Origin of the sequence: Lentzea sp. NPDC051838, assembly GCF_040681245.1 — a bacterium.
Lineage (GTDB): Bacteria > Actinomycetota > Actinomycetes > Mycobacteriales > Pseudonocardiaceae > Lentzea.
In genome coordinates this window covers 1-53,419 of record NZ_JBFAYI010000009.1, presented here as the reverse complement: position 1 = coordinate 53,419, position 53,419 = coordinate 1, and the positions used below count along the sequence as shown (strand labels likewise).

General features: G+C 68.7%; 67 protein-coding genes and 2 pseudogenes. 26 read left to right on the top strand and 43 right to left on the bottom strand.

The features are described from left to right. Positions 1-56 precede the first annotated feature (56 nt). Positions 57-866, bottom strand: coding sequence for a sigma-70 family RNA polymerase sigma factor (locus tag AB0M24_RS21760; protein ID WP_363770472.1), 810 nt, complete (start codon positions 864-866; stop codon positions 57-59). Positions 867-1,318: 452 nt separating this feature from the next. On the opposite strand from AB0M24_RS21760, the gene AB0M24_RS21755 reads away from it, so the two are divergent. Then, positions 1,319-1,609, top strand: a complete 291-nt coding sequence (locus AB0M24_RS21755) for a hypothetical protein (protein ID WP_363770470.1) — start codon at positions 1,319-1,321, stop codon at positions 1,607-1,609. On the opposite strand, the gene AB0M24_RS21750 is transcribed toward AB0M24_RS21755, so the two are convergent. The 3 genes from AB0M24_RS21750 to AB0M24_RS21740 are packed head-to-tail and all read right to left on the bottom strand — an operon-like array spanning position 1,610 to position 3,009. Further along, entirely contained in the window at positions 1,610-1,783 is a 174-nt protein-coding gene (locus tag AB0M24_RS21750) for a DUF397 domain-containing protein (protein ID WP_363770467.1), read from the bottom strand. Next, the gene (locus AB0M24_RS21745) at positions 1,758-2,603 is read right to left on the bottom strand and encodes a helix-turn-helix transcriptional regulator (protein WP_363770464.1); all 846 of its coding nucleotides are present in this window, start codon (positions 2,601-2,603) and stop codon (positions 1,758-1,760) included. The genes AB0M24_RS21750 and AB0M24_RS21745 overlap by 26 nt, the downstream gene beginning before the upstream one ends. A gap of 10 nt (positions 2,604-2,613) precedes the next feature. After that, the gene (locus tag AB0M24_RS21740; protein ID WP_363770461.1) at positions 2,614-3,009 is read right to left on the bottom strand and encodes a hypothetical protein; all 396 of its coding nucleotides are present in this window, start codon (positions 3,007-3,009) and stop codon (positions 2,614-2,616) included. A 25-nt stretch (positions 3,010-3,034) separates the two neighbouring features. Here AB0M24_RS21740 and AB0M24_RS21735 point away from each other — a divergent pair, with 25 nt between their 5' ends. Continuing rightward, the gene (locus AB0M24_RS21735; RefSeq protein ID WP_363770458.1) at positions 3,035-3,676 is read left to right on the top strand and encodes an HD domain-containing protein; all 642 of its coding nucleotides are present in this window, start codon (positions 3,035-3,037) and stop codon (positions 3,674-3,676) included. On the opposite strand, the gene AB0M24_RS21730 is transcribed toward AB0M24_RS21735, so the two are convergent. The 4 genes from AB0M24_RS21730 to AB0M24_RS21715 all read right to left on the bottom strand — a co-directional run bounded on the left by AB0M24_RS21730 (position 3,673) and on the right by AB0M24_RS21715 (position 6,390). Beyond that, positions 3,673-4,203, bottom strand: coding sequence for a hypothetical protein (locus tag AB0M24_RS21730; RefSeq protein WP_363770455.1), 531 nt, complete (start codon positions 4,201-4,203; stop codon positions 3,673-3,675). The genes AB0M24_RS21735 and AB0M24_RS21730 overlap by 4 nt on opposite strands. Before the next feature lie 93 nt (positions 4,204-4,296). Beyond that, positions 4,297-4,716 (bottom strand): transcription antitermination factor NusB, encoded by a 420-nt coding sequence (gene nusB / locus AB0M24_RS21725; protein ID WP_363770452.1) that lies wholly within the window; start codon positions 4,714-4,716, stop codon positions 4,297-4,299. Continuing rightward, complete coding sequence (gene efp / locus AB0M24_RS21720; RefSeq protein ID WP_363770449.1) at positions 4,716-5,282, bottom strand: elongation factor P; 567 nt, start codon at positions 5,280-5,282, stop codon at positions 4,716-4,718. The genes nusB and efp overlap by 1 nt, the downstream gene beginning before the upstream one ends. Positions 5,283-5,313: 31 nt before the next feature. Further along, positions 5,314-6,390, bottom strand: a complete 1,077-nt coding sequence (locus AB0M24_RS21715) for a Xaa-Pro peptidase family protein (RefSeq protein WP_363770446.1) — start codon at positions 6,388-6,390, stop codon at positions 5,314-5,316. A gap of 35 nt (positions 6,391-6,425) precedes the next feature. Between AB0M24_RS21715 and AB0M24_RS21710 the strand changes: the two genes are divergently transcribed. Continuing rightward, positions 6,426-6,830, top strand: a complete 405-nt coding sequence (locus AB0M24_RS21710) for a B-4DMT family transporter (protein WP_363770443.1) — start codon at positions 6,426-6,428, stop codon at positions 6,828-6,830. Here the strand turns inward: AB0M24_RS21710 and AB0M24_RS21705 are convergent. Then, positions 6,816-7,193 (bottom strand): VOC family protein, encoded by a 378-nt coding sequence (locus tag AB0M24_RS21705; RefSeq protein WP_363770440.1) that lies wholly within the window; start codon positions 7,191-7,193, stop codon positions 6,816-6,818. The two genes, AB0M24_RS21710 and AB0M24_RS21705, sit on opposite strands and share 15 nt — an antisense overlap. Before the next feature lie 33 nt (positions 7,194-7,226). Between AB0M24_RS21705 and AB0M24_RS21700 the strand changes: the two genes are divergently transcribed. Continuing rightward, positions 7,227-8,171, top strand: coding sequence for a hypothetical protein (locus AB0M24_RS21700; RefSeq protein ID WP_363770437.1), 945 nt, complete (start codon positions 7,227-7,229; stop codon positions 8,169-8,171). Here the strand turns inward: AB0M24_RS21700 and aroQ are convergent. The 7 genes from aroQ to AB0M24_RS21665 form a co-directional block, all read right to left on the bottom strand. Further along, positions 8,155-8,589, bottom strand: a complete 435-nt coding sequence (aroQ, locus tag AB0M24_RS21695) for a type II 3-dehydroquinate dehydratase (RefSeq protein WP_363770434.1) — start codon at positions 8,587-8,589, stop codon at positions 8,155-8,157. The genes AB0M24_RS21700 and aroQ overlap by 17 nt on opposite strands. Next, positions 8,586-9,692, bottom strand: coding sequence for a 3-dehydroquinate synthase (gene aroB / locus AB0M24_RS21690; protein ID WP_363770431.1), 1,107 nt, complete (start codon positions 9,690-9,692; stop codon positions 8,586-8,588). Before aroB ends, aroQ begins: the two co-directional genes overlap by 4 nt. Continuing rightward, on the bottom strand, positions 9,689-10,195 hold the full coding sequence (locus AB0M24_RS21685; RefSeq protein WP_363770428.1) for a shikimate kinase: 507 nt from the start codon (positions 10,193-10,195) through the stop codon (positions 9,689-9,691). The genes aroB and AB0M24_RS21685 overlap by 4 nt, the downstream gene beginning before the upstream one ends. Further along, complete coding sequence (aroC, locus tag AB0M24_RS21680) at positions 10,192-11,391, bottom strand: chorismate synthase (protein WP_363770425.1); 1,200 nt, start codon at positions 11,389-11,391, stop codon at positions 10,192-10,194. Before aroC ends, AB0M24_RS21685 begins: the two co-directional genes overlap by 4 nt. A 13-nt stretch (positions 11,392-11,404) precedes the next feature. Continuing rightward, positions 11,405-11,857 carry a prepilin peptidase gene (locus AB0M24_RS21675; protein ID WP_363770422.1) on the bottom strand — a complete coding sequence of 151 codons (453 nt, stop codon included), beginning with the start codon at positions 11,855-11,857 and terminating at the stop codon, positions 11,405-11,407. Between the two features lie 184 nt (positions 11,858-12,041). Further along, a complete protein-coding gene (locus tag AB0M24_RS21670; RefSeq protein ID WP_363770419.1) occupies positions 12,042-12,497 on the bottom strand; it encodes a PTS glucose transporter subunit IIA in 456 nt (151 codons plus the stop codon). Beyond that, entirely contained in the window at positions 12,494-12,730 is a 237-nt protein-coding gene (locus tag AB0M24_RS21665; RefSeq protein ID WP_363770416.1) for a PTS glucose/sucrose transporter subunit IIB, read from the bottom strand. The genes AB0M24_RS21670 and AB0M24_RS21665 overlap by 4 nt, the downstream gene beginning before the upstream one ends. 110 nt (positions 12,731-12,840) lie before the next feature. Here AB0M24_RS21665 and AB0M24_RS21660 point away from each other — a divergent pair, with 110 nt between their 5' ends. The 3 genes from AB0M24_RS21660 to AB0M24_RS21650 are packed head-to-tail and all read left to right on the top strand — an operon-like array spanning position 12,841 to position 15,158. Further along, positions 12,841-13,596 (top strand): GntR family transcriptional regulator, encoded by a 756-nt coding sequence (locus tag AB0M24_RS21660; RefSeq protein WP_363770413.1) that lies wholly within the window; start codon positions 12,841-12,843, stop codon positions 13,594-13,596. After that, complete coding sequence (locus AB0M24_RS21655) at positions 13,593-14,858, top strand: PTS transporter subunit EIIC (protein WP_363770410.1); 1,266 nt, start codon at positions 13,593-13,595, stop codon at positions 14,856-14,858. Before AB0M24_RS21660 ends, AB0M24_RS21655 begins: the two co-directional genes overlap by 4 nt. A gap of 33 nt (positions 14,859-14,891) precedes the next feature. Continuing rightward, a complete protein-coding gene (locus tag AB0M24_RS21650) occupies positions 14,892-15,158 on the top strand; it encodes an HPr family phosphocarrier protein (protein ID WP_363770973.1) in 267 nt (88 codons plus the stop codon). Between the two features lie 186 nt (positions 15,159-15,344). Here AB0M24_RS21650 and AB0M24_RS21645 read toward each other — a convergent pair. Next, positions 15,345-15,707 (bottom strand): annotated as a pseudogene (locus tag AB0M24_RS21645) (phosphatase PAP2 family protein); the annotation flags it as partial. 231 nt (positions 15,708-15,938) lie between these two features. Between AB0M24_RS21645 and AB0M24_RS21640 the strand changes: the two are divergent. From AB0M24_RS21640 to AB0M24_RS21625, 4 genes are read left to right on the top strand one after another with little or no spacing between them, the layout of a single operon-like run. After that, on the top strand, positions 15,939-16,613 hold the full coding sequence (locus AB0M24_RS21640; protein ID WP_363770406.1) for a response regulator transcription factor: 675 nt from the start codon (positions 15,939-15,941) through the stop codon (positions 16,611-16,613). Continuing rightward, positions 16,610-17,953, top strand: coding sequence for a HAMP domain-containing sensor histidine kinase (locus AB0M24_RS21635; protein ID WP_363770403.1), 1,344 nt, complete (start codon positions 16,610-16,612; stop codon positions 17,951-17,953). The genes AB0M24_RS21640 and AB0M24_RS21635 overlap by 4 nt, the downstream gene beginning before the upstream one ends. 59 nt (positions 17,954-18,012) lie before the next feature. After that, complete coding sequence (locus AB0M24_RS21630; RefSeq protein WP_363770400.1) at positions 18,013-18,339, top strand: hypothetical protein; 327 nt, start codon at positions 18,013-18,015, stop codon at positions 18,337-18,339. Between the two features lie 32 nt (positions 18,340-18,371). After that, complete coding sequence (locus tag AB0M24_RS21625) at positions 18,372-18,581, top strand: hypothetical protein (RefSeq protein WP_363770397.1); 210 nt, start codon at positions 18,372-18,374, stop codon at positions 18,579-18,581. Between the two features lie 257 nt (positions 18,582-18,838). Here the strand turns inward: AB0M24_RS21625 and AB0M24_RS21620 are convergent, their stop codons facing one another. The 7 genes from AB0M24_RS21620 to AB0M24_RS21590 all read right to left on the bottom strand — a co-directional run bounded on the left by AB0M24_RS21620 (position 18,839) and on the right by AB0M24_RS21590 (position 25,330). After that, positions 18,839-19,657 (bottom strand): shikimate dehydrogenase, encoded by an 819-nt coding sequence (locus AB0M24_RS21620; RefSeq protein WP_363770394.1) that lies wholly within the window; start codon positions 19,655-19,657, stop codon positions 18,839-18,841. Next, positions 19,657-20,874 (bottom strand): endolytic transglycosylase MltG, encoded by a 1,218-nt coding sequence (mltG, locus tag AB0M24_RS21615; RefSeq protein ID WP_363770391.1) that lies wholly within the window; start codon positions 20,872-20,874, stop codon positions 19,657-19,659. The genes AB0M24_RS21620 and mltG overlap by 1 nt, the downstream gene beginning before the upstream one ends. Then, entirely contained in the window at positions 20,871-21,359 is a 489-nt protein-coding gene (ruvX, locus tag AB0M24_RS21610) for a Holliday junction resolvase RuvX (protein WP_363770388.1), read from the bottom strand. The genes mltG and ruvX overlap by 4 nt, the downstream gene beginning before the upstream one ends. Continuing rightward, entirely contained in the window at positions 21,346-24,015 is a 2,670-nt protein-coding gene (alaS, locus tag AB0M24_RS21605) for an alanine--tRNA ligase (protein WP_363770385.1), read from the bottom strand. Before alaS ends, ruvX begins: the two co-directional genes overlap by 14 nt. 57 nt (positions 24,016-24,072) lie before the next feature. After that, on the bottom strand, positions 24,073-24,342 hold the full coding sequence (locus AB0M24_RS21600) for a hypothetical protein (RefSeq protein ID WP_170155329.1): 270 nt from the start codon (positions 24,340-24,342) through the stop codon (positions 24,073-24,075). After that, positions 24,339-24,743, bottom strand: coding sequence for a DUF948 domain-containing protein (locus tag AB0M24_RS21595; RefSeq protein ID WP_363770381.1), 405 nt, complete (start codon positions 24,741-24,743; stop codon positions 24,339-24,341). Before AB0M24_RS21595 ends, AB0M24_RS21600 begins: the two co-directional genes overlap by 4 nt. Before the next feature lie 92 nt (positions 24,744-24,835). Then, positions 24,836-25,330, bottom strand: a complete 495-nt coding sequence (locus tag AB0M24_RS21590) for a DinB family protein (RefSeq protein WP_363770378.1) — start codon at positions 25,328-25,330, stop codon at positions 24,836-24,838. Between the two features lie 173 nt (positions 25,331-25,503). Here AB0M24_RS21590 and AB0M24_RS21585 point away from each other — a divergent pair, with 173 nt between their 5' ends. Continuing rightward, positions 25,504-26,082 carry a GNAT family N-acetyltransferase gene (locus AB0M24_RS21585; RefSeq protein ID WP_363770375.1) on the top strand — a complete coding sequence of 193 codons (579 nt, stop codon included), beginning with the start codon at positions 25,504-25,506 and terminating at the stop codon, positions 26,080-26,082. Here the strand turns inward: AB0M24_RS21585 and AB0M24_RS21580 are convergent. The 7 genes from AB0M24_RS21580 to AB0M24_RS21550 form a co-directional block, all read right to left on the bottom strand. Then, positions 26,079-26,714, bottom strand: coding sequence for a maleylpyruvate isomerase N-terminal domain-containing protein (locus AB0M24_RS21580; RefSeq protein ID WP_363770372.1), 636 nt, complete (start codon positions 26,712-26,714; stop codon positions 26,079-26,081). The genes AB0M24_RS21585 and AB0M24_RS21580 overlap by 4 nt on opposite strands. Further along, positions 26,711-27,673 (bottom strand): DUF6346 domain-containing protein, encoded by a 963-nt coding sequence (locus tag AB0M24_RS21575; protein ID WP_363770369.1) that lies wholly within the window; start codon positions 27,671-27,673, stop codon positions 26,711-26,713. The genes AB0M24_RS21580 and AB0M24_RS21575 overlap by 4 nt, the downstream gene beginning before the upstream one ends. After that, positions 27,670-28,677, bottom strand: a complete 1,008-nt coding sequence (locus AB0M24_RS21570) for a hypothetical protein (protein WP_363770366.1) — start codon at positions 28,675-28,677, stop codon at positions 27,670-27,672. Before AB0M24_RS21570 ends, AB0M24_RS21575 begins: the two co-directional genes overlap by 4 nt. Beyond that, a complete protein-coding gene (locus tag AB0M24_RS21565) occupies positions 28,674-28,973 on the bottom strand; it encodes a hypothetical protein (protein ID WP_363770363.1) in 300 nt (99 codons plus the stop codon). Before AB0M24_RS21565 ends, AB0M24_RS21570 begins: the two co-directional genes overlap by 4 nt. Next, the gene (locus tag AB0M24_RS21560) at positions 28,970-29,470 is read right to left on the bottom strand and encodes a YbaB/EbfC family nucleoid-associated protein (protein WP_363770360.1); all 501 of its coding nucleotides are present in this window, start codon (positions 29,468-29,470) and stop codon (positions 28,970-28,972) included. The genes AB0M24_RS21565 and AB0M24_RS21560 overlap by 4 nt, the downstream gene beginning before the upstream one ends. Positions 29,471-29,541: 71 nt before the next feature. After that, a complete protein-coding gene (locus AB0M24_RS21555; RefSeq protein ID WP_363770357.1) occupies positions 29,542-29,928 on the bottom strand; it encodes a RidA family protein in 387 nt (128 codons plus the stop codon). Between the two features lie 30 nt (positions 29,929-29,958). Next, positions 29,959-31,308: a replication-associated recombination protein A gene (locus tag AB0M24_RS21550; RefSeq protein WP_363770354.1), complete on the bottom strand. Its 1,350-nt coding sequence runs from the start codon at positions 31,306-31,308 to the stop codon at positions 29,959-29,961. 37 nt (positions 31,309-31,345) lie between these two features. Here AB0M24_RS21550 and AB0M24_RS21545 point away from each other — a divergent pair, with 37 nt between their 5' ends. The 4 genes from AB0M24_RS21545 to AB0M24_RS21530 are packed head-to-tail and all read left to right on the top strand — an operon-like array spanning position 31,346 to position 35,361. Beyond that, complete coding sequence (locus tag AB0M24_RS21545) at positions 31,346-31,927, top strand: uridine kinase (RefSeq protein ID WP_363770351.1); 582 nt, start codon at positions 31,346-31,348, stop codon at positions 31,925-31,927. A gap of 29 nt (positions 31,928-31,956) precedes the next feature. Then, the gene (locus AB0M24_RS21540; RefSeq protein ID WP_363770348.1) at positions 31,957-32,763 is read left to right on the top strand and encodes a chemotaxis protein CheB; all 807 of its coding nucleotides are present in this window, start codon (positions 31,957-31,959) and stop codon (positions 32,761-32,763) included. After that, positions 32,760-33,497: an ATP-binding protein gene (locus AB0M24_RS21535; protein ID WP_363770345.1), complete on the top strand. Its 738-nt coding sequence runs from the start codon at positions 32,760-32,762 to the stop codon at positions 33,495-33,497. The genes AB0M24_RS21540 and AB0M24_RS21535 overlap by 4 nt, the downstream gene beginning before the upstream one ends. Positions 33,498-33,507: 10 nt before the next feature. Further along, the gene (locus tag AB0M24_RS21530; protein ID WP_363770342.1) at positions 33,508-35,361 is read left to right on the top strand and encodes a CheR family methyltransferase; all 1,854 of its coding nucleotides are present in this window, start codon (positions 33,508-33,510) and stop codon (positions 35,359-35,361) included. On the opposite strand, the gene AB0M24_RS21525 is transcribed toward AB0M24_RS21530, so the two are convergent. After that, entirely contained in the window at positions 35,358-35,690 is a 333-nt protein-coding gene (locus AB0M24_RS21525) for an STAS domain-containing protein (protein ID WP_363770339.1), read from the bottom strand. The genes AB0M24_RS21530 and AB0M24_RS21525 overlap by 4 nt on opposite strands. 150 nt (positions 35,691-35,840) lie before the next feature. Here AB0M24_RS21525 and AB0M24_RS21520 point away from each other — a divergent pair, with 150 nt between their 5' ends. Genes AB0M24_RS21520 through AB0M24_RS21500 form a run of 5 tightly spaced genes read left to right on the top strand, consistent with a single transcriptional unit; the run spans position 35,841 to position 40,691 of the window. Further along, positions 35,841-36,827 carry a hypothetical protein gene (locus tag AB0M24_RS21520; RefSeq protein ID WP_363770336.1) on the top strand — a complete coding sequence of 329 codons (987 nt, stop codon included), beginning with the start codon at positions 35,841-35,843 and terminating at the stop codon, positions 36,825-36,827. After that, positions 36,814-37,410: a DUF4129 domain-containing protein gene (locus tag AB0M24_RS21515; RefSeq protein ID WP_363770333.1), complete on the top strand. Its 597-nt coding sequence runs from the start codon at positions 36,814-36,816 to the stop codon at positions 37,408-37,410. Before AB0M24_RS21520 ends, AB0M24_RS21515 begins: the two co-directional genes overlap by 14 nt. Next, entirely contained in the window at positions 37,407-38,441 is a 1,035-nt protein-coding gene (locus AB0M24_RS21510; protein ID WP_363770330.1) for a DUF4350 domain-containing protein, read from the top strand. The genes AB0M24_RS21515 and AB0M24_RS21510 overlap by 4 nt, the downstream gene beginning before the upstream one ends. Further along, positions 38,438-39,400, top strand: coding sequence for a MoxR family ATPase (locus tag AB0M24_RS21505; protein WP_363770327.1), 963 nt, complete (start codon positions 38,438-38,440; stop codon positions 39,398-39,400). The genes AB0M24_RS21510 and AB0M24_RS21505 overlap by 4 nt, the downstream gene beginning before the upstream one ends. Position 39,401: 1 nt before the next feature. Then, positions 39,402-40,691 carry a DUF58 domain-containing protein gene (locus AB0M24_RS21500; RefSeq protein ID WP_363770324.1) on the top strand — a complete coding sequence of 430 codons (1,290 nt, stop codon included), beginning with the start codon at positions 39,402-39,404 and terminating at the stop codon, positions 40,689-40,691. On the opposite strand, the gene AB0M24_RS21495 is transcribed toward AB0M24_RS21500, so the two are convergent. Both AB0M24_RS21495 and AB0M24_RS21490 read right to left on the bottom strand, forming a co-directional pair. After that, entirely contained in the window at positions 40,688-41,263 is a 576-nt protein-coding gene (locus AB0M24_RS21495; RefSeq protein WP_363770321.1) for a GNAT family N-acetyltransferase, read from the bottom strand. The two genes, AB0M24_RS21500 and AB0M24_RS21495, sit on opposite strands and share 4 nt — an antisense overlap. A gap of 16 nt (positions 41,264-41,279) precedes the next feature. Beyond that, a complete protein-coding gene (locus AB0M24_RS21490) occupies positions 41,280-42,287 on the bottom strand; it encodes a stage II sporulation protein M (protein WP_363770318.1) in 1,008 nt (335 codons plus the stop codon). A gap of 19 nt (positions 42,288-42,306) precedes the next feature. Here AB0M24_RS21490 and AB0M24_RS21485 point away from each other — a divergent pair, with 19 nt between their 5' ends. Then, positions 42,307-43,038: an RDD family protein gene (locus tag AB0M24_RS21485; protein WP_363770315.1), complete on the top strand. Its 732-nt coding sequence runs from the start codon at positions 42,307-42,309 to the stop codon at positions 43,036-43,038. A 13-nt stretch (positions 43,039-43,051) separates the two neighbouring features. Here the strand turns inward: AB0M24_RS21485 and AB0M24_RS21480 are convergent, their stop codons facing one another. The 5 genes from AB0M24_RS21480 to AB0M24_RS21460 all read right to left on the bottom strand — a co-directional run bounded on the left by AB0M24_RS21480 (position 43,052) and on the right by AB0M24_RS21460 (position 45,738). Beyond that, positions 43,052-43,192, bottom strand: coding sequence for a hypothetical protein (locus tag AB0M24_RS21480; RefSeq protein WP_363770312.1), 141 nt, complete (start codon positions 43,190-43,192; stop codon positions 43,052-43,054). An 8-nt stretch (positions 43,193-43,200) separates the two neighbouring features. Beyond that, a complete protein-coding gene (locus AB0M24_RS21475) occupies positions 43,201-43,665 on the bottom strand; it encodes a hypothetical protein (RefSeq protein WP_363770309.1) in 465 nt (154 codons plus the stop codon). 128 nt (positions 43,666-43,793) lie between these two features. Further along, positions 43,794-44,393, bottom strand: a complete 600-nt coding sequence (locus AB0M24_RS21470; RefSeq protein ID WP_363770306.1) for a GNAT family N-acetyltransferase — start codon at positions 44,391-44,393, stop codon at positions 43,794-43,796. Continuing rightward, the gene (locus AB0M24_RS21465; RefSeq protein ID WP_363770303.1) at positions 44,390-45,301 is read right to left on the bottom strand and encodes a phosphotransferase; all 912 of its coding nucleotides are present in this window, start codon (positions 45,299-45,301) and stop codon (positions 44,390-44,392) included. Before AB0M24_RS21465 ends, AB0M24_RS21470 begins: the two co-directional genes overlap by 4 nt. Next, the gene (locus AB0M24_RS21460; RefSeq protein ID WP_363770300.1) at positions 45,298-45,738 is read right to left on the bottom strand and encodes a nuclear transport factor 2 family protein; all 441 of its coding nucleotides are present in this window, start codon (positions 45,736-45,738) and stop codon (positions 45,298-45,300) included. The genes AB0M24_RS21465 and AB0M24_RS21460 overlap by 4 nt, the downstream gene beginning before the upstream one ends. 74 nt (positions 45,739-45,812) lie before the next feature. Here AB0M24_RS21460 and AB0M24_RS21455 point away from each other — a divergent pair, with 74 nt between their 5' ends. Then, a complete protein-coding gene (locus AB0M24_RS21455; protein ID WP_363770297.1) occupies positions 45,813-46,328 on the top strand; it encodes a helix-turn-helix domain-containing protein in 516 nt (171 codons plus the stop codon). Here the strand turns inward: AB0M24_RS21455 and AB0M24_RS21450 are convergent. The 4 genes and pseudogenes from AB0M24_RS21450 to AB0M24_RS21435 form a co-directional block, all read right to left on the bottom strand. Further along, entirely contained in the window at positions 46,307-47,053 is a 747-nt protein-coding gene (locus tag AB0M24_RS21450; protein WP_363770970.1) for an ATP-binding cassette domain-containing protein, read from the bottom strand. The genes AB0M24_RS21455 and AB0M24_RS21450 overlap by 22 nt on opposite strands. A gap of 30 nt (positions 47,054-47,083) precedes the next feature. After that, positions 47,084-47,722, bottom strand: a pseudogene (gene cbiQ, locus AB0M24_RS21445) (cobalt ECF transporter T component CbiQ); the annotation flags it as partial. Further along, positions 47,719-48,003: a PDGLE domain-containing protein gene (locus tag AB0M24_RS21440; protein ID WP_363770294.1), complete on the bottom strand. Its 285-nt coding sequence runs from the start codon at positions 48,001-48,003 to the stop codon at positions 47,719-47,721. The gene AB0M24_RS21440 and the pseudogene cbiQ, both read right to left, overlap by 4 nt. Next, positions 48,000-48,686 carry an energy-coupling factor ABC transporter permease gene (locus AB0M24_RS21435; RefSeq protein ID WP_363770291.1) on the bottom strand — a complete coding sequence of 229 codons (687 nt, stop codon included), beginning with the start codon at positions 48,684-48,686 and terminating at the stop codon, positions 48,000-48,002. The genes AB0M24_RS21440 and AB0M24_RS21435 overlap by 4 nt, the downstream gene beginning before the upstream one ends. Before the next feature lie 153 nt (positions 48,687-48,839). Between AB0M24_RS21435 and modA the strand changes: the two genes are divergently transcribed. From modA to AB0M24_RS21420, 3 genes are all read left to right on the top strand, one after another. Beyond that, positions 48,840-49,571: a molybdate ABC transporter substrate-binding protein gene (gene modA, locus AB0M24_RS21430; RefSeq protein ID WP_363770288.1), complete on the top strand. Its 732-nt coding sequence runs from the start codon at positions 48,840-48,842 to the stop codon at positions 49,569-49,571. A gap of 61 nt (positions 49,572-49,632) precedes the next feature. Continuing rightward, positions 49,633-51,882, top strand: a complete 2,250-nt coding sequence (locus AB0M24_RS21425) for a glycoside hydrolase family 95-like protein (protein WP_363770285.1) — start codon at positions 49,633-49,635, stop codon at positions 51,880-51,882. 51 nt (positions 51,883-51,933) lie between these two features. Further along, on the top strand, positions 51,934-53,283 hold the full coding sequence (locus AB0M24_RS21420; protein ID WP_363770282.1) for an aminotransferase class V-fold PLP-dependent enzyme: 1,350 nt from the start codon (positions 51,934-51,936) through the stop codon (positions 53,281-53,283). The last annotated feature ends 136 nt before the right edge of the window (positions 53,284-53,419 follow it).

The window sequence follows — 53,419 nt, the reverse complement described above, 5'->3', positions numbered from 1 at the left end:
ATTCCACTAGACAACGGATGGGCGCCTGACGTGACCAGCGACGACAGTGGTATTGCTCACGGAATAAGCGCGGCGAGCTGCTCCTTGTCCTGAATGACGTGTATCGCGGCGATCTTGTCGCCGCGCACCGTGAAAGCCATGGCGGAGAACAACACCCCGTCGACCCACGTGACGAACCCGGCCTCGCCGCCGATGAGCGCGTGCTGGATCTCGGCCATCGCGACGTACTTGCGGAACAGGCTTGCTCTTCCGGCCACCGTGCGGCCGCCGATGACCTCCAGCGCACCCGCCTTGAGCGTGACGTCGGGGTGCAGCACCGACACCAGGCCCTCCAGGTCACCTTCCCTGGACGCCTTGAGGAACGCGTTCACCACTTCCCGCTGCTTCGGCAGGTCGACGTTGGGCTGCGGCCGGTCCTGCACACGTTTGCGCGCCCGTGACGCGAGCTGCCTTGTCGTCGTGGGCGTCTTGTCGATCAACGGCGCGATGTCGTCGAACGGCACCGCGAACATGTCGTGCAGCACGAACGCCAGCCGCTCATCGGGCTTCAACGTGTCCAGCACGACCAGCATCGCGAGCCCGACCTCGTCCTTGGCGACGGCCTGGTGCTCGGGCTCCTCGGTGGTGTCGATCACCGCGTCCGGCATCTCGAACGCGTGCTCCTTCTTGTCGCGCAGCATGTTCAGGCACACCCGCCCGACAACGGTCGTCAGCCACGCGGCGGGGTTCTCGACCTCGCTGGTGTCGGCCTTCTCGACCCGGATCCACGCGTCCTGCAACGCGTCGTCGGCCTCGGCGAACGAGCCCAGCATCCGGTGCGCGACGGCCTTGAGCCGCGGACGTTCCTGCTCGAACTGCGCGATCAAATCGCTGCCCCCTGTCACATCTTCGGCCGCCGCCGGGTCGACCGGGCAACAGCGTCACTTTGGAGGGTAACCGTGAAGATCCTCGTCACTGGCGGCACCGGCACGCTCGGCCAGCACGTGGTCCCGTTGCCGCGCGGTGACGTCGACTCGCTCAACACGAACAACTGTCAGACCTGCCGACTATTGTTGATTTTGGGGGAACCCGGCGGGTGTCGTGTGTGTGGTGGGTGGCCATAGGGGCAGTGGCGTCGCGATTCGGGATCTGGTCGCGGGCGGTCAACGGTCTCCGCCCCGCGCACATCTCGGCGAGCGGCGCGGACTCGGGGCTTTGGCCTGGTTGCAGACCAGGCTCGCAGACGAGCAAGCGATTGCCTGCTCGGAGATTCCGTTCGGCGTGTGGAGGGCGGCTCAGTTCCACCACCTGACGCTGAGCACGGCCCTGGCTGCCGATCGTGCCGGTGCCGGGCATGCGGTTGCGGCCGGTCGACGTCCGCGACGTGGCGCGCATCGTCGAGCTGGCGCTGGATTCGCCCGCGGGCCGGGTCGCGGACCTGGCAGGACCTGCCGTGTACGAGATGAAGCAGCTCGTGCAGGACTACCTGACGACTGCGGGCAAGCGGCGGCTCACCGTGCCGGTGCGGTTGCCGGGCAAGGCGGGGAAGGCCTACCGGGGCGGGCAGAACCTGACCTTGGACGGCGACCGCGGCACCCACACGTGGGAGGAGTTCCTTGCCGCGAGCTGATCAGAACGTGGCGACAAACGTTTGCCAGGCCGAGGTGCTGAACTCCAGCACCTCACCGGCCTGGTTCTTGGAGTCGCGGACGAGCGCGTCGTGGGCGAGCGAAACCTCGACGCAGTCCCCTTCCGGAGTCCCGTTGCTGTAGCTGCTCTTACGCCAAGAGCGATCCTGAGTCATCGAGTTCCTCTCGCGGGCGACCGGCGTACTCAGCCAGCCTGCTCCGTGATTGTCCCTCATCCAAAGCGACTTCCTCCAAGCGGTTGAAGATCATCCTGGTTCGGGCGATCGCTCCACGGTCCTGGACGAACACGTGGGTCAGATCGGTCTCGCTGTAGGCGATCGGCATCGCCTTGCCGTACTCCCACAACCGCAGCCCGGCCGAGTTCACGAGCACATCGGCGGGCACGAGGCGAACGAGGTCAGCGCTGAACAGCAGTTGCAGGTACTGGTCCTCCATGACCTGGGCGTCGCCGACCTGCTGCCGCAGCGCTAGCTCATGGATGTAGAACACGCAATCCGGCCGATCGTGGCGCCGCAGCACCGCCTGGCGGTCCACACGAGCCCGGACAAGGGCGGGAATCCGGTCCTCTGCCACGCCTGCTGCTCGATACAGGGCAGCCGCGTACTCGGCTGTCTGCATGAGGCCGGGCACGGTGAGAGTGTCGTAGTTGATCATCTTCGTGGCCGTGGACTCCGCCATGGCGAGCGTGCGGACGTTGTCCGACACCTGCACGATGTATTCCTCGAAAGCGTTGCGGTAGCGGCGTTTGAAGTCTTCGAAGTAGTCCGTGTCCTTGCCGCACCTGGTCAGGTACTGGACGAGGTCGATCTCGCTGGGACGCGCCTTGCCGTGCTCGATGTTGGAGACCTTGCTGGGATCCCAGCCGAGTTGGACGGCCAGGCCGTGGCCGGTGAGGTCGGTCGTGGTCTCGCGGAGGCGACGCAGTTCGTCGCCCAGGTCGCGGCTGTACGCGGTGGACGGAGTGGAAGGAGCCATGCCGCCGACGCTAAATCTTGTCCCTGGTCCACGATACTGGCTCGTTCGGGTGAAAACAGAGCACCGCCACCGTGCGCCCGACGCCGAGCAAAGGCCCTACGGGCAACGCGAATCCTATCCAGTACGCGACTTCGAACGGCAGCAACGCGAGCGCGAGTCTCTTGCCCGACCTGCGCCCGCGCCAGAGCAGGGTTCCCGCGATCACCTCCGCGCCGCAGACGACCGCGAAGCCCGCCATCAACGGCACAGACCCCTCCTGTCCGTAGGTGGGGAAGCCCAGGAACTGCCAGACGGTTCCGTGCCGCGCGAAGTGCACGGCGCCGTACACAGCAGGCAGGCCGAACCCGAGGCCGGACAGCACCGCGAAGCCTGCCGCCACCCTGGACGAAATCCTCGTGCTGATCATCGCGGTGCCTCCATATCCTGGCGAGGTGACCTCTTCTGACGACGAGCTTCTCTCCGATCGCACCCCGCTGCCGTCCGATCTGGACACCCGGCTGCGCGACCACCTGACGTTCCTGATCGAGGTCGACCGGCTGAAGACGATTCTGCGCGCGTCCCCGCTCGCGGCGGCCGATCGGCGCGAGAACGACGCGGAGCACTCGTGGCACCTGGCGTTGATGGTCATGACGCTCGCCGAGTACGCCGACGAACCGATCGACGTCGGCCACACGATCAAGCTCGTGGTGGTGCACGACCTGGTCGAGATCTACGCGGGCGACACCCCGATCTACGACACCGAGCTCGGCAAGAGCCAGGTGGCGCGCGAGGAAGCCGCCGCGGACAGGCTGTTCGGCATCCTGCCCGAGGACGTGGGCCGGACGATGCGTGCGTTGTGGGACGAGTTCGAGGCGCGCGAGACGCCGGAAGCGCGGTTCGCGAAGGCCGTGGACCGGTTCCAGCCGTTGCTGCTCAACTGGATGGCCGAGGGCGGCACGTGGCGCACGCCCGGCGTCACGGCAAACGACGTGCGTGCTCGCAAGGCGGTCATCGGCGAGGCGTCGAAGACGTTGTGGGACACCGCGAAGCACCTGATCGACGAGGGCGAGCGCAGGGGCTGGGCGCGCGGCTAAGGGGTGTGCCAGCCGCCGACGAACCACTCGACGGAGCCGGTCTCCGGGTCGTAGCGGCGGCGTTCGATGGTGCCGATGTCGGCGCCGTAGACGTGGATGCCGATGGTCGGTTCGTCGGACTCGGCTTCGACGGCGTGGACGTCGTCATCCGTCGTGCAGCACACGGTGACCTCGCCGCGCAGGAAGACCTGTTCGCCGAGCGGCGTCAGCGGGCCGGGGCCGGTGGGCTTGGCGTAGCGGAGTTCGCGTTCGGCGCCCGCGTAGATGCCGACGACTCCCCACGTCTCGTGGCCGTGCACGGGCGTGCGTTGGCCAGGCGCCCACACGACGACCGCCACGCACCACGACGGGGCGATGTGGAGCGGGTAGTTGACGTGGTGGTCGGGTGACGGGCGGGTGAGCTCGGCGGGGAGCCGGTAGCCGCTGTCCAGCAGGGCCGACAGACGTTCGGCCACTCGCTGGGTGATCTCGTACTGGTCGTCGGAGGCGTCAACGATCCGCTGCACGTCGTCGAGGAAGGTCTGCATGCCCTTCAGCATGGCGCCGAACCGCCCGCGCGTTGAGAACGATGAAGGGAACCTTCCTCCACCTGGCGTGGAGGAAGGTTCCCTTCATCGAGATCAGAGAACGGCGCGCAGCTGGTCCGCGATGACCGCGATCCGGCCCAGCACACCGTTCACGAAGCGCGGCGAGTCGTCCGTCGAGAGGCCCTTGGCGAGCTCCACGGCCTCGTCGATCGCGACCGCGTCCGGCACGTCGGCCGCCCACAGCAGCTCGTACAGGCCGATGCGCAGGACCGCGCGGTCGACCGCCGGCATGCGCTGCAGGGTCCAGCCCTCGGCGTGCTCCGAGATCAGGTCGTCGATGCGCGCGCGATTGGTGTGCACGCCCTCGACGAGCGTGACGGTGTAGTCGTTCACCGGAGGGATGTCCGGGGAGCCGACGCGTTCGGCCAGCAGCGTCACCGGGTCGGTGCCCAGAAGGTCGGCTTCGTAGAGGAAGTCGACCGCGCGCTTGCGGGCCTTGCTGCGTGCGCCCATTACTTGTCGCTGATGCGGCCGAGGTAACGGCCGTCGCGGGTGTCGACCTTGATCTTCTCGCCGGTCGTGACGAACAGCGGGACCTGGATCTCGGCGCCGGTCTCCAGGGTGGCGGGCTTGGTGCCGCCGGTGGAGCGGTCGCCCTGCAGGCCGGGGTCGGTGTGCTGGATCACGAGCTCGACCGAGGTCGGGAGCTCGACGAACAGCGGGACGCCCTCGTGCGTGGCGACCATCGCTTCCTGGTTCTCCAGCATGTAGTTGGCGGCGTCACCGACGGTCTCGGTCGGAACCGGGATCTGGTCGTAGGTGTCACCGTCCATGAAGATGAAGTCGGTGCCTTCCTTGTACAGGTAGGTCATGCCGCGCTTGTCCACGGTGGCGGTCTCGACCTTGGTGCCCGCGTTGAAGGTCTTGTCGACGACCTTCCCGGTCAGCACGTGCTTGAGGGTCGTGCGCACGAAGGCGCCACCCTTGCCGGGCTTGACGTGCTGGAACGCGGTGACGGTCCAGAGCTGGCCGTCGAGGTTCAGCACCAGGCCGTTCTTCAGGTCGTTCGTGGTGGCCACGGGGGAATTTCTCCTGTGCTTGGACGGGGTGTCAGACGACCACGAGTTCCTTCGTGGTCAGGGTGAGGAGCTCCGGCCCGCTTGCGCGCACCACGAGGGTGTCCTCGATGCGGACTCCGCCCCGCCCCGACAAGTACACGCCGGGCTCGACGGTGACCGCCATACCGGCCGAAAGTGTACCGTCACCCGCCTTCGACAACGCCGGTGCCTCGTGGATCTCGAGCCCGACCCCGTGGCCGAGGCCGTGCAGGAACTCGTCGCCGTGCCCGGCCTTCTCGATCACTTCCCGTGCCGCCTGGTCGACACCGCTCACCTGCACGCCGGGCTTGAGCGCGTTGCGTCCTGCCTGTTGCGACCGCGCGACCAGGTCGTACAGCTCGACCTGCCAGTCGGCGGGCTTGCCCAGGACCAGCGTGCGGGTCATGTCCGAGTGGTAGCCGTCGACCAGGGCGCCGAAGTCGAGCTTGATGAAGTCGCCCACGTGCAAAGCGGCGTCCGTCGGCGAGTGGTGCGGCACCGCGGAGTTCGCGCCGAATGCCACGATCGACTGAAATGCGGGACCTTCCGCGCCGTGGTCGAGCATGCGGCCTTCCAGCTCGCGCGCGACCTCACGTTCGGTGCGGCCCGCGCGCAGGCCGCCGTGGCCGATCAACGCCGCCAGCGCCCGGTCGGCCGCCGCGCACGCCATGCGCAGGGCCTCGATCTCGATCTCGTCCTTGACGAGCCTGAGCTTCTCGACCAGGCCACCTGCCTTGGTCAGCTCGGCCTTCTCAGCGGCGTTGGTGAGGGTTTCGAGGCCGTCGACCGTCACGTGGTGGCTCTCGAAGCCCAGCTTGCCCTTGGCCTTGCGGGCGAGCGCCTCGTCGCACGGGCGGTCGATCAGCCGCTCCAGGTCCGGCACCTGCTTGGCCGACTGGGTGAGGTACCGGCCGTCCGTGCAGAAGATCGTCTTGTCGTCGCTCACCGCGTCGATGAGCACGGCACCGTTCGATCCGGTGAACCCCGTGAGGTACCGGACGTTCAGGAGGTTCGTGACGAGCAGAGCGTCCAGGTTCGCGGCCTGGAGCGCCTGGCGCAGTGCGGTGCGGCGTGCGGCGTACGACGACATGTCTCGCAGCGTACGGCCAGTCCTAAGCTGTGCGCATGCGTCCTTGGTTCGTCCGTGCGTTGTGGATGGGGTTGCTCCACGGAGCCGTGCAGACCGGAGTCTCGGCGGTGGCGGTGCGCAGCCCCGAGGCGACGTCGGTCCGTCCCATCGCGCTGGGGCTGCTCGTGGCCGCCGCGGTGATCTGGGGCGCGGTCGACCGGCTCCGCGAACTCGAGTCGCCGGGCATGCAGTGGTTCATCGCGTCGCTGATCGCCGGCCCGTTCGCCGGGGCGCTGGGCGTGATCGGGTCGGCGTTGCTGGTCGACCAGACCGGCCAGGAAGCCCTGTGGGTGGCGCTGACGGGCGGGGCGGCGTTCACGGCGTTGCTCGTGCTGGCGCCGGCCGGGCTCGGGCTGCTGCTGGGCGGTTTCCTCGGGGCGCGGGACTCAGCCCGCGACTAGCTCGACCTCGAAGCCGTCCTCGTTCTCCAGGAACGCGGCGTAGTGGTCCTCGCCGCCCGCGTACGGGTGCTTGTCCGCGAACATCACCTGCCAGCCGTTGAGCTGGGCTTGTTCGGTGAGGCGGTCGACATCCGCTTTGGTGCCCGCGTGCAGGGCGAGGTGGTTGAGGCCCGCTTTCATCCGATCGTGTGGACCGGTGAGTGCTGGGGACTGCTCGACGACGACGTAGGTCTGGTCGAGCTTCCAGCTGACGCCGGCGGACCAGCGTTGGTGCTCGGTCCAGCCGAGTTCGATGAAGAGCCAGCCGAACGTGGCTTCGGCGCGAGCCAGATCTGGCACCCACAACTCGACGTGATGAAGCATCGGGCGATCCTTCCACGCCTACCATTCGGACCTGTGCGGAACACCGTGTCGGGTGATGTCAGTGACGGCAGTGAGGTCGTCCAGGTCGGCACGGTGCACGGCGACCTCGTCCTGCGCTCCCGCCGACGTCGGCCGTCCCGGCGAGCCGTGCCGCCCCGGCCGGAGTGGTTCGACCGAGCACGACGGGCGCTCGAGATGCGGCTCTGCGTCGCGGTGGTTCTGCTGATCTTCGTACCCACCGAGCTGATCCTGTTGGGCGGTTTCCGGCCCCAGGGAGCCAGCGACGAGGTGATCGTCCGGCTGGCCGTGGACAAACTGCGGTTGTGCGCGAGCGAGATCGTCCCGGCGCCGGCGAACTGCCCTCAGGGCGCCGAAGCGCCTGGCGCACAAACAGTTCGCTGGGAACTCGTAGGTGATCCTGGCGACGCGGTGGTGGTGAAGTGGCGTCACGGCTCGTTCAGGGCGACAGGCAAGGCGGTGATGGTGCTCCACTACGACACGGCACTCGGCGGAGACAGGACCGTCGTGCCGTTCACGTTCATCGCCACGGGTAGCTGGCGTGGCGGCGACACCAGGATCGAGTACATGGAACACATCGACGCCGGATTCGAGGAGGAGAAGCACGGCTTCGAGCTGTCCAGGACCGCCGTAGCCGAGGCGATCCGCGCCGGGTTCGCGCTGTGCACCGAGGCGAGGTCGTCACCCATGCCCGCAGGCTGCCCGCGAACCACCCACACACCGGTCTACCGCGACGTCGACTGGTCCCTCAACGCGGATCCGCTGATCAACTGGGACATGCGCCAGGACGAGACGACAGGCCTCGTGGTGGTCCTGGGCAACTACTCGCTCGCCCTGCGCAACCGCGAGGAGGTGTCGGCCCGCCCACCGCACTACACCTTGAGCGGTGCCTACCAGGCGATGCTCATCCGTGCCGAGGACGGCTCAGCGCGACTGCTGGAGATCAAGCACCTCGCTTGAGCGACAGCCAGCGCAGTGCGAGCAGGTAGCCCTCCACGCCCAGCCCCACGATCACGCCGCTCGCGATCGCCGAGATGACGCTGTGGTGCCGGAACTCCTCGCGCTGGTGGATGTTCGAGATGTGCACCTCGACCAGCGGCGCGGTGAGCTGCGAGCACGCGTCGCGCACGGCGATCGAGTAGTGGGTCCAGGCGGCGCCGTTGAGCACCACCGGGATCGAGGCGTCGGCGGCTTCGTGCAGCCACTTGACCATCTCGCCCTCGTACGCGGTCTGGCGGACCTCGACGTCGAAGCCGAGCTCCTTGCCTTCCGCCACGCACATCTCGACGAGGTCGGCGTGCGTGGTGCTGCCGTAGATGAGCGGCTCGCGGGTGCCGAGGCGGTCCAGGTTCGGGCCGTTCAGGACGAGAACCTTCACAGCAGCACCGTTCCTGAGGACTTGGGCTCGGCGGCGACGGCCGAGTAGGCGGCGGCGATCAGGGCCGGGTCGGGGCCTTCCAGGCGGCCGGGCTTGGCCAGGCCGTCCAGGACGACGAAGCGGAGCACGCCGGCCTTGTTCTTCTTGTCGACCTTCATGCCCTCCATCAGCTGCGGGAGGGCGTCCGGGTCGTAGGAGGTCGGCAGGCCGAGGAGTTCGAGGACGCGACGATGCCGATCCGCGGTCTCGTCGTCCAGCCTTCCCGCCAGGCGGGCCAGTTCGGCGGCGAAGACCAGGCCCACGCTGATCGCGGCGCCGTGACGCCAGCGGTAGCGCTCGCGGCGTTCGATGGCGTGGCCGAGGGTGTGGCCGTAGTTGAGGATCTCGCGCAGGTTCGACTCGCGGAGGTCGCTGGTCACCACGTCGGCCTTGATCTGGATCTTGCGACGGACCAGGTCGGCGAGGACCTCACCGGTCGGGTCCAACGCACGAGCCGGATCCGCTTCGATCAGGTCGAGGATCACCGGGTCGGCGATGAAGCCGCCCTTCACGATCTCGGCCATGCCCGCGATGAGCTCGTTGCGCGGCAAGGTTTCCAGCGTGGCGAGGTCGACGAAGATGGCGTCCGGCTCGTAGAACGTACCGACGAGGTTCTTGCCCGCGTCGGTGTTGATGCCGGTCTTGCCGCCGACGGCCGCGTCGACCATGCCGAGGAGCGTGGTCGGGATGTTGACCAGGCGCACGCCGCGCATCCACGTGGAGGCGACGAAACCCGCGAGGTCGGTCACCGCGCCGCCGCCGAGGCCGACGACGGCGTCGGAGCGGGACAGGCCGATCTTGCCCAGGACGTCCCAGCAGAAGCCGGCGACGGCGAGGTCCTTGCCGTCCTCGGCGTCCGGGACCTCGACGCGGTGCGCGTCGGCGCCGGCGGCCTTGAGCTCGTCGACCAGGACCTCGGCCGTGGCGGCGAGGGTCGGCTGGTGGATGATCGCGATCTTCGCGGTGCCCTTGAGGAACTCCACGATGTCGCCGAGCAGCCCGCGGCCGATCACGACGTCGTACGGCTTCTCGGCGGCGACCCGGATGCGCACGGGCTCGGTCATCGTCCAACTCCCTCGATCACCGCGTCGGCCACCTCGTCCGGGGTCAGCGAGTCGGTCAGCACCTCGACCGTCGCGACCTCGCGGTACAGGGGCAGCCGCGCGTCCAGCAGCGCCTTGAACGTGGCGCGCGGGTTGATGCCGGTCAGCAGCGGCCGGTTGGACGCGAGCCCGGTGCGGCGCACGCCCTCGGCCATGCCCACGTTCAGGAACACGACGTGGTGGTGCTGCAGCAGCTCTCGGGTCTTCGCCGAGAGCACCGCTCCCCCGCCCAGCGCGAGCACGCCCTCGTGCTCGACCAACGCCTTGGCGACGGCTTCTTCTTCCATGGCACGGAAAACAGGCTCGCCGTCGTCGGTGAAGATGTCCGAGATCGGCTTGCCGGCGAGCTCCACGATGTCGGCGTCGACGTCGCGGAACGGCAGAGCGAGCCTCGCGGCCAGCAGCTCGCTGATCGTGGTCTTGCCCGCTCCCGGCGGGCCGACCACGACGAAGCGGGGGCTCACATGCCCTCCCAGCGGGCTTCCAGGGCCTTCAGGTACGCGTGGGCGTTGCGGCGCGTCTCGTCGAGCGAGTCGCCGCCGAACTTCTCCAGCGCGGCCTCGGCGAGCACCAGGGCGACGACCGACTCCAGCACGACACCGGCGCGCGGCACGGCGCACACGTCCGAACGCTGGTGGATCGCGACGGCCGGCTCTCCAGTTCGGACATCCACAGTGGACAGTGCACGTGGGACGGTCGAGATGGGCTTCATCGCCACGCGGGCACGGAGGATCTCGCCGTTGGTGATGCCGCCTTCGAGGCCACCGGCGCGGTTCGAGCGGCGCGTGACGCCGACCGGGCCGCTGCCGCGGTCGATCTCGTCGTGGGCCTGCGAACCCCAGCGGCGCGCGGAGGTGAAGCCGTCGCCGATCTCCACGCCCTTCATCGCCTGCACGCCCATCAGCGCGGCGGCGAGGCGGGCGTCGAGGCGGCGGTCCCAGTGCACGTGCGAGCCGAGGCCCGGCGGCAACCCGTAGACGAGCACCTCGATGACGCCGCCGACGGTGTCACCGGCCTCCTTGACGGCCTCGACCTCGGCGACCATCGCGTCGGTGCCGCGCTGGTCGAAGCAGCGGGTCGGCGACTCGTCGATCGCGGGCAGGTCGTCCGGAGTGGGCAGCGCGGCGTCCTCAGGCGTGTCCGCCTTGCCGATGGACACCACGTGGCTGAGGATCTGCACGCCCAGCAGCTGCTGCAGGAACTGGCGCGCCACCGTGCCCAACGCGGTCCGAGCCGCCGTCTCACGGGCCGACGCGCGTTCGAGCACCGGGCGTGCCTCGTCGAAGCCGAACTTCTGCATGCCCGGCAGGTCGGCGTGACCGGGCCGGGGCCGCGTGAGGGCCTCGTTGCGGCCGGTCGGCTTGAGCAGGCTCGGGTCGACCGGGTCCGCGGACATGACGGTCTGCCACTTCGGCCACTCGGAGTTGCCGATGGTGACCGCGATCGGGCCGCCCTGGGTCTTGCCGTGGCGCACGCCGCCGAGGATCTCGACCTCGTCCTGCTCGAAGCCCATGCGGGGGCTTCGGCCGAAGCCGAGCCTGCGGCGCCCGAGCTGGGTGACGAGGTCGTCGGTCGTCACCTCGACACCGGCGGGCATGCCCTCCAGGACGGCGACGAGAGCGGGGCCGTGTGACTCTCCAGCGGTGATCCAGCGCAGCACGTTCACAATCCTTTCACAGCGTCGTCAACGCCCAGGTGGCGGCCAGCAAGCCCGGACCGTGCGGCACTCTGCGACTGCGTTTGAGCGTTGCCAGCACGAGCGTGACCGCGCTGGACAGGATCGCCGCAGGTAGGAGCAACGGCAGTCCGAGCGGTGCGCCGAGCCCGAACGCGAGCTTCACGTCTCCGCCACCCATCAACGCCGGCCTGAAGCGCCGGACCGCGAGATGAGCGCCACCGAAAACAGCCGCTCCGAGCGCGGCTTCTCCCAGCCGGTGGGACTGCAGGAGCAGCAGCGCCGCGCCCAACGGGAGGGTCAGCGCGTCCGGCAACCGGTGGTGCCGCAGGTCGATCAACGCGAGCACGATGCCGAACCAGGCCAGCAGGAACGACGAGGGTGGTGCGTCCAGGACGGCGGCGACCGTCCACAACGAACCCAGGAAAGACGCGAGCAGGACCGTGGTCATGGCACCACGGTCCTGCTCGGTACGACTCAGGCCAAATCGCGACCCGTCGTGAACGGTCCATTCACGCACGGGCCAACGGTGCCCTAGTTCGGGCTGGGAAAACGCCCGGAAGTCAGGCTCGCGCAGGGGTACCCCCGGCCGGGGGTACCCTCGCAACCCAACTTAGCCAGCGGCACCGACAAGATCAGCGAGACCAGTCGAACAGCGCGTCGTTCGCCGTCACGTCGACGTTCACCGCCAGGTCTCCGAGCACCTCGGCCGACGCGTCCAGCGCGATCACCGGGCAGATCGGCGCGAACCCCGCCGCCTCGACCTCCGCCGGGTCCCAGGTGACGATCCGCTGACCGGCCAGCACCTGCTCGCCCTTGACCACGTGCAGCTCGAAGCCCTCGCCCTTGCGCTTCACGGTGTCGATGCCGAGATGGACCAGCACCGCGGCGCCGTCAGCGGTGGCCACCACGAACGCGTGCGGGTGCAGCGTCACGACGGTGCCGTCCACGGGCGAGACGACGTCGGCCTTCACCCGAGCGGGCTCGACGGCGACGCCGGGGCCGACCATCGCCTGCGAGAAGACCGGGTCCGGCACGGCGGAGAGCGCGACCACCCGGCCGGCGACCGGGCTGCCGACGCGGAGGCTCACAGGAGGTCCTCGATGTCGGACGCGATCGTGTCCGCCTCGGGGCCGACGACGACCTGGACGACGTTGCCGGAGCGCATGACTCCGTGCGCTCCCAACGACTTCAGGGCCTTCTCGTCGACGACGGAACCGTCCTCCAGCTCGCACCGCAGCCGGGTGATGCACGGCTCGATCTCGATGATGTTCGACGCACCGCCGAGCGCCTCGATGATCTTCTGCGCCTTCTCGTCAGCCACGTTCGTACCTCTCGTTCCCGTAACAGCGGTTGACACCCACTGAGTGTGCGGAGCATTCTCCCGCACCAACTGGTCTAGACCGGAAAGTACCACTGCGAGGAGGTGAGCGAATGCACGAGATCGTGGACGGGCCCAAGCCCAAGCACGCGCAGCTCCGCGAGATCCTGCGCCGGCTCGCCGAGCACGACCTCGCTCCGGGCTCGCCCATCCCGTCCGAGCGCGACCTCGCCGAGCGGTACGGAGTGTCCCGCATCACAGTGCGGGCCGCAGTCGGCCAACTGGTCGCCGAAGGCCTGCTGACCAGGGCAAAAGGGCGTGGGACGTTCACCGCACGGCGGCGCTACGACCTGCAGCTCTTCCTGGCCTCGTTCACCTCGGACATGAAGGCGCGCGGTCTCGAACCGAGCACCGAGGTGATCAGCTGCGGGCAGGGGACTCCCGGTTCGAAGGCCTCGCTGGGCCTCGACGCCGACGAGTACGCCTACCGCGTGGTCCGGCTGCGCAGGGCCGACGGGGCACCGCTGGCTCTGGAGGCCGGCTGGTACAGCCCGCACCTGTTGCCGGAGCTCGACCGGTGCGACCTCAGCGGGTCGCTCTACGAGCTCTTCGCGGCGAAGTACGGGGTGCAGCTCGACGAAGCGAGGCAGACCGTGTGGGCCGAGACCGCCGACGCCGACCAGGCCAAGGCGCTCGACGTCCGCAAGGGCAGCCCGCTGCTCGTGTTCAGAAGGGTCGCCTCCGCTCAGGGGCGGCCTTGTGAGGACGTTACTTCCTGGTACCGGGGCGATCTCTACCAGGTGACCATGCAACTGGACCGGACCGTCCCGGGGACCGGACCGAACTCCGCCAAGGGAGGTACCCGATGAGCACCGACGCCGCACAGACAGGCGGTCGCGAGATCAAGGGCCTCGCCACGTTGCAGCGCTTCGGTCGCAGCCTCATGCTGCCGATCGCCGTGCTGCCCGCGGCAGGCCTCTTGCTCCGCGCCGGTCAAGATGACCTGCTCGGCAAGGACGGTCTGGGCTGGAACGCCGTCGCCGCGGTGATCGGCGCGGCGGGTGACGCGCTGTTCACCAACCTGCCGCTGCTGTTCGCGGTCGGCATCGCGGTCGGGTTCGCCCGCCGCGGTGACGGTTCCACCGCGCTCGCCGCCGCCGTCGGCTACACCGTGCTGACGAGCATCTTCAAGGCCATGTCGCCGCTGGTCCTCGACCAGCCGACGGACCCGCTCGCGAAGCCGGTCCTGATCGACTACCGCGTGCTCGGCGGTATCGTGGTCGGCATCCTGACCGCGTTGCTGTGGCAGCGTTTCCACCGCACCAAGCTGCCTCCGTACCTCGCGTTCTTCGGCGGCCGCAGGTTCGTGCCGATCGTCGTGGCCGGCGTGATGATCCTCGTCGGTGTCGTGATGGGCCTGGTCTACCCGTGGTTCAACGCGGGCATCACCGCGCTCGGCGAGTGGGTCACCGGCAGCACGATCATCGGTGCCGGCATCTACGGCGTGATCAACCGCCTCCTGATCCCGCTCGGCCTGCACCACATCATCAACAACATCGTGTGGTTCCAGTTCGGCACGTTCGACGAGAAGACCGGTGACATCCCGCGCTTCCTCGCGCAGGACCCGTCGGCCGGAACGTTCCAGACCGGCTTCTTCCCGATCCTCATGTTCGCCCTGCCGGCGGCCGCGCTCGCGATCGTCCACACCGCGCGGCCGAACCAGAAGAAGATCATCGGCGGCATCATGGGCTCCGCCGCGCTCACCGCGTTCATCACCGGTGTGACGGAGCCACTCGAGTTCGCGTTCATGTTCGTCGCGTGGCCGCTGTACGTCGTGCACGCGATCCTGACCGGTACGTCGCTGGCGATCTCGAACGCCCTCGGCATCCACGACGGGTTCTCGTTCTCGGCCGGTGCGATCGACTTCATCCTCAACTGGAACATCGCGACCAAGCCGTGGCTGCTCATCGTCCTCGGCCTGATCTACGCGGCGATCTACTACTTCCTGTTCCGCTGGGTCATCACCAAGTGGAACCTGAAGACACCCGGCCGGGAGGACGACGAGTCACCGGAAGCGGACGAGAGCATCGTCGGCTCGGGTGGCGACAAGCCCGCCACGACCGAAAAGTAGCAAGCACAACCAGCTCTACCGGGAGGAACCATCATGGCCGAGCGACGGGTCACCGTGGCCAGCAAGGTCGGACTGCACGCCCGACCGGCCGCATTGCTGGCGAAGGCCGCCGCCGACCAGCCGGTGACGGTCACCATCGCCAAGGACGGCGGCGAAGCCGTTGACGCGGCGAGTGTTCTGGGTCTGATGACCCTGGGCGCTATGCACGGTGACGAGGTGGTGCTCAGCGCCGACGGGGACGGAGCGGACGCTGCTCTGGACGCCATCGCCGAACTGATCGCCACCGACCACGACGAGTGATTCCGGTTGTGGCTGGACGCCCCGACGTCCAGCCACGACCCACCCGAAGTGCAGGACGGCACCCGCGGTCACGACGCCGGCCAAGGTCGACGGCGTGGCCTGCGGGTACGTCACCATCAGCCACACCCCGCCCGCTGCCAGCAGGGGCGGCACGACGAGCCCCGCGGTCCACTTGCGCAGCACCAGGAACGCGATCGTCGTGACCAGCAGCGCCGCGCCGAGCGTGTCGCTGAACCGGTGCCAGCCGAGCGACACCGTCTCCGCCGCCACCGCGCCCGCCCCGAGCGCACCCGGAACCGCGACCCAAAGGGCAAACCTGCGCGGCACGGCCATCGTCACCGCGACCACCGACGCCACGGCGGCCGTCGTGTGTCCACTCGGGAAGCTGTTGTGCACCAGCACCGCTTCCTCGTCGAGCTCGGGCCGCACCAGCACGTAGAGCTTCAGCACCTGCGCGAGCAACACCGACCCGCCGAGCACCAGCAACGGCGGGAACGCCTTCCTGCGCGCTATCAGGATCACCAGGACGGCAGCGACGAGGATCGCCATGTCCACGTTGGACGCCCAGGAACGCTGCAGGGACAGCTCGGGCAACGCGGCGTTCTCCGCCTTCTGCCCGAACGACGTCCACACCAGCGCGAAGTACGTGAAGAGGAATCCCACCAAGCTTCCGGCCATGCGTCCGAGACTCCGCGCGCCGGGCCATGGGAACGTCCACGCCATGTCATGGTTCCGCTACAGAACCGGCGCGGGTTCTGTTCCCCGCCGATAATGGATCTCGTGGCGATGGTGTTGCTGGTCGAGGACGACCCGTCTGTGCGCGAAGGGCTCTGTCTGGCGTTGCGGCGCCAGGGACACGACGTCCGAGCAGCGGGAACAGGCGAAGAGGGCGTCGAGCGGCTGCGCGAGTCCCGTCCCGACATCGTGGTCCTCGACATCATGCTGCCGGGCATCGACGGCTTCGAGACGTGCCGCCGGATGCGCATGCAGGCCGAGGTGCCGATCATCATGCTCACCGCGCGCGGCGACGACTTCGACGTGGTCGCGGGCCTGGAGGCGGGCGCGGACGACTACGTGGTGAAGCCGGTCGAGCCGCGGGTGCTCGAGGCTCGCATCCGCGCGGTGCTGCGCCGGACCGTCGCCGAACCGTCCTCCGTGGAACGCCACGGTTCGCTGGTGATCGACCGCGCCGGGCTGCAGGTGCTCAAGAACGACGTGAAGGTCGCTCTGACGCCCACCGAGCTGAAGCTGATCCTGGAGCTCTCCCGCACGCCGGGCCGCGTGCTGACGCGGCAGCAGATCCTCGAAGCCGTCTGGGAGCACGACTACCTGGGCGACTCGCGGCTGGTCGACGCGTGCGTGCAGCGGTTGCGCGCGAAGATCGAGGACGTGCCCTCCGAACCGCGCTACGTCCACACGGTGCGCGGCTTCGGCTACCGCTTCGGTCCGCAATGAGGGCACTCCTCCGCGGCTTGAGGCCGCGGTTGATGGCGGCGTTCCTGCTGCTGACCCTGCTGGGCGCGGTGGCGGCGGCGGGCGCTTCGTACGCGACGGCCCGCAACCTGCTGCTGGAGGACGCGCAGGACAGCTTCATGAACCCGCTCGTCAACGACGTCCGCACCTACGCCCAACGGCTGACCGTGCCGCCCGCGCAGACGGATCTCGACGACTTCGCCTCGTACCTGCGCAACTCCGCGGTCGTCGTCTACCAGGGGATGCACTCGCGCGGGCTCGACGCCTCCTCGGTGCCGCAGGAGATGCGCGAGGCGGTGAAAACCAGCACGAAGGTGATTTGGCAGCGTCGCACGGATGCCGCCGGGCCGATCGTGTACGTCGGCATCCCGTTGCTGCGCGCGGACGGCTCCCCCACCGGCGTCGAGGTGTGGGCCTGGTCGTCGCTGGGCGCCCCTCAGCGCGCCATCGACAGCTTCGCGAAGGCGGCCTGGGTGGGCGTGAGCCTGGTGCTGCCGCTGGCCCTGGGTTTGGCTCTGTTCACCGCTCGGGGCGTGCTGCGCCCGGTTCGCCGCCTGGGAGACGCCGCGCGCGCGTTGGGCTCGGGCCGCCTGGACACCCGCGTCGACGAACGGGGCAACGACGAGCTCGCCGACCTGGCGCGCACGTTCAACCTGTCCGCCTCGCAACTGGAGTCCTCGCAGGCCGCGGCCCGGCGCTTCGTGGCCGACGTGTCGCACGAGCTCAGGACTCCGTTGACCGCCATGAACGCCGTGACCGCGGTGCTGGACGAGGACGCCGCCTCGTTGCCAGCGGACACCGCCGTGGCGGCCCGTCTGGTGTCGACGGAGACCCGCAAGCTCACCCGCCTGGTCAACGACCTGATGGAGATCTCGCGCTTCGACGAGGGCCGGAACCTCCTGGAGCTCGATGAGTGGGACATCGGTACCGCCGTGCGCGACTCTTTGGCCGCACGGGGCTGGACGTCGTCGGTGGACGCTTCGTTGCCTGACGGCGTGATGGGCCGCGTCGACCGCCGCCGGCTCGACGTGATCGTGGCCAACCTGGTCGGCAACGCCCTGAAACACGGCGGCTCGCCGGTGCGCGTGGTCCTGCGACCTGGTGTCATCGAGGTGACCGACAACGGCCCAGGCATCCCCGCGGACGCCCTCCCCCACATCTTCGACCGCTTCTACAAGGCAGACACGGCCCGCTCCCGTTCCGAGGGCAGCGGGCTGGGATTGGCGATCGCATGGGAGAACGCACGCCTGCACGGCGGCACCATCGAAGCAGCCAACGCGCCCTCGGGCGGCGCGGTCTTCACCTTGCGCTTGCCGTGGTGACGCTGGCTTCGTGTGGCGTACGGCCGACACCGGTGCTGACCGGAGCGGACGCTCCGACCGTGTCATCGCATGAGCTGACGGTCTACCTGCTCGGGTCGGAGGGCACCGAGCTGGTGCGGCGGTCGCGGTCGTACACCGGCACCGTGGACACCGCCACGGCGATCAACCTGCTGGTGGCCGGGCCGACGGAGGAGGAGAAGAAGCTCGGGCTGACCACCGAGGTGCCCACGACGACGTCGAAGGTGCTGGCGGTGTCCGACCTGATCGTGCTGCCCAACGACATGGCCGCGCTCACGAAGATGGCGCAGTTCCAGCTGTACTGCACGGCGATCGCGAGCCGGGGGACCGTGGAGGGCGTGCCTTCGTCGGGCTTCAAGTGTCCTTAGCGGACGTGGACGACGTCGTTCGGGTAGGTGAGATGACCGTCATACGGCCCGGCGATCCGAGGGAAGTCCTCCTCGTCGTCTCCGAACTCGTCCGCCAGTCCTCAGGCTCCGGATCACCCGCGTATCCGTCTACAGCGAATGGCAACCGTGCGCCGCCGAACACCGCGACCGCGATCGGCGCGCTGACCAGGCTGCCGTACTCGTCCTCGGTCACGCGCCCGAGCCCGGGAATCTCCACCTGATCATGCTACGAAGCGGGAGGGGCGGGACGCACCAGCGGCCGTGGTGTTGGCCGGCAACCCCCGCGCCCGTGCGGAGTCCCCGGCGGACACACCCGTGCGTCCCGCCCGCCGGCGTCCTTCGAGGCAAGGCCACCGGCATGCGATGGTTCCGGGACGATCGGCCATCGTCCGGAGCCAAACGAGTCATGCCCAGGCAACCACAGGACAGCGCACGCCGGAATCGCACGGCGCCCGATGTAGACGAAAGTGATGGAATCCTAGGAACGTGAGGCAAGTTCGGCGGTCAGCGCCTCGCGCATCACGTCCTGCGGCGCCGGCTTGCCGGTGAACTGCTCCACCTGGCCGAACGCCTGGTGCAGCAGCATGTCGAGCCCTGTGGCCAGCCGCGCACCCGAGGCCTCGACGGCGGACGCGACCGGCGTCGGCCACGGGTGGTAGATCACGTCCAGCACGTACGGGGCCCGCGCGAGGGCAGCGGCCAGTGGCACGGTCGCCTCGGCCGGAACCGTCGACACCAGGACGTCCGAAGCGGCGGCCAGCGCACCGAGGTCCACAGAGGACAGAGCGAGCACCTCGACGGAAACACCGACGCGCGCAGCCGTCGCGACAGCCTCACCGGCACGCGAAGGTTCGCGCACCACAAGGGAAACCGACGACACACCCAGCGAGGCGAACCCGGCCAGCACCGCCGTGGCCGTACCACCCGCGCCGATCACCACACCGGACGATCCGCCCGTGAAACCCTTCTCCCGCAACGCACCCACGACACCGTCCACATCGGTGCAGTCGGCGTGCCACCCGGATTCAGTGCGCACCAACGTGTTCGCCGCACCGACGGCGATCGCCCGTGGAGTCACCGACGACGCCACGGCCAGGGCCGCGCGCTTCGTCGGCATCGTGCACGACAGCCCGACCCACTCCGGCCCCAGGGAGGCGACCAGCGAAGGCACGTCGGACTCGGAGCACTCCAGGCGCGTGTACTCCCAGTCGAGACCCAGCGCGGCGTAAGCGGCGTTGTGCAGCACAGGCGACAGGGAGTGCTCGATCGGCGAACCGATCACAGCCGCACGAAGCACTAGTAGACGCCGTCCTTCTGAGCCTTCTGGTCCTTCGCGTTGTGCTCCTCGAGCGTCGTCGAGAAGCACGACGTGCCGTCCGTCTGACACTTCACGAAGTACATGATGTCGCCGCCCTCCGGCTTCATCGCGGCGGCGATGGCCTGTTGCGAGGGCGAGCCGATCGGGGTCGGCGGCAGACCCGGCGTCTCGTAGGTGTTGTACGGGCTCTGCGTGCCGCGGTCCGCGTCCGAGGTGCGGATGTGCGGCTGGTTCTTCAGGTAGTTCACCGTCGAGTCGAACTGCAGGATCATCGGCTTCTTCAGGCGGTTGTAGATCACCTGGGAGACCTTGCCGAAGTCCTTCTCGATGGCTTCCTTCTCCACCAGCGAGGCGATGACCAGGATCTCGTAGGGGCGGAAGCCGGTGTTCATGGTGCCACCCGGGATGCCCACGCCGGCCAGCTTCTGGGCGGACGCGACGACGACGCTGCGGATCAGCTCAACCGCGGAAACACCGGGTTTGACCTGGTAGACGCCGCGCATGATCAGGCCTTCGAGACGGTACTGGGGCTCGGCGCGCTTCACGTCGGCCAGCGCCCAGTCCGGCACGCCCAGAGCGACCGGGTCGGTCTGCTCGGCGGCGGCCTTGATCTCGTCGACGGTCAGGCACTTCTTGGCGCCGTCCTTCTCCGTGCAGCTCGCGTCGGCCAGCAGGGAGTAGATGCCCTTGACGACCTTGTCGCCCACCTTGATGTCGGTGAGCTTGAGGCCGCCGACGACCTGGACGGCCGGGACGCGCGTCTTCGGGTCGACCATGCGGGCCACGGCCTGCTCACCCGACATCTTCGTCTTCATCAGGTAGAAGCCGGGCTGGATCGACGTCGCGCGGTTGTCGGTCTTGCTGGCCTCGGTGAAGGCACGGGCGGACGCGATCACGCCGTTGTCGTAGAGGGTGGAGGCGATGACGCTGACCACGTCGCCGTCCTGGACCTCGACGATGGCGTCGGCCTCGCCGCTGCCTGTGTAGTCGTCGTACGAGCCGATGCCGCGCAGCTCGAGGTAGCCGTAGTAGGCACCACCCAGGCCCGCGACGAGGACCAGCGCGATGACCAGCCACAGGGCTGTTTTCTTGCGCTTCTTCGCCTTCTCACGAGCCGTGTCGCGCAGTCGGTCGCGCTTCACCGGACGACGTTCGTCCACGTCAGGGTCGGTGAACAACCCGAGATCGTCGCTCACACCTCGTCCTTTCGGGCGGCAACAGAGCGTGCCCGTGCGTCCAGCCAAGACTGCAGGATCTCGACAGCGGCAGCCTGGTCGACCACGGCACGCTGCTTCTTGCCCTTCACACCGCGCTGCGCCAGCACCCGGCTCACCACGACCGTCGTCAGTCGTTCGTCGCTGAACCGGACCGGCACGGGGGCCACACGTCCGGCCAAGGCGGCAGCGTACGCGGTCGCCGCCTCGGCTGCCGGACCGTGGCGCCCCGCCAGTGTCTTGGGCAGGCCGACCACGATCTCGACGACGTCATGCTCGGCCACGAGACGTACGAGCTCGGTGAGGTCCGAGCCGCCCTTCTCGTCACGCTGGAGAGTAACCAGCGGAGTGGCCAAAAACGCGCTCGGATCGCTGAGAGAAATTCCCACTCGAACCGATCCGACGTCGACGCCGAGCCTCCTTCCGAGGCCCGGGTCGTCGACGCCGGGGACGTCAGCGCTGCTCAAGCACCTTGTCCAGTTCGTTCGTGAGAACCGAGATGGCTTCGGGAACACCGGCGGGGTTCGTGCCGCCGCCCTGGGCCAGATCCGGCTTGCCGCCACCGCGGGCGGCGATGGCCGGGCCGAACACCGGCACGAGCTTGCCGGCGGCCAGACCCAGGTCGCGGGCGGCGGCGGTCGTGGCGACCACGAAGCTCACCTTGTCGCCGTCGACCGAGAACAGGGCCACCACACCCGGCTTGCTGCCCAGGCGGTTGCGGACCTCGCCACCGAGCGTGCGCAGGTCGTTGCCCGACACGCCCTCCAGGCCCAGGGCCACCAGCGACAGGCCGCGGACGTCCAGGGCCTTGTCGGCGAGCGACCCGGCGTTGCCGAGCAGCTGGGCGGCGCGGACCTTCTCGAGCTCCTTCTCGGCGACCTTCAGCCGCTCGACCAGGGACTCGATCCGCTCGGGCAGGCCATCGGAGCCGACCTTGAGCATGTCGGAGAGGTTCTGCACGATGGCGCGTTCCTTGGCCAGGAACCGCATGGCCTCGATGCCGACGTAAGCCTCCAGGCGGCGCACGCCGGAACCGACCGACGACTCACCCAGCAGGGTGATCGGGCCGATCTGCGACGAGTGCTCGACGTGCGTGCCACCGCAGAGCTCACGCGACCACGGGCCACCGATCTCGATGACGCGCACGGTCTCGTCGTAGGTCTCGCCGAACAGGGCGACGGCACCCAGCTCCTGGGCACCGGCCATGTCCGTGTAGACGATGCTGACCGGCAGGTCCTTGCGCACGGCCAGGTTCGAGACCTCTTCGATCTCGCTCTTGGCCTCGTTCGACAGACCACCCGTCCAGGCGAAGTCCAGACGCAGGTAGCCGGGCTTGTTGTACGAACCGCTCTGCAGGGCCGACGGGCCGAGCACCTGGCGCAGGGCGGCGTGCACGACGTGCGTGCCCGAGTGACCCTGGCGGGCACCGACGCGCCACTCCGGGTCGACGCGGGCCTCGACGTGCTCGCCCTCGCTGACCTCGCCGTTGACGACGCGCACCTGGTGCACCCACAGCTTGCGGGCGACCTTCTGCACGTCGAGCACCTCGAGCTCGGCGTTGCCCGTGACGATCGTGCCGGCGTCGGACTCCTGGCCACCGGACTCGGCGTAGAGCGGCGTGCGGTCGAGGACGACCTCGACGATGTCGCCTTCCTTGGCGGTCTTCACCCGCTGGCCGTTCAGCACGATGCCGCGCAGCGTGGCCTCGGAGGCGAGCTCGGTGTAGCCGGTGAACTCGGTCGGGCCCTGCTCCAGCAGCTCGCGGTACACGGTCTGGTCGCCGTGGCCGGTCTTCTTGGCGGAGGCGTCGGCCTTGGCGCGGGCGCGCTGCTCGGCCATCAGCTTGCGGAAGCCGTCCTCGTCGACGCTCAGACCGGCCTCGGAGGCCATCTCCAGCGTGAGGTCGATCGGGAAGCCGTACGTGTCGTGCAGCTGGAAGGCGCGGTCGCCCGGCAGCGTGGCACGGCCGTCGGCCTTCACCTCGGCGGCGGCGTTCTCGAAGATCCGCGACCCGGCGTCGAGCGTGCGGAGGAACGTGTCCTCCTCGGCCTTGAGCACCTGCTGGATCCGCGGGAAGCCGCTGACCAGCTCGGGGTAGGCGGGACCCATGGCGTCGCGGACGACCTCGGCGAACTGGACCAGCACCGGCTCCGTGACGCCCAGCAGGCGGGCGGAGCGCACGATGCGGCGCAGCAGGCGGCGCAGCACGTAGCCGCGGGCCTCGTTGCCGGGGGTGACACCGTCGCCGACCAGCATGACGCCGGAACGAGCGTGGTCGGCGATGACTCGAAAACGAACGTCGTCGACCTCGTCGGCACCGTACTTGCGGCCCGACAGCTCCTCGGCCTTGTTGATGACGGCGCGCACGAGGTCGGTCTCGTAGACGTTGTCGACGCCCTGCAGCAGGTAGGCGACGCGCTCGACACCCATGCCGGTGTCGATGTTCTTGGCCGGCAGCGACCCGATCGGCTTGTGGCCCTCCTTGGGGCTCAGCTCGCCGCGGACGTCCTGCATGAAGACCAGGTTCCAGATCTCCAGGTAGCGGTCCTCGTCGACGACGGGGCCGCCCTCCTTGCCGTACTCCGGGCCGCGGTCGAAGTAGATCTCCGAGCAGGGGCCGCCGGGACCGGGCACGCCCATGTCCCAGTAGTTGTCCTTGCCGTCACGGCGCTGGATGCGCTCGGTCGGCAACCCGGCGATCTTCTGCCACAGCTCGATGGCCTCGTCGTCGGTCTCGTAGACGGTGACCCAGATGCGCTCGGGGTCGAAGCCGTAGCCGCCGTCGTCCACCGAGCCCGTGACGAGGCTCCAGGCGAACCGGATGGCGTCTTCCTTGAAGTAGTCGCCGATCGAGAAGTTGCCGGCCATCTGGAAGAACGTGAGGTGGCGCGTCGTCTTGCCGACCTCGTCGATGTCGGGCGTGCGCACGCACTTCTGGATGCTCGTCATCCGCGGGGCGGGCGGCGGGGCCTCGCCGAGGAAGTACGGCTTGAACGGCACCATGCCGGCGTTGACGAACAGCAGGTTCGGGTCGTCGAGCAACAGCGACGAGGACGGGATGTACTTGTGCCCGTTGCGCTCGAAGTGCTCGCGGAAACGCTTGATGATCTCGTGGGTCTGCACGGGAAGTTCCTTTTATTGCTGGGGAGTTGTCATGGCGCGCTTGTCTGGCGAACGGTCTTAGTGCTTTCCGTTCGCCCTGGGCGCTCGACGCCCCGGCGTGAATCCCGTCTGACGTTCCACCGTTTCCTGCAACTCCTGTTCCCGTTCGGCCATTCCCGCGCGCACCTCGGCCCCGAAGGACCCGATGGCGCCCGCGAGCTCACGCAGGCCTTCGCCCACGTTAGCGCCGATACCTGCGGGAGTCGCCTGCTTTGTGACCTCGCTGGCCTTCTTCGCGACGAAGAGACCGGCCGCGGCACCCAGCCCGAACCAGAAGAGGCGGCTCATCGGGCACTCCTCTTCGGACGGCGCTTGGCGTGCTTGTTGGGCTGCTCGGCGGCCTTGCGACGGGCCTTCACAGCCTTGCTCACGCCGTAGGACAGCGCGGCGGCCTTGACCAGCGGCCCGCCGAGCGTGGCGGTGAAGAGGCTCGTGAGCGCGGAGACGTTGCCGGTGACGGCGCGCGCGTTGGCCGTGATGCCGTCGACGCGCTCCAGCTGCGTGTTCACGTGCGTCAGCGTCGTGTTGGCCTCGGAGAACAACGGGTCGGTGTTCTCGTGCGCCTTGCGCATCGCGATCGTGGCCTCGTCGAAGAACCGCGCAGCCTTGACCGCCACGATCGCCAGCACGATGACGAGCAGCACGAACGCACCGGCGGCGACCAGCGCTGCGATCTGCCCTGGCGACACGGATCCTCCTGGTGACCGGCGTGGTGGCTTGATTGCCGGTGAGATTACCGGGTGGGTCCGACACCCAAATGAGCGGCACCAGGTGTTGATCTTCAGCGACCGGTGACGCCGTCCAGCTGCTCCCTGAGGATGTCCGCGTGACCCGCGTGCCGGGCCGTCTCCGTGGTCATGTGCGCGAGAACCCAGCGCAGTGACTTCGTGTTGCCGTCGACCGGGATGGCCATGGGCGCCTCGGGATCCCCGGCCGCCTCGATGGCGGCGTCGCTGTCCGCGATCGCCGCCCGGTACGCCTTGATCACCTCGTCCCGACTGACGTGCGCGGGCACGTCCATGCCGAACTCGCCCTCCTCCGACCAGTCGTTGCCGGCGAGGTGGTGGTCGAACCAGTACCGCTCGGCCTCCACGAGGTGCTGGACCAGGCCGAGCAGCGACGTTCCACTGGCGACCAGCGGCGTGCGGAGCTGTTCCTCCGTCAGCCCCTCCGTCTTCTTGATGACGCAGTGGCGCTGGAACTTGAGGAACGCGTGGGCGACGTCGAGCTCGCCCGTGTCGACGCGCGGGACCGGCTCGCGCTGGGTTTCCGGCATGCCCCGAACGTACGGGAAGCCGGCCCGGCCGCACGGGAAAACCAATTGGAACGGACCACTCATTGACTCAGCCCGGTCACTGCCTGTGAAATACCCGTCACAGAGGGCTTGACACCGGCGGCTCTGCGCAGTTGAAGTAAGGCAACCCTAAGTCGACTCGTGCAGGAGGCCCTGTGAAGCCGGTATCGCACCTGGACTCCTATCGGAGGCAGGTCACGGCAGGAGCCCCGCCGGTCCCCTCGCTGAGCGCGCCCTGGGACGCCCGCGTCGCGCGGTCCGACGGCTACGACCTGCACCTGATCCACCGCTGGAACCAGGCACCGCACGTCGCGGCGTTCGCGCGGCGGGCCTGGACCTTGCAGCGGTGGGAGCAGCGGCTGGCGGATCACCTCGCCGGCGACGACGTCCGGCCGTTGCTGATCAGCTGGCACGGCCGCCCGGTGATCTACTCGGAGGTGTACCGGGCGGCGCGGGACGTCGTCGCGTCGTGCTACCCGGCGCGGCCCCACGACCTCGGCCTGACCGTGGCGGTCGGTGAGCTCGCGATGACCGACCACGGTCTCGTGCGGTCGCTTCTCCCCCGGCTCACCGACGCGCTGTTCGAGGCCGACCCCCACTGCACGCGCATCGTCATGTACCCGGACGTGCGCAACATGCGCGCCATCAGGTCGTTCGAGGCAGGCGGGTTCGTGGGCACTGACGAGATCATGCTGCCCGGCAAGCTCTCCCTGCTGATGATCTGCAAACGCTAGAACGCCGTGATGTCCTGCGGTGCGCGCTCTTTGCGACTGAGTGCGCGCACGACGTCGATGGCCTTGTGCCGGTTGAGCGCCATCCGCGTGAGCAGGTCGATCACCGTCTCGTTGACGTGGCGCGGGAACTCCGGGGTGTCGAGGCCGACGCTGCACGCGAGGTCGTCGCTGTGCACCACGAACTCCATCAGGCGGCTGACCAGGTACTCGTCCAGCGACACCGCCCACGGGCCCCAGTGCGGCATCCTGACCGGCCGGTTCTCCTGTTGTGGCAACATCTTCTCGAGTTCGTCCAGCGTCTGCTCGAACTGGTCGCACAACGCTTTCTGACCGTCCGCCGCGAGCTTCTCGCCACCCGCGCGGATCCGTGTGTGGAACTCGTCGTTGACGTCGAGCTCGGTCCAGTTCGCGCGCGCGTAGTGCTCCATCAGCGTGACGACCGGTTCGTCGCCCAACGGAGTGCTGATCATCTTCGGTACGGGCAGCGCTTGGTAGGCGATGTGGCCGACGAGCCCGCTGACGCCGAACTCGGGCAGGGCGCTCGGCTTGTCCCAGCTCTCGGTGACCTGCCGGTGGCGCATGAGGTCGAGCGCGATGCGGGCCGTGGTCAGGAAGTCGTCTCTGATCGTCACCGTGCCGAACTTACGCGCCTGTACGCGGCGGTCTTGCCGTATTTCCGCATCGCCCTGTGGATCTCGTCGGCCTGCTCAGGTCCGAAACGGCCGACCCGCTGCGGGGTGCCGCCCGTGCGCTGAACCGTCAGCTCGTGCCGCGCCGACAACCGAACCAGCTCGATCTCGGCCCAGGACGGCTTCTCGCCCGTCCACTCCACTCCGGACGCGGAGATCGTGACGGCGGGCCAGAAGAAGAGCTTGCGCAGCGCGTTGAGGAAGAGCAGGACCGGCGTGGACCAGGAGGCGACGGCCAGCACGGTCTGAGTGGTGTCGCCTTCGAACGCGTCGCCGGAGTACACGATGGTGCCGAGCACGCTCAGCACCAGCAGGCCGAAGACCCACGAACCCTTGAGCCACTTCTTCCGGCCGCGGACGTACACCTCGTCGGCGGGCTTCTCCTCGTCGGGAAACTGCTTCCGCACGTGCTGCGCGATCTCCTCGGGTGAGGAGGAGAGCCTCGGCATGTGCTTGCGGCTCAACACCCACAGCATCGCCGCCATCAGCAGCACCCAGCCGATGACGGTCCCGGCCAGCGCCAGTGGCGCGAGCGTGGGGTAGCGCAGGTAATCCCTGTCCGCCACCAGATCCTTGCCGTTGTGGATGGTGCCGACGGGGACCGATTTCCCGATGTCGTCCGGCGTGAGAAAGCCGCGGGACTCCATCCTGCGCGACGGCCCTCCGTGCGCGCTGACGTCGACCTGGCAGATGTACCAGGCCTTGAAGCCACCGGTGAGCGTGATCGGGTCCTGCCGCTCGCACGACCTCGCCACGCCGCGGAGCGTTTCGTTCGCCGCAGCAGTGCCGCTGACCTCGATCTGGTCACCGAGGTGGGTCCAGACAGTCGCCGCGGTCAGGTAGCCGAGCGGCGGCATGACGAAGAAGACGAACAGCAGGCCCAGCGCACGGATCAGCTTCATCCACCCTGCTTCTTCTGCTCGGGTTCCGAGTCGAACAGGTTGCCGGACTGGCTGTCGAACACCTTGCCCGCTTCCTTGCCCAGATCGATCCCGAGTTTCGGCACCGAACTCGCCGGAGCGTCCTTCAACCCTTCGACGAGATGCTTCTTCGCCTCGCTCACACCGTGTTTGAGCGCGTCCGCGTTCGTTGGCAGGCTCTTGATGGCATTCGCCACGTAGAAGCCGTCGACCTGCGCCTTCGGCCACTTCGCAGCCTTTTCCATGCCGGCCATGGCCTTGCCGAGCAGGTCGTCGAGTTTCTTGAACAGTGAACCCGCCTTGCTGAAGGCCTTCGTGAGCTTCTTGCACCAGCCGATCGCCTTGTTGGCGTACTTGATCGCGGTCGCGATGCCTTCGGCGATGGCGCCGGCGACCCCCGCGCCGAACGCCGCCATCGCCGGCGCCCAGCGGATGCACATGCTGATCAGCTTGCCGACGCACTCGGAGATCAGGTCGCGGACGATGCCGCGCACGACGTTGAGGATCGTCTTGCAGATGTTGATCAGGACGGAGATGCCCTGCGCGCCCTTGGCCACCGAACCATAGGTGTCGGCGCGATCGACGCCCCAGCTCTCGTAGGCGCGGAACTCCTGGCCCTGCCACTGACCCGAGTCGATCTTCACCCAGTTCTTGAGGTCGGTGGAGACCTGCTCGAGGTGGTTCGAGATGTTGCCCCAGGTCTTCGACATCGAGTCGAGCTGGGTCTGGTTGCCGGTGAGCCAGTCGAGCGGTTCCGTGAGGAACGGGATGTGCTCCATCAGCCAGCCAAACCCGGCGCTGAACAGGGCCGCCAGCGGGTCGGCCAACACGCCCGCGATGCCGGTGGCAGCTCCGGCCGCGTTCATCAGGCCCTCAGCCCAGTCCCCCTTGCCGATCGCGGTGACGGTCTCGCTCACGTCGTGCACGAGGCCCGTGCCTTCCGTGAGTTTGGTGCCCTCACCTTCCATGCGCAGCGGATTGCTCATCGGTGCATCCCGTCGAGGTTCGCGGCGTGGGCCTCGTCGTTGGACTTGATGTGCAGGGCCATGTCCGCGAACTCGCGGTAGTGCTCGACGGCCGAGTCCGAGGCCTTCTCGATGGCGTTGGTGGCGATGGCCGCGGCCGCCGCGCAAATGCCCGCCAACGGCATGCCGAGCAGTCCGAACGCCATCGGGTCCATGGTCGCGTTCGCGGAGGTGACGGCCGTGTTGATGCGGGCGCCGACGTCGTCGAGCTTGCCGAGGTGGGCCTTCATCTCCGCTTCGCTGCTGGAGTGCGTCATCGCAGGTACCCGCCGTCGCCGAAGTCGTCGTCCTCGTCGTCGGGACGGCGGGGAGGCTGCGGCGGGCGCGAGGCCCGGGGCGCGTCGTCCTCGATCCGGCCCAGACCCGACTCCTGCGGGCCCCACGACGGACGTTCGGGCTCCGCGGGCGGCTGGGCGCTGCGGAGCTTGTCCATCATCATGTGCATCGCCTCGGAGTCGGCGCCCATCAGCGGCGCCATGGCCTCCTGCACGGCCGCCGCCACCCTGCCCTGCGCGGCCTGCACCACGCGCAGCACGTCGCGGCCGACCGCGTCGCCGTCCTTGCGCTGCAGGGCGTTGCCGAGCCGGAGGTCCACGAGGTTGCCGGCGTCGTTGACGGTGACCGAGATCTGGCCGTCCGCACTGCGCTCGGTCACCTGCAACGTCGCCAGCGTCTCGCGGATCGCGTCACTGCGGCGTTGTGCCTCGGCGAGCGTCCCCTCGTAGTTCGCCAGGATCTGGTCGGGATCAGTCACGGTAGCCCCCAGTACACGTCCACTCACTCAACGCGATCGGAGCCTACTCCGCACAGCCCAACGCCACCGACTCACCCGGCGGCGACCACCTCGATCTCCACCAGCCAGTCGCTGACGAGCGTGCCGACGACGATCGCGGTGGTCGGGACGGCACGCCCTCCGAGTGCCTGCACGCGTGCGGCGCCGTTGGCCTCGGCGTAGGAGGCGTCGCGCAGGTAGCTGGTGAGGCGGACGATGTTGCCGACGGTCATGCCGGCCGAGGCGAGGATCCGGCGGATGTTGTTCCACACCAGGTCGAGCTGCTCGGCGAGGTCGGCGCCGGGTGCTCCGGACGGGTCGAGGCCCATGGTGCCCGCGACGAACAGCAGGCGTTCGGCACCGCGGACCTCCATGGCGTGGACGTAGTCGTCGGTGGCGCGGTAGATGCCGTCGGTGGGGTTGTGCGGCACGAGTTCCATGGGCCGATCATGCGACCGGGGCCAAGCGAATTACTCGCCCCTGATCACCCGGCGCAACCGCGGCAACCGCTCGGCCACCGCGCGTTCGGCACCGCGGGCCGTCGGCTCGTAGTAGTCGCGGCCCACGAGGTCGTCCGGCGCGTACTGCTGGGTCAGCACACCTTCTGGAACGTCGTGCGGATACCGGTACCCCTGCGCGTTGCCGAGCTTCGCCGCGCCCGCGTAGTGGCCGTCGCGCAGATGTGGTGGCACAGCACCGATAGCGCCCTTGCGCACGTCGGCGATCGCGGCACCGATGGCGGTCGTCACGGCGTTGGACTTCGGCGCGGTGGCGAGGTGGATCGTCGCCTGCGCCAGGTTCAGGGCGCACTCGGGCAGACCGATCAGCTGCACGGCCTGGGCCGCGGCGACGCAGGTCTGCAACGCGGTGGGATCCGCCATGCCGATGTCCTCGCTGGCGTGGATCACCAGCCGCCGCGCGATGAACCGCGGGTCCTCCCCCGCCTCGATCATCCGCGCCAGGTAGTGCAATGCGGCGTCGACGTCCGAGCCGCGGATCGACTTGATGAACGCCGACGTCACGTCGTAGTGCTGGTCGCCGTCGCGGTCGTAGCGCACGGCCGCCTTGTCCACAGTGGACTCCAGCAGCGCCAGCGTGATCACGCCGGAGTTCGACGCCACCGCCGAGTCCGCCGCCGCTTCCAGTGCGGTCAGCGAACGACGCGCGTCCCCACCCGCCAGCCGCACGAGGTGGTCCTCCGCGTCCGGCTCCACCACGACCGAACCGTCGAGACCGCGCGAGTCGGACACCGCCCGCCGGATCACGGCACGCACGTGGTCGTCGGTCAAGGACTTGAGCTGCAACACCAAGGACCGCGACAGCAACGGCGACACCACGGAGAAGAACGGGTTCTCGGTGGTGGCCGCCACCAGCAGCACGATCCGGTCCTCGACAGCGCCCAGCAACGCGTCCTGCTGCGTCTTGGAGAACCGGTGCACCTCGTCGATGAACAACACCGTCGACTCGCCGGACCGCACCAACCGGCGGCGAGCCTCGTCGATCACCGCCCGCACCTCCTTGACGCCCGCCGACAACGCCGACAGCGCCACGAACCGGCGCCCGGTCGCCCGCGACACCAGCGTCGCCAAGGTCGTCTTGCCGGTCCCGGGAGGCCCGTAGAGCATCACGGACGCCGGAGTCGCGCCCTCCACCAGACGGCGCAGCGGCGCGCCCGGCCCGAGCAGGTGGTCCTGACCGACGACCTCGTCCAGCGTGGCCGGACGCATCCGCACGGCCAGCGGGGCGTTGGCCGCGATGCGCTCGGCCTTCTCCTCGTCGGTCGCGCCGAAGAGGCCCTCGTCGAACAGACCTTCGCTCATGCGTTCGACTCTAGGACATGTGCGAAAATCGCGTCTCGTGCCCATCCCCCGTGCCGTGCTGCTGGCAGGCCCCTCCGGCTCCGGCAAGTCGACGCTCGCGGCCCACCTCGGCTGGCCCGTGCTGCGCCTGGACGACTTCTACCGAGACGGCGACGACCCGAAGCTGCCGCGGGACGAGCACGGGCGCGCGGACTGGGACGCGATCGACTCGTGGAACGCCGACAAGGCGTTGAAGGCCGTCATCGAGCTCTCCAACACCGGCAAGACGGAAGCGCCCGTGTACTCGATCAGCGAGGACCGCGCGGTCGGCACCCAGACGATCGAGCTGGGCGACGCCCCCGCGTTCATCGCCGAGGGCCTGTTCGCGGATCTGCTGGTCGACGGCGCCAGGCAAGCGGGAGTGCTCAAGGACGCCATCGTGCTGGCGCCGAGCCCGCCGGTCACGTTCGTGCGGAGGTTCGCCAGGGACGTCGCCGAGGCCCGCAAGCCGGTCGCGACCCTGATCCGGCGCGGGCTGCGGCTGATGCGCGAGCAGCCGCAGGTGGTCAGGAGGTGCCTCGACGCCGGGATGCGCCGCGCGACACCCTCCCGTGCACGAACAGAGCTCTCACAGGTGTAAGAGCCCGGAGGGCGGGTACCCGACCCCTCGTGCAGCGAAACCTGGTGGTGGTCGGGGCCTCGGCAGGAGGTGTCGAGGCACTGCGGACCCTGGTCTCCAGGCTGCCGGAGGATCTGCCGGCGGCGCTGGTCGTGGTGCTGCACATGCCCGCGGGAGGGTCGTCGGCGCTGCCCCTCATCCTGCGGCGCAGCGGTGCCCTGCCGGTCCGCGCGGTCGAGGAGGGCATGCCGCTGCAGACAGGCCACGTGCACGTCGCGCCGCCCGATCACCACGTCCTGGTCCAGGACGAGGTGCTGCGGCTGTCGACGGGACCCACGCAGAACGGCCACCGGCCCGCCATCGACGCGCTGTTCCGGTCCGCCGCGGTCACTCGCGGCGCGGGGGTGATCGGCGTGATCCTGTCCGGGGCGCTGTCCGACGGCACCGGGGGCATGGCGGCCATCAAGAACCGCGGCGGCATCACCGTGGTGCAGGCACCGGACGACGCGCGCTGCCCCGGCATGCCCGCGAACGTGCTCAAGCACGTCGAGGTCGACCACGTCGAACCGGTCGCCAGGCTCGGCGGGGTGATCACCGGGCTCGTCCGCGAGCCGGGTGAACACTCATCGCCACCGAGGCGGTCCACCGACGGCCTGGAGAGCGCGATGTGGACCGCGGTGCGCACGTTGGAGGAGAAGGTCGCGCTGGCCAGGGGCATGATCGGCCACTCGCGGGACGCGGGGCTCGGCCTGGTGGCGGAGCGGTACGCCAGGCAGGAGGCGGAGGCCCTGGCCGCGGCCGACGTTCTCCGCAAGTATCTGCTGGGGGGCAGCCGCCGCGAGGAGACCGGTGCATGAAAGGCATCAGCGTCAGGACGACCGAGCTGAACGGCGTGACGGTCGTGACACCGACGGGCAGACTCGACCTCAGCACCTACGCGGCGCTGCGCGACGGCCTGCTGAAGTGCGCCGCCGACAACCCGCGGGCACTGGTCATCAGGCTCGGTCACGACTTCGATGTCGCGAGCAGAGCCATGCTCGCGGTGTTCACCGCGGTCTCGGTGAAGGTCTCGCAGTGGCCGGACATCCCGGTGGTGCTCACGTCCGAGACGGAGATCCACCAGCACGACCTGCGCCGCAGCGGAGTGCAGCGGTTCGTCCCCACCGCGGCGGACGTACCGGCGGCGCTGGCGTTGCTGGAGCGGCCCCCGCCGCGTCGCTTCCACCGGGTGACGTTGCCCTGCTCGCCCACCTCCGCGACCGTCGCGCGCGCCGAGACCAGGGAGGCCTGTGCCCGGTGGGGCGTGGTCCCGCTGACGGGTGACGCGGTGTTCATCGCGAGTGAACTGGTCGAGAACGCGCTCCGGCACGCCCGCTCGGAATGCCTGCTGCGACTCGAGCTGCGGCCGGAGGCGCTGTCCGTCTCGGTGCGGGACCAGGACTCGCGCCCGGCGGTGCTCACGACGGAGAACAGCCCGCGAGGGCTGGAGCTGGTCGCCCAGATGTGCCTGGCGTGGGGCAACTCGCCTTACCCCGGAGGAGGCAAGGTCGTGTGGGCGGTGCTCCCGCGAAACCGGCACGCGGGCGAGTAACTTTTGCCTCGTGAGTGACGGCCAGCCGATCCCCGACCACGACTTCGAAGAGGTCCTGAACTACCTCAAGGAGTCGCGCGGCTTCGACTTCACCGGGTACAAGCGCACCAGCCTGATGCGGCGCGTCCGGCACCGGATGGCGCAGGCGGGCGTCGACACCTACCCCGACTACATCGACCAGCTGCAGGTCAACGCCGACGAGTTCGGCATCCTGTTCAACACCATCCTCATCAACGTCACCGCGTTCTTCCGCGACCCGGACGCCTGGACCTACCTGCGCGAGGAGGTCATCCCCTCGCTGCTGGCCGAACGCGGGCCGGACGACCCGATCCGGGTGTGGAGCGCGGGCTGCGCCTCCGGCGAGGAGGCGTACAGCCTCGCGATCGCGCTCGCCGAGGCGGTGGGTCCCGAGCGGTTCCGGCAGCAGGTGAAGATCTACGCCACCGACGTCGACGCCGAGGCGCTCACGCATGCCCGTCACGCGAGCTACGTCGAACGCGACGTGCAGGCCGTGCCGCCCGAGCTGGTCGAGAAGTACTTCGACCACACCAACGGCCGGTACAGCTTCCGCAAGGACCTGCGCCGCTCGGTCATCTTCGGCCGCAACGACCTGGTGCAGGACGCCCCCATCTCCCGCATCGACCTCCTGGTCTGCCGCAACACCCTGATGTACTTCAACCAGGAGACGCAGGCCAAGATCCTAGGCCGGTTCCACTTCGCGCTCGCCCCCAAGGGCCTGCTCTTCCTGGGCAAGGCCGAGATGCTGCTGAGCCACAGCCGCATCTTCGACCCGATCGACCTCAAGCGGCGCATCTTCCGCAAGGCCACCACCGGGCACGGCGTGGCCGCGCACTTCGTCTCCCACACGATGGTCCACGACCGCAGGGTGGACCTGCGCGGCATGGACGAGCTGCGCGAGCACGCGTTCTCCGCGAGCCCGGTCGCCCAGGTCGTGGTGACGGCGGACGACGTCGTGGCGCTCGCCAACCGGCAGGCCGAGAACACCTTCGGCATCTCGTCCAAGGACATCGGCCGGCCGTTGCGCGACCTCGACATCTCCTACCGCCCGGTAGAGCTGCGCGGGTACGTGGAGCAGGCCCGGCTGGAGCGCAAGTCGTTGCGGGTCAAGGACGTCGAGTGGCTGCGCAGCACCGGTGAGTCGCTGTGGTTCGAGGTGCACCTCAACCCGTTGGTCGGCTCGGACAACACCATCCTCGGCGTCTCGGTCGTCTTCCACGACGTGACATCCGCGCGCAGGCTGCTCGAGGACCTGGAGCACGCCAACCGCCAGCTCGAGTCGGCCTACGAGGAGCTCCAGTCCACCAACGAGGAACTGGAGACCACGAACGAGGAGCTCCAGTCCACTGTGGAGGAGCTGGAGACGACCAACGAGGAGCTCCAGTCGACCAACGAGGAACTGGAGACCATGAACGAGGAGCTCCAGTCCACCAACGACGAGCTGCAGACGATCAACGACGCGTTGCGCGAGCGCACCACCGAGCTGGACCAGGTCAACGAGTTCCTGGAGTCGATCCTCACCTCGCTGCGGGCCGGGGTCGTGGTGCTCGACGTGCAGATGCGGGTGCTCGCGTGGAACACCGGTGCCGAGGAGCTGTGGGGTCTGCGCCGCGACGAGGCGGTGGGCGAGCACCTGCTCAACCTCGACATCGGGCTGCCGGTGGCGGACCTGCGCCCGGTCGTGCGCTCGGCGCTCGGCGACGTCAGGTTCATGGAGGAGGTCAAGGTCACCGCCGTGAACCGGCGTGGCCGCGAGGTGCGCGTCCGGGTGGTGTGCAGCTCGTTGCACGGCAACGACGGCCAGCCCGGCGGCGCGATCCTGGTGATGGAGCAGCAGGAGGACTAGGCGGTGTCCTGCTCGCCGAGGAACACCTCGGTGAGCCCGCACAGGCCGAACGTCCGCACCACGATCGGGGAACAGTCGCCGACGACGAGGCCGACCTGCCGGCGAGCGCACTCGGCCCGCAGCCAGATCAGGATCCTGAGCCCTTCCGAGCCGATGAAGGTGACCTCGGCCAGCCGGAGCGTGATGGCCTCGGTGGTGCCGTCGAGCTGCTCGCGCAGGAACGACTGCACCTCGTCCGCGGTCGCGAGGTCGATCTCTCCCGCGATGTGCACGGTGGTCGCGGCACCGTCGCTCAACGCGCTCAGCTCGAGCGGGGCGGAGTCCGGCACGAACCACCTCCTTCGCGCCCACTGTATTGCGGCCGGGAAGGGGCCACCCGCCGAGCCCGATTCGTGATCGGATGATCTCCCGTGTTGCGCTGTGACCAGGGCACCGGTCTGGCAGGATGCCGCTCACACGACGACCCGGGGGTAGCCGAGATGTCCGAAACGCCCGGCTGGTCCTCACCCGACCAGCAACCGAACCAGCCGCAGCAGCCGCCGCAGCCGCCTCCCGGCTACTACGCGCCGCCGCCGCCCGGTCCGCAGCCGACGATCAAGCCCGGTGTGATCCCGCTGCGCCCTCTCGCGGTCGGCGAGATCATCGACGGCGCGATCACGACGATGCGCAAGTACCCGGTGCTGCTGCTCGGCGCTGCCGCGGTCGTCGCCGCGATCACCAACATCGTCGGCCTGCTGGTGCAGCTGCCGTTCCTGGCGGATCTCACCGCGGCCGCGACGCTCGACCCGAACACCGCGACCCAGCAGGAGATCGTGGACCGGGCGTTGAAGGGCATCACGGGTTTCCTGACCGGCACCGCGCTCAGCCTCGTCCTGGCGCTGATCGGCACGGTGTTCCTGTCCGGCTTCATCACCGTGGTCGTGGGCCACGCGGTGCTGGGCAGGCCGGTCACGTTCGCGCAGGCGTGGGACGAGTTCAAGCCGCGTCTGCTGCCGTTGCTCGGCGCGACGCTGCTGAGCACGCTCGTGATCATGGTCGGCGTGGTCCTGTGCATCATCCCCGGCATCTGGGTGGGCGTGATGTTCTCGCTCATCGGCGCCGTGGTGGTGCTGGAGCGCGGCGGCGTCGGCACCGCGTTCAGCCGCTCGCGCGCGCTCGTGAACGGCGCGTGGTGGCGGACGTTCGGCATCCTGCTGCTCGCCGCCGTGATCAGCTGGGTGATCAGCTCGATCATCGGTCTCCCGTTCGGCCTGCTCGGCGCCGCGACGACCGGCTTCTCCGACGACCCGACGGCGGCGCTGAGCGCGGGTTCGCTGGTGCTGTCGGCGATCGGCGGGATCATCGCCTCGACGATCACGCTGCCGTTCACCTCCGCGGTGAACGTGCTGGTCTACGTCGACCGCCGGATGCGCGCGGAGGGCATGGACATCGAACTCCAGCGGGCCGCGGGCAATGGCGGTATCTGACGTACCGGTAGATCTCGGCCGCGACGAGGCCAGGGAGGCGGCCGCACGGGAGCTCAGCGACCCCGCGTACGTCTCCGACGATCCGAGTTTGATCGAACGCGCGTTCAACTGGGTGCTGAAGCAGCTGGACGAGGTGTTCGCGGGTGTGGCCGGCATGAGCGGCATCACCGCGACCACGATCCTGGTCGTGCTCGCGGTGATCATCGTGATCGTCATCAGGCTCCGCGTCGGCCGCACGATCCGCGCCGCGTCGCGTTCCGGTGACGTGTTCGACGTCGTGCTGACCGCGGCCGAGCACCGCGCCGCCGCCGAACGCGCCGCGGCCGCCGGTGAGCTGGCCGAGGCCGTGCGCGAGCGGTTCCGCGCCGTGGTGCGGGAACTGGAGCAGCGCGGCGTGCTGGACCCGCGGGCCGGTCGCACGGTGGACGAGGTGGCTTTCGAGGCGGGACAGGCACTTCCGGCGCTCGCGGACGACCTGCGCGGTGCGGCCGTGCAGTTCGACGACGTCTGGTACGGCGGCCTGCCCGCCACGACGCAGGGGTACCAGCGGCTGGTCTCCGTGGACGACAGGGTGCGCGCATGACGGCGGTGTCCCCCGGCGCCGGGCGGATCTGGACCGCCGCGCGCGGACCGTTGCTGATCGGTGTGATCATCCTGTTCACGGCGGTCGTGGTCACGTTGCTGCGCGGCACTGGTGAGGGTGGTTCGCTCGACCCGCGCTCGTACCAGCCGGAGGGCAGCCACGCCGTGGTGGCGTTGCTGGAGCAGAACGGGGTGCGGGTCGAACGCACCGAGGACGCTTCCTCCGTCGAAGGCGCGACGTTGTTCGTGCCGCAGCCGAACCTGATCGACCCGGCGCGGCTCGCGGACCTGAGTCGCCGCGCGTCGTCGACCGTGCTGCTCGCGCCGTCGGCCCCTGGTGCGCGCCGGGTGACGGTGGACACCCGCTCGCCCGGCTGCCCGCTGGCGGAGAAGGCGGGCGCGGCCAAGATGGGCGGGTTCGTCTACGAAGGCGAACAGCGTTGCTACGACTCGACTCTGGTCCGCACCGGGAGCGTCACCACGCTCGGGTTCGGCGCGATCTTCACCAACCGCGACCTCGACTCGGACGGCAACGCGGCGCTGGCGTTGTCGTTGCTGGGCCAGCACCCGCGGCTGGTCTGGTACATGCCGTCGGCCGCCGACCGCTCGCAGCAGAAGTCGTTCACGGACCTGGTCCCGGACGGCTGGAAGTTCGGCGCGTGGCAGCTCGGCATCGCGGCCGTGGTGATCGCGTTGTGGCGGGCGCGCAGGCTCGGCCGGGTGGTCACCGAGCGGCTGCCGGTGGTGGTGCGCGCGGCCGAGACCGTCGAGGGGCGCGCCCGGCTGTACCGGAGCTCGCACGCCGCCTCCCATGCCGCTGCGGTGCTGCGCCAGGCTTCCCGCGACCGGCTCGCGCCGTTGCTGGGGCTGCCGCTGGGCTCGGAGCTGTCCGCGGAGATCGCTCGCCGAACCTCACGGTCCGTTGTGGACGTTCAGACTTTGCTGTACTCGCAGGAGCCGGTGGACGACCGGGGGCTGGTCGCGCTGGTGTCGGAGCTCGACGCGTTGGAGAACGAGGTTCGCAGGGGATGACTGTCACCGTTTCGACCGAGGAAGCACGCACCGCGCTGGTGGCGTTGCGCACGGAGATCGGCAAGGCCGTGGTGGGCAACGACGCGGCTGTGACGTCGTTGATCCTCGCGTTGCTGTGCAAGGGACACGTGCTGCTGGAGGGTGTGCCGGGCGTCGCGAAGACGTTGCTGGTGCGGGCTCTCGCGCGCGCTCTGGACCTGTCGACGACCCGCGTGCAGTTCACGCCGGACCTGATGCCCGGTGACCTGACCGGATCGCTGGTCTACGACTCGCACAACGCGGCTTTCTCGTTCCGCGAGGGGCCGGTGTTCACGAACCTGCTGCTGGCGGACGAGATCAACCGGACGCCGCCGAAGACGCAGGCCGCGTTGCTGGAGGCGATGGAGGAGCGGCAGGTGTCGGCCGACGGCAAGACCCGGCCGTTGCCGTCGCCGTTCATCGTGATCGCGACGCAGAACCCGGTGGAGTACGAGGGCACCTATCCCCTGCCCGAGGCGCAGCTGGACCGGTTCCTGCTGAAGGTGACCATGCCGATTCCGGCGCGCGAGCACGAGATCGACGTGCTGACGCGGCATGCTTCGGGCTTCGATCCGCGTGATCTTTCGGGACTGTCTCCGGTGGCAGGGGCCGCGCATCTGGACGCCGGTGCAGCGGCAGTGCGTTCTCTTACCGTGGCGCCTGAGGTCATCGGTTACGTGGTGGACGTGTGCCGGGCGACGCGAGAGTCTCCTGCTGTGCGCCTTGGGGTTTCGCCGCGTGGTGCCACGGCGTTGCTGGCTGTCGCGCGGGCGTGGGCGTGGTTGTCCGGGCGCGACTACGTGACGCCGGACGACGTGAAGGCGTTGGCACGTCCGGCTTTGCGGCACCGTCTGGAGCTGCGTCCGGAGGCCGAGCTGGAGGGCGTGACGACGGACGGCGTGCTGGACGGCGTGCTCGGCGCGGTCCAGGTGCCGCGCTGACGTGGCGCTCACGGGCCGCGCGGGGCTGCTCGCGCTCATCGGTGTTCTGGTCGTCGGACTGCTCTTGCCGTCGTGGCAAGGGATTCTGGCCTTGCTCGGCGTGCTGATCCTGTGCGTTATGATTGACCTGGCCTTGGCGGGCGGGGTGCGGCGGCTCACCTTCGTACGCGCCGGGGCGACTTCGGTGCGCACGGGCGAGCTGTGCACGGTGTCGTTGACCGTGCGGAACTCCGGCCGGCGCGTACGGGGCGTTCTTCGTGACGCATGGGCGCCTTCAGCCGGTGTGGTTGCCGATCGTGTTCGTGTCGACGTACCTGCCGGCGGCTCACGGACCTATTCGTTCGACCTGCGGCCCGTGCGACGCGGCGACCGTGTCTCCGACCGTGTGACCGTGCGTTCCGTGGGCCCGTTGGGAATCGCGGCGCGGCAGGGCTCCCATGCGGTGCCGTGGACCGTGCGCGCGTTGCCTCCGTTCCATAGCCGACGGCACCTGCCGCCGCTGCTGGAACGTTTGCGCGAGCTGGACGGCCGCAGGGCTTCGCTGATCCGCGGCGCCGGCACGGAGTTCGACTCGTTGCGCGCCTACGTGATCGGCGACGACGTGCGCTCGATCGACTGGCGTGCCTCGGCTCGTTCGTCGGACGTCGTGGTACGGACGTGGCGTCCCGAACGCGACCGTCAGGTGACGATCGTGCTCGACACCGCCCGCACCGCCGCGGGGCGCGTCGAGGGTGCGTTGGGTGGCCTGCCGCGGCTCGACACGTCCATGGACGCCGCGTTGTTGTTGTCCGCCTTGGCATCGCAGGCTCGGGACCAGGTCGACTTCCTCGCGTTCAGCACCAAGGTGCGCGCTTCCGTGCCTCGGGCGACTTTGCCGGTGCTCGTGCAGGCGATGGCACCGCTGGAAGCCGAGCTGGTGGAGTTCGACGCGCGGGGAATGGTGGCGGAGGTGCTGCGCCGGGCCGGTCGTCGTTCCTTGGTCGTGCTGCTGACGTCGCTGGAGCCGTCGATCGAGCACGGCTTGCTGCCTCTGTTGCCCGCCTTGGCTTCGCGGCACCGGCTGCTGATCGCCTCGGTTTCGGATCCCGCTGTGCACGCGATGGCTGCCGGGCGCGGTGATCTGGAGGCGGTCTACGGCGCTGCTGCTGCGGAACGCACGTTGGCCGAACGCCGCCGTCTGACCGCGTTGCTCGCACGGCACGGCGTCGACGTTGTGGACGCACTCCCCGACGAGCTGCCACGCGCGCTCGCGGACCGCTACCTGTCGTTGAAGGCCGCGGGCAAGCTCTAGTCGGTGCGCAGGCATGCGTGCAGGTGTGCGTCATGCCATCCGTCGACGTAGTGCAGGGCGCTCCGCAGGGTGCCTTCGACGGGAAACCCGAGCTTGGTGGCGACGCGGCACGACTTCACGTTGTCCGTCGAGTGCTTCAGGGCGACCCGGTGGAAGCCGAGGACGTCGAAGGTCCACCTGGTCAGGGTGCTCGCCGCGTCGACCGCGACCTCTGCTCCCCGCTCTTCGGGCAACACCCAGTACGACAGGTAGGCGGCCCCCTCGAACAACGAGATGGCGCGCAGGCCGACCTGGCCCATCGGACGGTCGTCCCAGCCGGTGACCGCCCAGCTGGCGTTCCGTTCGTCGGCCCAGCACGTCCGCCAGTCCTCGATCCAGGCGAGAGCCTCCTCCCGCGAGTCCATGCGCCGCGCGTGCCAGCGCTGGATGTCCGGGCAGCGGAACGCCGACCGCACCGCATCGGCATCGTCGGCACGCCACGGCCTCAGCACCAGGCCGTGTGAGGTGATGGAGGGCTGGCTCAGACTCCGCAGCGTGCCGGCGGAGCGGACAGGGCTGACGAGATGAGGCACACGTTCACGATCCCACCTAGACCGACGTGGGCGCGACGTCCTCGCGCTCCTTCTCGTCCACGTCCCCGGTCTCCCCTTGCCCTGCCGCCCGTCGCCCGATGACGAACACGTAGAGCAGGAACAGAACCTCCGCCACCGCCCCGATGCCGACACGGGCCCACGTCGGCAGCCCGGACGGCGTCACGAACCCTTCCAGCACACCGGAAACGAGCAGCACGACGACCAGCCCGAGCGCGACAGCCACCACCGCACGCCCCTCAGCGGCCAGAGCGGCACCTCGGGTGCGCTTGCCGGGGTCGATCACCTGCCAGCCCAGCCGCATGCCGACGCCCGCCGCCACGAACACCGCCGTGAGCTCCAGAAGTCCGTGCGGCGCAAGCAGTCCGAGGAACTCCGGCCCGCGCCCCGCACCGAACATCAGCCCGAGGCCGACCGCGAGGTTCACGGCGTTCGTGAAGAGCAGGTAGATCGGCGGGATCGCGAACAGCACCCCGAGCAACAGGCACGTGGCCGCGACCCAGGCGTTGTTCGTCCACACCTTCGCCGCGAACGACCCGGCCGGATCGCTCGAGTAGTAGCTCTCGTACCCGCCGCCGACCTTGGTCATCTCCCGCAGCTCCTCGGGCGCCGCGATGGTCGCCTGCACGTCCGGGTTCGACGCGATCCAGGCCGCCATGATCCCGCTGAGCAGGTAGAACACCACACCCGCCGGCACCCACCAGCGCCACCCGAGGTACACCGCCGCGGGGAACCGGTGGGTGAAGAACGTGGTGAAGATCTTCCACGCGGGCGTGTGCGTGCCCGTGAGCTTCGACCGAGCCTGCGCGACCAGCGACGACAACCGTTCGAGCGTGGCCGGATCCGGCGCCTGGCTGCGCACCGTCGACAGATGCGTCGTCACGAGCTGGTAGAGCTCGATCAGCTCGTCGGCCTCGGCCCCGCTGAGCCGCCCAGACCTCTTGACCAGCTTCTCGAGCCGCTGCCACGACGCGCTGTGGCGATCGATGAAGACGTCCAGATCCACGATGAGTCACACTATCCGCGTGGGGGACCTAGTAACCGGTGAAGCCGTAGTTCTGGACCTGCGCGTCGCACAGCTGGCGAGCAGGGCGGTGGCGTTCGCGTTCGACGTGGCCTGCCAGTTCCTGCTGTTCCTGCTCGTCTTCCTGATCGCGCCGATCGGCTTCGACGAGGCGCTGCAGTCCGCGATCACACTGACGTTCGTCGTGCTCGTCCTCGTCGGCTACCCGACCCTGGTGGAGTCGCTCTCCCGCGGCCGCTCGCTCGGCAAACTGGTCATGGGCCTGCGAGTGGTCCGCGACGACGGCGGCGCGATCCGCTTCCGCCACGCCCTGGTGCGCTCCCTGGGCGGCTTCTTCGTGGACTTCTGGGCCCTCGGCCTGGGCGGCGCGGTGGCGTTGTTCGTCTCGCTCTTCTCCCCGCAGGGCAAACGAGTCGGCGACTACCTGGCCGGCACCATCGTCATCCACACCCGAGTCCCGGCCCGCGCCGTCGAGCTGATCGAGATGCCGCCGCAGCTGGCGGAGTGGGCACGGGGGCTGGACCTGTCGCAGCTGTCCGACGAGCTGGTGCTGGCGGTGCGGCAGTACCTGTCGCGGTACCACGAACTGGGCGAGCAGGCGCGGTGGGACCTGGGCACGCGACTCTCGGACGACGTGGGTGCCGCCATCCGGTCGCCTCGCGTCGAGTACACGCATCCGCACCCGTACCTGGCAGCAGTGCTGGCGGAACGCCGACGGCGCGCGGCGAGCTGATCAGCCGTCGCGCTCAGTCGCCGCCCTTGGAGCCTCTTTCACCCTTGAGCGCGCGACCTTCGGAGCCGCTTGCGTTGATCGTCGTGTTCACCGATTTGCTGCCGCGCCCCTTGTTGCCTCTGACAACCTTGATCTTTGTTTTCTTCTTGCCCATTTCGACCCTCATTCCAGCGACTTGAGAATCCGACAGTACTCTAACACCCGCCGTGGCGTGTCAACAAGGTCGGTCTCGTTGTAGAACCGCATTCGAGGCGACGCGGCAAACTTTTTCCAGAACGAAATCTTGTCCGTCTGCAGGGCGTGGGAAAGGAGCATGCTGACCACGGTCGAGCAGTTGTTGAAGGCGAGGTTGAAGTCGCCGGACCGGATCCGCTTCCAGCGCTTGCGGATCTTCTTCCCCGAGATGTACTTCAGGTGGATCGTGTGGTCGGGCCTGTACTTCAGGTACTCGATGTCGCCGTGCAGACTGTCACCGGCATAGCCGGGCCGGTTCGCGATGTAGATGAGCTTGCCCCGAGGTCCGCCCTCACTGTCCTTGGGCCAGAAGCTGACGTAGGCACGAGAAGTCTCGATCGCGGAGTGCCCGAATCGCCCCCGTTTCGTCGAGCGCGGCATCCAGATGTACACGTGCGCCAATTGTCGTCACTCCCCACCGCCGGTTCGACCCGCTGATTCGCCAGTCGCGTTGGCGATGGAGAGTGTTACAACCGCCATGTCCACTCGACTTGGCATGGCGGCGCTGTTTTCCGAGGGTGCTATGCAGCCAGATGCGCCGCGGTTATGGGTGACTCGATTGCCCATCCGATTTTCTTATACAAAGTGCACCCTGCTTCGGTCGCGACCAGCACCCCGCGCACCGCACCACTCTCCACGGCGACTCTCGACAGCTCGGCCATCACCACGCTGCCGAGCCCGCGCCGTTGGTGGGCGGGATCGGTCTCCACCATGTCGACTACGGCTGCGTGGCCGCGCACCGCGACCCGGCCCTTGGCAGCGTGCTCACCGCTCTTGGTGCGGACAACGACGTCGTGCACCTTCTCCGCACTGAAGACCTCCACGACATAAGGATCCTGCGGGATGACGGGCTGCTGAGCGGTCAGCTCGACGCTCATCAGGAACTCCGGGGCGCCGAGCGTCCACCTGGGATCGAGTTCTGGAGTGCCGCAGATCTTCAGCCACGTGCCGGGTTCGGTGAGGCCGGCGGCGCGGGGACCGGCGTCGCGCGGGTCTGGGAGGACGTAGCGCACACGGTGGTGCGGTAGGCCCACGTCGATGCGGTAGCCGTCGTGCACCGTCACGGGGTCCGGGGTGCCGCGGGACAGCGACCAGCCCCACACCCAGTCGGCGATGATCATGCGCTGATCCTCGCACGGCGCAGGCGTTCGGCCGCCTGGAAGAGAACAGCGTCACCGGACAAAGGGGGATCGCCGTGCAAGGCTTCCCAACGGGCGTTGTGCAGTGCGGTCCATAGGCTGGCTGCCCAGGCGATCTCAAGTTCCTCCGAAGTGAACTCGCGGCCGCGAAACGATTGGTAGGCCGAGAGGAACGCCGCCGAGCTCTCGACCGGGACGAGCGAAGGTGGCGGGATGTTGGCGAACGCGCCGGACGCCGCGCCGACGAGGGCCGCTTCCGGTTGCCAGGCAAGGCTGTCCCAGTCGTGCACGGCCCACACCGCGCCATCACGCCAGCGCAGGTTCTGGGCTTCGAAGTCGGCGTGGCCCAGCACGCACGGGAGAGAAGTGGCCAGCAGACGCCGGCGAACCCGTTCAGCGACCAACACGACGAACGACGGCACCACGCTCTGGTCGCGTGAGTCGAGGAAGTCGATCGACGGCCAGAGACCGGGATCGGCGTGGTCCCAGCGCGACCAGCGCGGGTTCGGCAGCGGCGGCGGAACGTCCACAGTGGCCAGTTCGGCCATCAAGCGCGCGAAAACAAAGGCGTAGCGCTCTGCCACGGAAGGAGTGTCGCCGCGCAGGATCGAGCCGCCCGGCAAGGATTCCTCGGCGTGCACGGCCAACCCACCGACGTGAGTCACGGGAGTGAGCGGGCGGGGGCACGGCAGCCCCCGCTCCGCCAGCAACGCTTGTGCGGCCAGGCAAGAGGATGCGCGGCCGTCGTCCGGGCGGGCTTTCACGTAAACGGAGCGACCGTCGGCCAACCGCAGGCCGAAGACCGACGAGATCGAGACCCGCGAGTACAGCTCCGCGACCGGCGAGCTGCCCAGAAAGCGAAGGCACCAGGCCGGCAGATCGAACGTCATGCAGGTGAATGTGCCACGTACGGCATGCCGAAGAGCTCGGCCATGAGCAACGGGTTCATGTAGTCGTCGTAGCGGGTGATCTCGCCGTCGCGCAGGTGGATGATCGCGACGGCCGTGAAGGTGTAGTAGTCCTGCTTGACCTTCGACCAGCCGCGGTGCGTGATCTCGGCGACGGCGACGGACGGGTCGTTGGTGCGCCAGCAGTTCGCCTGGACGTCCTGGATCTCGATCTTCGAGCGGACGTTCGAGCCGCGGACCTTGGTGAAGTAGGCGCGGATCTCCTCGCGGCCCTTGATCTCCGGAACCTGCCAGTGGGTCGGGAAGCGGTAGGACATCACGCCGTCAGGAGCGAAGAGGTCGGCGAAGTCGCTGTGCGTCGCCTCCCCCGCGACCATCTGCCGGACGTGCTCGACGATCTGTTCGGGTGTGCGTGTCATCAGGTACCCCAAAGTAGAATCGGAACGGTGACCCCGGTTATGACGATACGGAACGCACGCCCCGGTTGGCAACGATGAGGGCGGATGCGGCGCGGAATCGCGAGAAGGTGCTGGAAGCGGCACGGGAGTTGTTCGCCTCGAAGGGCTTCGAGGTGCCGTTGGACGAGATCGCGGCCCAAGCCGGAGTCGGACCTGGGACGGTCTACCGGCACTTCCCGACCAAGCAGGCGCTGTTCCAGGCCGTCACGGAGGCTCGGGTGACGGCCATGATCGAGTCGGCCGCAGAACCCGCAACCGACGCCAAGGCAGCGCTGTTCGCGTTCCTCAGCAGGATGGCGGAGGAGGCGGCGGTGAAGCGGGACATGTCCGACGCGATCACCGTGACCCCGCAGCTGCGCAAGAACCTGCACGCGGCACTGGGCTCGCTGCTCGAGAAAGCCCAGCAAGCCGGTCAGGTCCGCACCGACGTCACGGCCACGGACCTGGTGATCCTCATGAAGGGGATGCTGCAGAGCCTGCACGAGGGCGGGAACCCCGAGGTGCTGCTGCAGATCGTGCTGACCGGGCTTCAGTCCAGCCGGAAGCCGTAGGGCAGCTCCAGGCGGTGCCGGGCGAGAAGAGAAGCGTCGGCGAGGATCTCGCGAGTCGGGCCGTCCGCGACGACCACGCCGTCGTCGATCAGCACGCTGCGGGGGCAGATCTGCAACGCGAACGGCAGGTCGTGCGTGACCATCAGCATCGTGCGCCCCAAGGACAAGAGGAGTTCGGCGAGCTCGCGGCGGGCCACCGGTTCGAGGTTCGCCGACGGCTCGTCGAGCACCAGGATCTCGGGATCGCAGGCCAGCACCGAGGCCAACGCGACCCGCCGGCGCTGGCCACCGGAGAGGTGCAACGGCGAGCGGTCCGCGACGGATTCCATGCCCACGGCCGACAACGCGCGCAGGACTCGATCATCCACATCGGACAGACCGAAGTTCTGCGGGCCGAACGCCACGTCCTCGCGCACGGTCGGGCAGAACAGCTGGTCGTCCGGATCCTGGAAGACGAGGCCGACGCGGCGCCGGATCTCGCGAAGGTGCTGCTTCGAGACCTCCAGGCCCGCCACGGACACCGTGCCAGAGCCACCGCCCAGAACTCCGTTGAGGTGCAGGGCGAACGTCGTCTTGCCCGCGCCGTTGGGACCGAGCAGCGCGACCCGTTCCCCGCTCGAGACCTGGAGATCGACGCCGAAGAGCGCCTGATGGCCGTCCGGGTAGGCGAACGCGAGCTTCGAGACCTCCAGCGCGGGCGCCGCCGGGACCTCCGGAACGACCATCGCCGAGCCTCCCGGCCTCCCGGTCCAGCCGCGCGACACCATCGCCAGGTGCACCCTCTCTCCGCGTTCGTAGGACCGGATGAACAGTGTGCCGACCGAGCGCGCCACAGCACCCGCCTGCCACAGGAACCGCGGGTCGTCGCCTCGGGAGATGCGCGCGACGCGCATGCGTTTCGCTTCTCCCACAACGACTTCGCCGTAGCGGAGCATCAGCGTGGCGATCATGATCAGCGGCGCGGGCACCCGCAACGCCTGCAGGCCCCGCAACAACTCCCCCGGCGCGGTCGTGGCGGCCAGGGTCAGGCTGATCAGCACACCCAGCGTGCCCTTGGCGAGGATGTTCCAGCCCGCCAGCGAGCCTTCGATCGACACCGACAAGCCCAGAAAGTCGGTGCGCGGGTCCGTGCCGAAGATCGGCAGCAGGAACGCGAGCACCACGAACGGCGCCTCGATCACCGCGCGTTTCACGAACCACAGCACGGGAACCCGCGCCACCGCCCACACCGCGACGATCACCAGCAGGTACAGGCCGAACAGCGCGAACTGCGTGCGCGGGGTCGCCACGACGCCCAGCACCGCCGCGAACGCCACGAGGATCTTCACGTGGGGCGCGAGGCGGTGCACCGGCGAGTCGCCGGCGTGGTGCAGGACGTCGTGGCTACCGCTCATCGAACGTCAGACTTCTTGCGCAGCACCCAGAACAGGCCGAACGACAGCGCCAGCACCACGACCACGCCGAGCACACCCGCGAGACCGGTGAACTTGTCGTCGCCGCCGAGCGCGTAGTCGGCGAACGTGCTGCCGGAGAACGGGTGGTCCTGCGCGTGCGCGGCGATGCCGGTGTCCTCGACCGTCTTGTCCAGGCCGTCCGGATCACCCGACGCGAAGTAGGACAGCACGCCCGCGATCAGCAGCGAGACGACGGCGAACCCGAGGAAGAACTTCTTCACGACCGCACCTCCAACGGCTTCTGGTTGCCGCGCAACAAGTACACGAGATCAGGGCGGATCGACGCGACCGACGTGACCGTGACGGCAGTGATCACTCCCTCACCGATGCCGATCAGCGCGTGCAGCCCCCACATCAGCAGCGCGACCTTGCCGATCTCGACACCACCGGCGCCACCGATCGCGTACTCGACGACGAACCCGGTCGCGGCGACCACGGTGTTCACGAACGCGGAGACGAACGCCACGGCCGCGAGACCGCCCTTGCCGCGCTCAGCGACCTTGCGCAGCGCGACGGCGACGAAGAACCCGGTCGCGGTGCCGATCAGGGCCATGTTCGTGACGTTGGCGCCGAGTGCGGTGATGCCGCCGTCCGCGAACAGCAGGCTCTGGACCACGAGCACGATCGTCACGCACAGCGCCCCGACGTACGGCCCGACCAGGATCGCCGCCAGCGCACCACCCAGCAGATGCCCGGACGCGCCCGGCAGGATCGGGAAGTTGATCATCTGGACGGCGAAGATGAACGTGGCCACCAGGCCCGCCATCGGCGCCGTGCGGTCGTCGAGGTCCGCACGTGCCTTGACCAACGCGAACCCGACGCCCAACGCCGCGATGACGAGGAAGGCGACGGAGGTCGGCGCGTTCAGCAGTCCGTCGCTCATGTGCATGGCAACAGGTGACATGTCGGGTCACGCTAATTGCCGGTCGGCGGCTATGGCCAGATGTGTGCAACAACAATTTGGTGGTAAGTGCGCGTCAATGGTCACAACGAGGCTTTCGAACCCACGCGCCCGCCCGGTTCGCTACGGTGTCGCGAGAACTGGGGGGTTCCACGGATGAAGCGACTCACGCTGCTGCTCATCGCCGCGCTCGCGGCCTGCTCACCTGCTCCTGAGCCGGAAAAACCGACGATCACCGTGTACGCGGACTCGGCGCTGACCGAGGCGTTCACGCGGATCGGCCAGAAGTTCGAGGCACTGCAGGGCATCCGGGTCAAGTTCGTCTTCGGCTCCAGCCAGTCGTTGCGCAAGCAGCTGGAAGCCGGCGCCGTCGCCGACGTGTACGCGTCCGCGAGCCAGGACTCGATGCACCTCATGTCGAAGGTCTTCGCGACCAACCGGCTGGTGATCGCGTTGCCGTACAGCAGCCCCAAGATCATCAACACGGTCGGCAACCTCTCACCGCGGGCGCAGAACCACCCGTCGTTCGCCATGTGCGTGCCCGAGGCGCCGTGCGGTGCCGCGGTCAAGCCCTGGTTCGAGCAGGCGGGCTTCGGCGAGAACGACAAGCCGCAACCGAAGGTGCTCGGACAAGACTCCAGGGACACGCTCGCCAAGCTCACCAACGGCGAGGTCGAGGCCGCGATCGTCTACGCCTCCGACGTCAAGAACACCCAGTTGCAGGGCGTGCCGATGCGCCTCGCCCGCAACGAGGAGCCGGGACCCGCGTACGTCAAGTTCCCGATCGCGATCGTGTCCGGTTCGTCCGACGCGAAGAAGTTCTACGACCACGTCTTCAACGACTCCGCGAAGACCGCGCTGACCGACGCGGGCTTCGAGCTGCCCTAGTCATCCGATGAATTCTGCGTAAGATCCCTTCCGCCGCCGCCACGGCCTGGAGGGAACAACAGTGACAGAGCTGTCGCGCAGAACCTTTCTGTACGGGACAGGCGCGGCCGTAGGTGCTTCCGCGCTCGGCGGAGGGGTCGCGGCTGCCGCTCCCGATCAGGTGCAGACATCGGGTCACCGGAGCGTCCACAAGGACGTGGTCAGCGACGCGCGCATGGAGTGGAAGCGGCTGCCCAAGAACTGGGGCGACAGCCCGTTCCTCGCGAACGGCTTCCTGGGCGTGCAGGTCTACGCGGGCCGGACGCCGAACGAGCTGAAACTCATGCTCAGCCACTCCGAGGTGCAGGACCAGCGCGAGCACTGGGAGGCCGCGATCGGCCTGTCACGCCTGCCGATCGGGTACCTGACCTTGGCTTTCGCCGGCGCGATCACCGCCGTCGACTGGACGCTCGACCTGTGGAACGCCGAGCTCACGGGCACGGTCACCACCACACAAGGCAGCGCCTCCTTCACGATGCTCGTGCACAACGCGCGCAGCACGTTCCTCGCGCAGGTCAAGGGCGAGGTGACCTGGGGTTTCCAGCCCCTGCAGTCGGCCACGACCCGGCAGATCCGCAGGCCGGAGAACTACACGGCCAACCCCGACGCGACCCTGGGCACCGGCAACGGCGTCTCGTACGCCGCCCAGCCTCTCCACGCGGGCGGCGGCTACACGACGGCCTGGCAGGCCCGTGACGGCCGTTTCGCGGCTCACGTGGCGTACACACACCCCGCGGACACACACACGTCCGACGCGATCCGTGAGGTGCGCCAGGCGTTGTCGATCCCGTTCGAGGTGCTGACGCTGCAGCATCGTCGCTGGTGGAACGCCTACTTCGCGAAGTCGCTGGTGAGCGTGCCGGACAAGCTCGTCCAACGCTTCTACTGGGCACAGCTCTACAAGATGGCCGCCGCCACCCGCGCCGACGCGCCAGTCATCTCCGAGTGGGGCCCGTGGTTCCCGGAGCAGGGCAACAGCTGGACGGCCGTGTGGTGGAACCTCAACGTCCAGATCTCGTATCCGCTGATCAACGGCTCGAACCACCACGAGCTCGACGCCGTCACCACGACGTTGAAGCGGTTCGAGCACCACCTCGAGCTCAACGTGAACCCGGCCTACCGCGACGGCAACTCCTACGCGATCTGCCACCCCGGCGACCGCACCCTGCGCTCCGGACCGCGCTACTGCGGCGTCCCCGGCGTGGCACCGAATGACCACACGGGCAATCTTCTGTGGGCCTGCCACAACGTCTGGCTCGGCTACCGGCACACGATGGACAAGCGGATCCTGTCCGACGTCCTCTTCCCGATCCTGACCAAGGCGGTCAACTACTACGCCCGCTTCCTCGTCGAGGGCGCCGACGGCAAGCTGCACCTGCCCGAGACCCGCTCCCCCGAGTACGCCAACGCCACGGACACGACCTACGACCTGTCGCTGATCCGCTGGGGCGTGAAGACACTGCTGTCCATCGAGGAGAACCCGCGCTGGCGCGACATCCTCACCCGCCTCGTCCCCTACGCCCAGGGCCCGAACGGCGTGCTGATCGGCAAGGACGTGTCGCTCAACGACTCGCACCGCCACTTCTCGCACATGCTCTGGTTCTACCCGTTGCGCGAGCTCACGTGGGACATGCCGGAACACCGCTCGTTGATCGCCACGACGTTCGACCACTGGACGTCGCGCCAGACCGCGTGGGCGGGCTACAGCTACGGCGCCGCCTCCGCCATGGCCTCGGCGATGGGCCGCCCGGACGAGGCTCTCTCGTTCCTGCGCTACTTCCTCGACCGCAAGCAGGTCGGCACCAACGCCGTCCTCACCGAGAACACCTTCTACCGCGAGGGCGGCAACCTCGCGATCGAGTCACCGCTCATGTCCGGCCAGGCCGTCCTCGAAATGATGGTCCAGTCACACAACAACGTCGTCCGCGTCTTCCCGTCCATCTCCTCGACGTGGGCCGACGCCTCGATCAGTTCGTTGCGAACCCAGGGCGCCTTCCTGGTCGACGCCTCCCGCTCGGCCGGCCGCACCGACTGGGTCCAGGTCCACTCGGAGGCAGGCTCTCCCCTGGTGCTGGAACACGGCATCACCGGCGACATCGACGTCCGCGACAACTGGGGCCGCCGTCTCGATTACAAGCAGCGCGGCACAGCCATCGAAATCCCTCTTCGCCGAGGTCAGACGGCCGTCGTCTCGCGTCGCGGCACACGCCCCGACGTCTCAGCACGCGACGTGGCCGCCAACGGCTCGTCCTCGCGCTGGGGTCTGCCGTAACGTACAAATTCGAACATTCGGGTTTGCACGGACGAGTGGGGTGTTTGCGCAGTGGATCTTCAGCACTGGCTCAACGAAGCACTGGCCAACCACGAGAAGTGGACCGCCGAGTACGGCTCCTTCTCCCCCCACTCGTCCCTGCAGGTCGACCCGGCGCTCTTCTCCTCGGCCCTGACCGACCTCCAGGACCGCCTGCGCGACAACTACCCGTTCTTCCACCCGCGCTACGCGGGCCAAATGCTCAAGCCCCCACACCCAGCCGCCATCGTCGGCTACCTCAGCGCAATGCTGATCAACCCGAACAACCACGCCCTGGACGGCGGCCCGGCCACCGCAGCCATGGAACGCGAGGTCGTCTCGGACCTGGCCCGCATGTTCGGCTACGGCGACGAGCACCTGGGCCACCTCACCTCCAGCGGCACGATCGCGAACCTGGAGGCCCTGTTCGTCGCCCGGTCCTTGCATCCGGGCCGGGGCGTCGCCTACTCCTCCGAAGCGCACTACACCCACGCCCGCATGTGCGGCGTCCTCGGCATCGAGGGCCACCCCGTCCCCGTGGACGGTCGCGGCCGCATGGACCTCGACGCCCTAGAAGAGCTCCTGAAGACCGGCAAGGTCGGCACGGTGGTGGTGACGCCCGGAACCACCGCGTTGGGCGCCATCGAACCGGTGCACCTCGTACTGGACATCGCACACCGCTACGACGCACGGGTGCACGTAGACGCCGCCTACGGAGGCTTCTTCACGTTGCTCGCGGGCACGGACCTCGAAGCGGCACCGTGGGAGGCCATCGGCAAGTGCGACTCCGTGGTGGTCGACCCACACAAGCACGGCCTACAGCCCTACGGCTGCGGCGCAGTCCTGTTCCGCGACCCCTCAGTGGGCCGCTTCTACCTCCACGACTCCCCCTACACCTACTTCACCTCGGACGAACTCCACCTAGGCGAAATCAGCCTGGAGTGCTCAAGGGCCGGAGCAGCCGCAGCGGGCCTGTGGCTGACGCTCCGCCTGCTCCCTCTGACCCGAGACGGTCTGGGCGAAGTCCTGGCAGCCGGACGGCGGGCAGCCGTCCGATGGGCCTCGATCATCCGGGAGTCCGACGAACTGGAGCTCTACCAGGAACCCGAACTGGACATCGTCACGTACTTCCCCCGGACGACCCCTCTGACGCTGTCCGCAGTGGACGCAGCCTCACACCGAGTCATGGAAACCGGCATGAACGCCGCCGTCGACCCGATCTTCCTGAGCGTCGCACGGGCATCGAAGACCGCCTTCGCAGCACGGCATCCCGAGGTGACGGCCGATGTGGACGGCGCGCGAGTGCTCCGCAGCGTCCTGATGAAGCCGGAGTCAGAGGACTACCTGGACACGCTGCACGCAAGGGTCCTGAGCCTGCTCTAAAAGGCGAAGGCGAAGCCGAGCTGCAGTGGCGACGCCGAAGGCGAGCTGCTTGAAACGTGCGCTCCGGCGGGCCCCGTCACGAGTCGTGCCTGATCGTTGGCCGCAGCCGGGAAGGGGTGTCAACTCGACACGCTTT

Bases quoted from the DNA above. Each gene is read 5' to 3' on its own strand.
- AB0M24_RS21710 (WP_363770443.1), top strand. From the start codon at position 6,426: ATGCGTCCTTGGTTCGTCCGTGCGTTGTGGATGGGGTTGCTCCACGGA.
- AB0M24_RS21730 (WP_363770455.1), bottom strand. From the start codon at position 4,203: ATGCAGACCTTCCTCGACGACGTGCAGCGGATCGTTGACGCCTCCGAC.
- AB0M24_RS21705 (WP_363770440.1), bottom strand. From the start codon at position 7,193: ATGCTTCATCACGTCGAGTTGTGGGTGCCAGATCTGGCTCGCGCCGAA.
- AB0M24_RS21650 (WP_363770973.1), top strand. From the start codon at position 14,892: ATGGCCGAGCGACGGGTCACCGTGGCCAGCAAGGTCGGACTGCACGCC.
- AB0M24_RS21520 (WP_363770336.1), top strand. From the start codon at position 35,841: ATGTCCGAAACGCCCGGCTGGTCCTCACCCGACCAGCAACCGAACCAG.
- AB0M24_RS21515 (WP_363770333.1), top strand. From the start codon at position 36,814: ATGGCGGTATCTGACGTACCGGTAGATCTCGGCCGCGACGAGGCCAGG.
- AB0M24_RS21625 (WP_363770397.1), top strand. From the start codon at position 18,372: ATGACCGTCATACGGCCCGGCGATCCGAGGGAAGTCCTCCTCGTCGTC.
- AB0M24_RS21655 (WP_363770410.1), top strand. From the start codon at position 13,593: ATGAGCACCGACGCCGCACAGACAGGCGGTCGCGAGATCAAGGGCCTC.
- AB0M24_RS21505 (WP_363770327.1), top strand. From the start codon at position 38,438: ATGACTGTCACCGTTTCGACCGAGGAAGCACGCACCGCGCTGGTGGCG.
- AB0M24_RS21570 (WP_363770366.1), bottom strand. From the start codon at position 28,677: ATGAGCAATCCGCTGCGCATGGAAGGTGAGGGCACCAAACTCACGGAA.
- AB0M24_RS21750 (WP_363770467.1), bottom strand. From the start codon at position 1,783: ATGACTCAGGATCGCTCTTGGCGTAAGAGCAGCTACAGCAACGGGACT.
- AB0M24_RS21435 (WP_363770291.1), bottom strand. From the start codon at position 48,686: ATGTCACCTGTTGCCATGCACATGAGCGACGGACTGCTGAACGCGCCG.
- AB0M24_RS21575 (WP_363770369.1), bottom strand. From the start codon at position 27,673: ATGAAGCTGATCCGTGCGCTGGGCCTGCTGTTCGTCTTCTTCGTCATG.
- AB0M24_RS21675 (WP_363770422.1), bottom strand. From the start codon at position 11,857: ATGACCACGGTCCTGCTCGCGTCTTTCCTGGGTTCGTTGTGGACGGTC.
- AB0M24_RS21660 (WP_363770413.1), top strand. From the start codon at position 12,841: ATGCACGAGATCGTGGACGGGCCCAAGCCCAAGCACGCGCAGCTCCGC.
- AB0M24_RS21555 (WP_363770357.1), bottom strand. From the start codon at position 29,928: ATGGAACTCGTGCCGCACAACCCCACCGACGGCATCTACCGCGCCACC.
- AB0M24_RS21740 (WP_363770461.1), bottom strand. From the start codon at position 3,009: ATGATCAGCACGAGGATTTCGTCCAGGGTGGCGGCAGGCTTCGCGGTG.
- AB0M24_RS21635 (WP_363770403.1), top strand. From the start codon at position 16,610: ATGAGGGCACTCCTCCGCGGCTTGAGGCCGCGGTTGATGGCGGCGTTC.
- AB0M24_RS21590 (WP_363770378.1), bottom strand. From the start codon at position 25,330: ATGCCGGAAACCCAGCGCGAGCCGGTCCCGCGCGTCGACACGGGCGAG.
- nusB (WP_363770452.1), bottom strand. From the start codon at position 4,716: ATGGGCGCACGCAGCAAGGCCCGCAAGCGCGCGGTCGACTTCCTCTAC.
- AB0M24_RS21565 (WP_363770363.1), bottom strand. From the start codon at position 28,973: ATGACGCACTCCAGCAGCGAAGCGGAGATGAAGGCCCACCTCGGCAAG.
- AB0M24_RS21470 (WP_363770306.1), bottom strand. From the start codon at position 44,393: ATGATCATCGCCGACTGGGTGTGGGGCTGGTCGCTGTCCCGCGGCACC.
- AB0M24_RS21510 (WP_363770330.1), top strand. From the start codon at position 37,407: ATGACGGCGGTGTCCCCCGGCGCCGGGCGGATCTGGACCGCCGCGCGC.
- AB0M24_RS21535 (WP_363770345.1), top strand. From the start codon at position 32,760: ATGAAAGGCATCAGCGTCAGGACGACCGAGCTGAACGGCGTGACGGTC.
- AB0M24_RS21460 (WP_363770300.1), bottom strand. From the start codon at position 45,738: ATGACACGCACACCCGAACAGATCGTCGAGCACGTCCGGCAGATGGTC.
- AB0M24_RS21455 (WP_363770297.1), top strand. From the start codon at position 45,813: ATGAGGGCGGATGCGGCGCGGAATCGCGAGAAGGTGCTGGAAGCGGCA.
- aroB (WP_363770431.1), bottom strand. From the start codon at position 9,692: ATGACCGAGCCCGTGCGCATCCGGGTCGCCGCCGAGAAGCCGTACGAC.
- AB0M24_RS21465 (WP_363770303.1), bottom strand. From the start codon at position 45,301: ATGACGTTCGATCTGCCGGCCTGGTGCCTTCGCTTTCTGGGCAGCTCG.
- AB0M24_RS21550 (WP_363770354.1), bottom strand. From the start codon at position 31,308: ATGAGCGAAGGTCTGTTCGACGAGGGCCTCTTCGGCGCGACCGACGAG.
- AB0M24_RS21600 (WP_170155329.1), bottom strand. From the start codon at position 24,342: ATGAGCCGCCTCTTCTGGTTCGGGCTGGGTGCCGCGGCCGGTCTCTTC.
- AB0M24_RS21745 (WP_363770464.1), bottom strand. From the start codon at position 2,603: ATGGCTCCTTCCACTCCGTCCACCGCGTACAGCCGCGACCTGGGCGAC.
- AB0M24_RS21480 (WP_363770312.1), bottom strand. From the start codon at position 43,192: ATGGGCAAGAAGAAAACAAAGATCAAGGTTGTCAGAGGCAACAAGGGG.
- modA (WP_363770288.1), top strand. From the start codon at position 48,840: ATGAAGCGACTCACGCTGCTGCTCATCGCCGCGCTCGCGGCCTGCTCA.
- AB0M24_RS21450 (WP_363770970.1), bottom strand. From the start codon at position 47,053: ATGGTCGTTCCGGAGGTCCCGGCGGCGCCCGCGCTGGAGGTCTCGAAG.
- AB0M24_RS21715 (WP_363770446.1), bottom strand. From the start codon at position 6,390: ATGTCGTCGTACGCCGCACGCCGCACCGCACTGCGCCAGGCGCTCCAG.